This window comes from Flammeovirga sp. OC4, assembly GCF_000812565.1.
In the GTDB taxonomy this organism is placed as follows: domain Bacteria; phylum Bacteroidota; class Bacteroidia; order Cytophagales; family Flammeovirgaceae; genus Flammeovirga.
The window spans coordinates 1-57,671 of sequence record NZ_JTAM01000032.1 but is presented as its reverse complement, the minus strand read 5'-3'; the positions used below and the strand labels follow the sequence as shown (position 1 = coordinate 57,671).

The window sequence follows — 57,671 nt, the reverse complement described above, 5'->3', positions numbered from 1 at the left end:
GATTAAATGTTACTTCTGATGCTGTAAGCAACTTGAGTATTTTCATAAAACAAATTGACCTTCTATTTACACTTGGTCAAGAAGATTCTCTATTGTTACATCAGATGTTTACTGAAATAGGTCATACTGCTTACGACCCTTCAACTGAGTTTAGAACATGGTTACCTGACCGTGTAGTCATTGATAATTACGGTAGAGTAACAGGATTAGATCTTTCAAACTTCAATATCAATGATGATAACACAAATACATTGAGTAGTTTACCTTCACAACTACTTGTATTTGAGCACCTCACCTCTCTTAATATTGAAAACAATTACTTAGACTTTGAAGATTTAGCCTCAATTGATGCGTTATTCGAAATCACAACTTACAATCCTCAATTGACTACCCCATTTATTGAGAGTTATTTCGTAACTCAATACGATAATTTCAATAAAGAGTATACTTCAGATAATACAAAAGAATATGCATGGGTACTAAATGGTGATACACTAAGTAAATCCAATAATGCAATCCTTGAAGTTTTATCATTTGATCCAACGAAAGAAGGAGTCTATCAATTGATTGAAAGTGATCCGAATACAATTTGGGATGAACTGGAATTATTAATCGGAGAAGTTACGCTGAATTATAAGAGTTTGATCTCTGAACAGGATTCTGTTGCACTTCATCAACTTTTCACAAGAATGAATGTTGAATTTGATGATAACACAAGAATTATTGATTGGCCAAGAATGGAATATAACCTCGACGGTGAGATCACTTCTTTATTCTTACATGAGCTAAACGGTGAAGATTCTCTTCCAAGTCTGATCTCTCAATTTGAAGCATTAGAAACGCTTAAATTATACAATAGTAATATCTCACATATCAGTGAAAACTTATGGAATCTCAACTCATTGGAATATCTTGATTTATCGGATAATAACTTAGAGGATAATGATGTAATGGGATTAAGCCAATTAAGTAACCTTACAACTTTATGGCTTAGCTTAAACAACTTAACGGTAATTCCTGACATAAGTGGAAACTTAAATTTAAGATATTTCATTGCCGACGATAACAATATCAGTTCAATTGGAAGTGAATTAGATAATCTATTGAATCTAATTGATCTATCATTAGCTGGAAATAATATTGAAGTGATTTCTACCAACTTTGCTAGTTTAGTTAATCTGAAGAAATTAGATTTCTCAAGAAACAACTTAACAGAATGGACAATGGAGCTTCCTTCAAGTGTTGAAGAATTATTGTTGTACACTAACTCAATTTCTTCATTGGCAAACATTCCAAATGATATCATCGTCAATATTGCAGATAACATATTATTCTATGATGATCTAGAAGGGTATCAGAAAGAGTTTGTGAATTATTCTCCGCAAAGATTTGAAATCCAATATGAGAATGTGGCAATGATCCAAGGTGAAAGCTACAGTTATTCTCATAACTTCGAAAGTGATGATCTTATCTACATCTGGTTTAAAGATGGTGTGATCATTAATTCACTTCAGACAAAAGACATCAATCTTGTGGATATGAAAAATGCTGATGCTGGAGTATATACTTGTTTTGTTTCACACCCTTATTGGACAGAACTTTCGATCCAAACAGTACAAATTAGTATTGGTATTAATTGCGGTGATAATTTAGCCGTAAGTCTACAAACCAACTCTAATGAATGGTTCTGCGAAGGAGATGAAATAGATGTTCAAGTGGAAGCATTGAGCGACACTGGAGACCTTACTTATATCTGGTATAAGGATAACGAACTGCTTCCATTACTCAATACAGCAGTTGTAAGTGTTCATGAAGCCGGTAAGTATTCTGTAAAAGTTCAAAATACGGAAGGATGTACAGCCTTTTCTGATAGTATAGAAGTAAGAATATCGACAGCTTTAACAACTCCATCTATTGTCAATTTAGAGGATTCTCTAATGGTAGATGTTGTGAATACTGACTTACAATACTTCTGGTATGTTGATGGGGAATTAATCGAAGAAAGTGGTACTATTATCCCTAAACTGGTAAGTGGTAATTATACAGTTGAAGTTGTAAATGAAGCTGGATGTACAGCAACTTCTGAAATGGTTACGGTTCTACCGTCTGATATTATCACTAATCTTGATGAATCACTTGAAGATTTGATTAGTTTGTATCCTCAACCTGCAAATCAATTATTAAATATCACATTTGATGCCTTTATACAGGTGGATAAAATCAACTTGATTACTACATCAGGTGTGACAATAAATGTTGATTTCACTCAGAATCAAAATAGCTTTGAAGTACCTACGAAGTCACTACGAAATGGTGTTTACTTACTGGAATTAATCCAAAAAGACGGAGTTACTTCTTATCATAAAGTTTTAATTGCTCACTAAAAAAAGAAGCAGTAGTACCAATCAGAAATGATTATACTACTGCTTCAACATTTAGACAAAAATAAAGTCCTAGCTGCGAGCCATGCATCTAGGACTTCTATTTATTACAGAAAACAGTCTTGAGTTATGATTCTTATATTTGATAATGGATTATTCTACAGAAATTACATCAATTGATGATTTATTTGCTTTGACAGTAATATCTCCTTCCTCTCCACTCTGCATAGCATTTAACATTGAAAATAGACCAATTAAGAAAATCAATGCTAAAATTTTTATTAATGCTTTCATGGGGAATTTAATTTTTTATTTACTATCAACTTTATAACAAATAGGTACGGGGGAAAGACAAAAAAATATGCGCTTTTATATAAAATAACTGAATAATACATGTAATATCTTCGAATAGTACTATTCTATTCATTTTCATTTAAAATTGATTTCATGAATTGAATTTTAATGAGCGTTTTTGTTTTATTTCAAAGCTAGAATTTAACTTTATAAAAAAGTGAATTATATTTATTCTTACATTTTCGATTGAAAAATAAAATCACCAATACCTGTTGTAATATGTTGAGATTTCTCTTTAGTTTTTTCTTATTCATCTATTGCTCTATCTCTGCCTTTTGCCAGTATGATTCAACTTTGACCAAGACTTTCTTTCCTAAGAAAACCAAGGCATTGAATGTTGCAAAACAAAACTTTAAAATTGGAGAAAATTGGCTCAATGAGTACAACAACTTGGATAGTGCAATTTACTATTATGAAAAAGTAAATAATTTTTGTTCCAATATCAGCGATGTGAATTATCAATTAGGTTATTGTTACCTGCAAAAAGGGAGCTTAATAGCCGCTGATTCTTTTGCTACAAAAGCTTATCAACTCAAAATAACATTACCTACTCTTTACCTTAATGCAAGAATAAATCATTATTTAGAAAATGCTGAAAAAGCGTTATTCTTCTACCAAAAATATATTGATGAATATGCCTCTCCTGCATCGCCTGATAAAAAGCATATTGAAAAACTTATGAAACAGGCCAATGCATTGCTTCAATCACAATCCGCAAAATATCAGATTGACAATAGAGAAAGTTTAAATTCTACATATGATGATTTTTCACCTCTATTTATCCCAAATTCAACACAACTTTTCTTTTCTTCAAATAGAAAATCGTTAAGTAGTATTCATGAGGAAAGTACAAATATCTATTATTCTTTCTTCGAAGAAGGTCAGTTTCAAGAAAGCAAAATCTTAAATGATAGGTCAATCAACATTAAAGGAAATAGCGGTATTTCATCGATTTCAAAATCAGGAAAAACGATGGTTGTTTATCATGGCTTTGGTGTTGGACGACTGTATTATGCTAAAATTGATTTAAATGAAGAAGTTAAACTACCTCAAAATAAAAAGAAACTTCCTTCACCTATCAACAATTACTTTTACCAAGTAATCGGCGGCACTTTCACTCCAGATGGAAAAGCTTTTTATTTTTCTTCGAAAAGAAAGGATGGCGTTTTCAATCTATATTACACTAAAAGAAATGGAAAGAAGTGGGTTGAACCTATTTTAGTAGAGAATGTGAATTCAAAAGGAAATGAAATTGATCCTTTCTTCTCTACTAATGGAGACACACTTTTTTTTGCTACAGATGGACCTAATAGTATTGGTGGTTATGATATTTTCCAAGCGACCAAAACAGGTGAACATAGTTGGTCGAAACCTATAGGCCTACCAAGACCTATAAACTCTGCATATAATGAAAAAACTCCAAGTACAAATGATGACGGTAGTCTAATTTTATTTAGCTCCGACCGACCTGGAGGGAAAGGTAGATTTGATATTTACTCTTCTTCATACCAAGTAGAAAAACAGGAAATAGAACAATCTATTGTTGAACAAGTCCCTCAATTTCAAGCATTAGATTCTATTCTCAATGAAAATTTATTAGACACGCATTTGCATGTGCTTAGTAAAAAAGATTCTAGTCAGTTATCGAATGCTAAAATCATAATCTATACTTTCCCCGAAAATATAGTTTTAAGAAAAATAGAAACAGATACTAATGGTATCGCTGATATTAATGCAATTCCTAACGATCATACATTCGGAATCAATATTGTCAAAAAAGGTTTTGACCTCTTCTCTCGAAAAGTGCACATTGATTCGTTAAAGAGCGATTATATTATTTACCTTGACCCAATTGTAATCAATCATAACATCACATTAAACAATATATTTTTCGATACCAATTCCAGTAAAATCAAAAAAGCATCTATTAATGAGCTTGAAAATGTATTATCCTTTTTGAAAGTCAACTCCAATATTGTAGTTCAAATTGAGGGTTATACTGACAATACGGGTGATTATGATATCAATATGATGCTCTCTCAAAAAAGAGCAGACGCGATAGTGAACTACTTAATTGAGGCCGGTATTGCCAAAGAACGCCTTGTAAGTAAAGGATTTGGTGAGGAAAACCCTGTAGCGGATAATAAAACCGATGAAGGGAAGGCACAAAACAGAAGAACGGAATTCAAGGTCATTAAAAACTAATTCTGCCTATTTTGTTGGTCTAAGGAAATGATCCGTTATCTTCGTAAAAAATTAAAAATATAGAACAATGATAGTTGTAACAGGTGCTGCCGGATTTATCGGTAGCTGTATGATTTCTAGATTGAATGAAGATAACTTCAATCATATCGTTGCAGTAGACGATTTTTCATTTCCTGAGAAAAATAAAAACCTTGAAGGGAAAAAAATCTTGGAGAAAGTGGAAAGAGAAGAATTCTTTGAGTGGTTAGATAAAAACCACTTAGAAGTTGAGTTTATTTTTCACTTAGGAGCTAGAACTAGTACAGCCGAATTCAATAGAGATATTCTTGCTCATTTGAATACTGATTACACAAAGAAAATGTGGAATGCTACCATTAAGTATGCTATTCCTTTAGTTTATGCTTCTTCTGCTGCTACTTATGGTTTAGGTGAGTTAGGCTACGAAGATAGCGAAACTATAATCCCTGATTTAAAGCCTTTGAACCCTTATGGCGAGTCAAAAAATGAGTTTGACATTTGGGCTTTAGAACAAGAGAAAAAACCTATGTTTTGGGCAGGATTGAAGTTCTTCAATGTTTACGGTCCAAATGAATTCCATAAAGAAAGAATGGCTTCAGTGGTTTTCCACGCTTTTAATCAGATCAGCAAAACGGATGGAATGAAACTTTTCCAATCGCATAATCCTGATTACAAAGATGGAGAGCAACAAAGGGATTTCGTTTATGTCAAAGATGTAGTTGAAATCATGATGTTCTTGATGTACCACCGTCAAGCTAAAAATTCAGGTATTTATAATGTGGGTACTGGTGAGGCTAGAACCTTCTTGGACCTTACTAAAGCTACTTTTAAAGCAATGGGTAAGGACGAAAATATTTCCTATATCCCTACTCCTGAAGATATCAGAGATAAATACCAATACTTCACTGAAGCGACTATGGAAAAGCTAAGAAAGATTGGTTACGACAAGCCTTTTACTTCTTTGGAAGAAGGTGTAGAAGATTATGTGAAGCATTATTTGATGGGTACTACACGCTACTAGTCATCAATAGCAATAATAAAAAATGCCTCCGTTTTCGATATTGAAAGCGGAGGCATTTTTTTATTTTTATGAAAAGTAATCTAATAACTATGCTCATCCAACTTCACTTTTCCCCAGAATATTTTATACACAATAAATGTATAAGCCAATACCAAAGGTGTACCTATTGCCGCAATCGTCAGCATCAACCCTAATCCTTTTTGAGAAGCTGCTGCATTATAAATTGTGATGGAATTGTTCGGGTCATTAGAAGCAATCAATAAGTTTGGAAATAATTGAACTGCAACTAAAATTAAAAGTAAACTGAAAGTCAAAGAAGAAAATATAAACGCCTGCATATATTTCTTTTTCCTTGCCAAACGTGGAATATTTGCAATGGCTAGAATCGCTGTCAATGGCAAGAAAAATAATGACGGATGGTCTTTAAAACGTTCTGCTAAATGAGGTTGAAATATTAAGGTAAAAACACTCAAAATACCAAACATCACTATAAAACCGATCATACATTTCTCCAACATCTTCACTACTTTATCAAAAAGCCTTCCTTCTGTTTTTAATGTCAAGTAAATAGCTCCATGCATCATCATCAAAGCCAATGTTGTTAATCCAACAAGGATTGAAAATGGGTTTAAGAACATCGTTAAATGAGGATCTATTGCTTCATAGTTTTCATCCAATGGAAAACCTTTCAAAACATTTCCTAAAACAACACCCAATAGAAAGGCAATCATTCCGCTGGAAATACTATAAGAAATATCCCACATTGTTCTCCACCATTTCATTTCTTCCTTACTTCTGAACTCAATAGAAATGGCTCTCAGAATGATAAACATAATAAAGAGCATAAATGGAATATACATCGCTGAAAACAAAGTAGCGTAAAAAACAGGGAAACCTGCAAACAAGGTTCCTCCACCAATTACTAACCATACTTCATTACCATCCCAAACTGGACCAACTGCATTTAAAGCAATACGTCTATTTTTGTCTCCTTTAATAAATAAGTGCATCGCACCTGCTCCTAAATCGAAGCCATCCAAAATCCCATATCCTGAGAATAAAGCACCTACTACCAAAAACCAAAGTGTAGGGTAATCTAATCCTAAAAATGTTTCCATGGTTGTATTTTTTTATTCTGAGAAAAAGTCATTAATACCTTGCTGATGCGGTCTATGGTCAATCAAATGTGTATCCGATGGGCCATGTTTGATCTTCTTATTTAATAGGTAAATAAAGAGGATAAACAACAGTGTATAGATAAAGGTAAACATGATCAATGAGAATAAAACTTGATCTGCTTGCACTGCTTTAGATAAAGCGTCTGAAGTTCTTAATAAACCATATACTACCCAAGGTTGTCTCCCCATTTCTGCTGCAAACCATCCAAATTGATTGGCTAATTGAGGTAAAATTACCGCAAAAACAAAAGTCCATAAAAGCCATTTCTGTTGAAATAAAGTTCCTCTGAACCAATAGAAGGTTCCTAAAACAGACAAACCGATCAGCATCATGCCTATACCCACCATCAAATGATAAAATTGGAATACCGCATTGATTTGTGTAGGGATTTCATCTTCCGGAAAAGCATCCAACCCTTCTACTTTAGCATCAAAATTAAACTGAGTCAAAAATGCGAGTCCTCCTGGTACTTTCACGCCGTATACCTCTTTACTTTCTTGATCTACCCAACCAAAAAGATATAAATCTGCTGAATGATCAGTATAATAATGTCCTTCAAAAGCAGCTAGTTTTGCTGGTTGATTTTCTGCCACCCCATCTGCCGACATATGCCCCAAGAACAATTGAACAAAAGAAAATAGTGTTGCAGCAATTAAACCTAATTTGATTCCTAGTTTTGAAATTTCTTGATGTCTGTCTCTTACGAGATAATAAGCGTGCACACTAATAAATAAAAAGGCTCCTGCTAAAAATGCTCCTACCCAAACGTGTAAAATTCTTTCTACACTTGATGGGTTGAAAACCATCTCCCAGAAATCAGTGATTTCAGCTCTTGCCTCCATCCCTTCTCCTACAATTTTATACCCTGCCGGTGTCTGTTGCCAACTATTGGCTACGACAATCCAAATGGCTGAAAACATAGAACCAAAGAAGACTCCTACTGTTGACATAAAATGGACTTTAGGACTCACCTTATTCCAACCAAAAAGCAGAATTCCTAAGAAACTACTCTCCAATGCAAAGGCAAATATTCCTTCAGCCGCTAGAGCTGAGCCAAAAATATCACCAACATACCTGGAATAAGTGGCCCAATTGGTACCAAACTCAAACTCCATTACAATGCCGGTGGCTACTCCGATACCAAAAGTCAAGGCAAATATTTTTACCCAAAATCGCGTAAGGACTTCGTACCTTTGGTCTTTAGTTTTTAAAAATAATCCTTCTGAAATTACCAACATCAATCCAATACCAATACTTAAAGGTGGATAGATGTAATGAAATGAAACGGTAAACGCAAACTGAATTCGTGATAGTATTTCTACATCCATAGTTAGGCTATATCATAGTGTTTTTACTCTACTAACTTAATCAACTTTTGGTTGATAATCTTTGTTTTTTAAAGTAAAGTTGAAATTTGCCGTTGCACATTTAAAATTGGACAACAGCGTACATGTTTGTGCCGCAAAATTAGTAGATTTTATTCAAAGAGGAAGCGTATTACAAAATGTTTAGTTTTATTGATATTTAAGGGCAAAAGTCGTCTAGTTTTGTTTTATTTTTTGAACATAAAAAATGCGATTCCATGTCCTGAAACCGCATTATAATTACTCATTTTAGATATATGATTTTTACTTACCAAGTTGTAGAGCTTAAATCAACTGCAGCTCTAAGAATATCTCTTCTCGATACTTGACCGATTAATTTTCCATTTTTTGTGATCGGATATCTTCTGAAAGAAGAGTTCTCGAACAACATTGCCACTTCCACTACATCTTTATCTGCGGAAATAGAACTTACAGCTTTAGTCATATAGTCTTTTACTCTACCTTGACTTGCTGGATAATTGAGATATCTGCTTTCAAGAATGACATGCAAACAATCTTTTTCTGATAGCATTCCCACCAAATCACCATCTTCATTGACAACTGGAGCTCCTGAAATTTTCTTTTCAACCAGCACTTCCATTGCTTCTTCGATGTGTTGTTCGGGAGTAAAAACAATCAGTTGTTTAGTCATATACTTCTCTACACTAGGGTAAGGTTTTACGTCATGTGGATTTTCGAGTACTCTTTTGGGTGTAAAATTCATTTTAGTAATTATTTAGTGGTTATAGGATGAGCGATTAATACGATAATAGAAAAAATCTCTACTAATAATCTTATTTAGTCTCATAATATACACATTATCAGCGTTAAAAGCTAATTTACAACCTAAATAATACAGATGTATGGCATTCAAAGTATTGTGTAATAATAATGACCGCTTACTCAAAAATTTTCAACAAGTCAGATCTGTAACTTTGCCCTACTGGCAACTCAACTTCTCCTAAACCTAATACATTTCCTTCCAAGGTTTCTATTTCATCTACGTTGACGATATAAGATTTATGAATTCGAATAAAACCTTTGTCGGCTAAAGAATCCTCCAATTTCTTTAAAGAGGCTAAAGCCAAAATCGTTTTATCTTTGGTATGAAAAGCCACATATTCTTTCTTCCCTTCCATATAAATCAACTTCTCAAACTTCACCTTATAAAGTTTATAATCTGCTTTAATAGTAAGGCTATCCGATTTAGTTTCTATGTAAGAAGTGGCTTGAGATGTAGATTGTTGTTGCTCGTCTTTAGATTGATGGGTGGATTGAATCAATTCAAACTGCTCAATGACTTTGTTGATAGTTTGTAAGAAACGTGGTAAAGTGATGGGTTTGAGAAGATAGTCAAACGCATTTAACTCAAAGCCTTTAATAGCATATTCTGAATAAGCTGTCGTAAAAACAATCATAGGACGTTTCGCTTGCATGGTTTCTACAAACTCAATTCCTGATAAATTAGGCATTTGAATGTCCAAGAAGAGCAAATCTACATCATTACTCTGCATAAATGTCATGGCCTCAATCGCATTTTTAAATGTCCCTAGTACTTCCAGTTGAGGAACTTTTGAAGCATAATCTTTTATCAAGCTTCTCGCTAAATGCTCATCGTCAACAATTATTGTTTTTATCTTCATTTTACTTTTAGCTATTTTTGATTTCCAACATTACCTCAAACTCCTGTTCTCCCTCATTGATATCTAACCGATGTGCATCAGTATAGATAAGGTCCAACCTCTTCTGTACATTTTTTAAACCAATACCCCCTACTGCAATTCTACTTACATTATCAGTAACTGTATTCCTCACTTTCAAAGTAAGTTGTTCCTCTTTCTGTCTTAACTCAATGTTCACAAAACCTTCTGGATTTTCCTCTAACCTGCTATATTTAAAAGCATTTTCAATAAATGGTTCTAACAGCATGGGTGCTATTTTAAATTGAGGATTTTGAATATCAATTACAAAAGAGATGTTTTGGGGTGATTCCGTTTTCAGTTGTTGGAAATCTATATAATTATGTAAATAAGTAATGTCTTTTTCTAGTGCAACCACCTCTTCATTACAATCATACAGCAAATAACGAAGCATCTCTGAGAGCTTTGCTATATTATCAGTAGCTTGTGGCATTTGCATGTAAGACATACTGTAAATATTATTCAAGGCATTGAACAAGAAATGAGGGTTAATCTGAGATCTTAAAAACTTCAACTCTGCTTCAATCTTTCCTTGTACCAATTCTTTTTTCTTCAGGCGTTCTTTTTCATCATGACTACTTAGCTTTAAAACCGTACTTACCAGTATTGAAATCAAAATAAATACACTGCCAAAACCAAAAGGCCATATCCACTCAAAAGTAAGCTGTCCATTTAATTTTTCTTTCAATTCTAAATGTTCAGCAAAAAACAATTCAGGATCTAATAAATGGAATGTTTCCCTGCTAAGAAATAATAATATTTTGATTGCTACGATATATAATACAATAGCCGCTATGACATAGAATAAATTGCGATTTCTCTTAATCAACAATTGAGGAACTAACAACTCTATGTTTGTCACCACTACAAATAAGAATATTCCCGTTGTGATTGTTGCACGTATTAAAGCAAACTGAATACCCAACCAGAAGTCTGTACTCAATAGGAAAATAAATAAAGCGATAGTACATAAGGGCAATACTGCTTTACTTGGTATAGAAAAGTTAAATCGTTCCTTCATTGAAATATATTTTACTTCAAAAGAATAGATATAAAAATTAAAAAAATAGTTCAATCAACAAAACTGCATTTTTTATCCATAAATAGCACTATTCTCTCAACAAACAACATCATTGATTAAATATTACTGTTCGTTGAAAGGTTGTCTTGGTTGGTTGATTTAATTATGCCTATGCATTCTGAATGATTTATTTCGAGCTTGAAAATAAATCAAAACATTATCAAACTATCTAATTTTTATGTCTCGTAAACACCTTATCACTATTGTGGGTATTATCGTTCTAATAGGCGTCGCTAGCTTCAGTTCGTATACAATGCTCAAGAACAAGCCTGTTCCCGCTAAAGGTATTAAGAAAGAGAAAGTTTTATCTATCAAAGCTGAGAAAGCAAATTTCGTAACTGTAGAAAATAACCAAATCTACTATGGCAGAGTAAATGCCGCGAAAACGTATATCCTTTCAACGGAAGTTTCTGGAAGAATTATGAATACCAATGTTGCATTAAAAGAAGGTAATACGTTTAGAAAAGGACAAAAATTAGTACATATTTTCAGCAATGATATTGAAGCTACTTTAAAATCTCAGAAAAGTAGTTTTATGAATACTATTGCTTCTATCCTACCAGATATTAAAATTGATTATAAATCAGAATATGACAAATGGTATGGTTTCTTTAAGCAAGTAAATATTGCAAAACCTCTTCCTGCTCTCCCTAGTATCAACTCTGATCAAGAACGATTATTCTTAGCCTCAAGAAATTTGATTACAGAATATTACTCTATCAAACAATCTGAAATCAATTTATCAAAATATAATATTTACGCCCCTTTTAACGGAACATTCAAGACGGTACGTTTAGAAGCAGGTTCGATTGCTTCTCCAGGTGCTGAAATTGGTGTGATCAGTCAAACTGATGCATTGGAGGTAATTGTAGAGGTTGAACCTAAAAATGCAAAGTGGATCAAATCAGGTGATCATGTCAATGTGGTCACTGAATCTGAAGATCATTCAGCGATTACCGGTAAAGTAATCCGTAAAGCAAAAGTGGTCGATCCTCAATCGCAGACCATTAAAATTTATGTTAGAATTAGTCCTAAAAGCAATGATATGATCTATGAAGGACAGTTCGTTTATGTAGAATTTAAAGGAGGAGAATTAAAAGATGTGGTAGAGCTCCCAAGAGAAGCGATTACGGACTCTAAATTCATTTTTGTGGTGCAAGACCAGCAATTAAAGCAGAAAGAAATTGACATCATCAAAACAAATGGTGACAGCTATTATATCAAAGGGGTTTCTTCTGATGACGTGATCGTAACCGAATCCGTTTTCAATGGAAAGGAAGGAATGAAAGTAAATATCAGAAGCTAATCACTACGCATTATAACTCAATATGAAAAAGCTTATCACAACATTTGTGGAGAAACCTTTCTATGCACATATGTCATTACTTCTTATCATTTTGTTAGGAGGTATTGCCACTTACAGCATGAGAAAGGCATCTTTCCCGCTTATCGAATCACGTATCATTACAGTATCAGTAATGTACCAAGGTGCTTCTCCAAAAGAAATGGATGAAGGGGTAACTACCTTGATTGAAAATGAAATCAGAGGTATTCCTGGCATTAAAGAAACACGTTCGGTTTCTGCAGAAAATATGGCTACAGTTACGGTGACAACTGAAGCGAAAGCAGATATTGATGAGGTACTTACGGATGTGAAAAATGCAGTAGATGGTATTTCTAACTTCCCTGCCGGTGCTGAAAAACCTTCGGTTTCGAAAACAAGAGCCACTACAAGTGCAATGTTTTTGGACCTTAAAGGTGAGAACCTAAGAGATCTGAAAAACTATGCACAACGTATAGAAGATGATTTCCTTGCTTCTGGTAAAATCTCTCAAATTGCTATTTCGGGTTTCCCAAATACGGAAATTTCTGTAGAAGTAGATGAAGATTTATTACGCCGTTATAACATCAGTATTGATGATATCAAAACCGCTATTTCAAATAACAACCTTGATATAACAGGTGGTACCATCAAGAATGAAAGAGAAGAAATTGCTGTTCTGGCAAGATACCGTTCTTCTAATCCTGAAGATATAAAAGATATTGTAGTAAGAGCTACTGCAGATGGACGTGTAATTAAAGTAGGTGATTTAGCCAATGTGCATTACCAATTTGCAGATGTTCCAAATGCGGTTTGGATGAATGGTAAAAATGCTATTTCAATTCAAATCAGCAAACTACATACGGAAGATTTACAAAACATTTCGGAGTACATCAATGAGTACAAAGAAGAGTTCAATGCTTCTCATGATGATGCTGAATTGATTATTGGTTTTGACTTCCTTTCGGTAGTAAATACACGTTTAGATACTTTAGTAGAAAATGGTTTATTGGGTATTATCCTTGTTGTGATCACCCTCTCATTGTTCTTAAGTTTCCGTCTTTCACTATGGGTAGCTTGGGGTATTCCATCTTCATTCCTTGGTATGTTTATCTTTGCCAGTCTGATGGGTGTAACTTTGAATATGATCTCCCTTTTCGGTATGATCTTGATCATTGGTATCCTTGTGGATGATGGTATTGTGATTGGTGAAAATATCTTTACGCATTATGAAATGGGTAAATCTCCAATCAACGCCGCAATTGATGGTACAATGGAGGTAATCCCTGCCGTATTGACTTCTGTTTCTACCACAATTATCGCCTTTTTCCCTTTCCTATTTTTAGAATCTGGGTTAGAAATGATGGCAGAAATGGCACTGGTGGTTATCCTCTGTTTGTTGTTCTCAATATTTGAGGGAATGTTCTTATTGCCGGCTCACGTTAGTTCTCCAAAAGTATTAACACCAAGAAAAGACAATTCAAAATTCAATAAAGTTCGAAGAGCACTAGATAGCGTCATCTTTACTTTCAGAGATAAAATCTATGTTCCAATTCTTCGATTCTTATTAGACCACAAATGGTTTGGAATTTCCATTCCAGTAGCTGCTATTATTATTACTGTTGGATTGATTGGTGGTAGAGTCATTGAATTGACATTCTTTCCATCTCCTCCTGGTGACTTCTTTAATATTGATTTAGCCTTAAAACCTGGTATCCACCAAGACACTACAAAAACGTATTTAATGCGTTATGAAGATGCCGTTTGGGAAGCAAATGAGGAATTGAAGAAAGAATACGATACAGATTTCGAATTCTTTGAACATACTTTTGTGAGTTTAGGGAGTGCGTTTAGTGGTTCCGAAAGCGGTACACATACGGGGTCGGTTTTTGTCATTATGGAAGACCTCACCGACTCTCCTATTGATGCTTCCACGATTAAAGCAAAAGTAAATGAGATTATTGGAGAAGAACCTACAGCTCGTAAACTTTCTGTTGGTGCCAATAACATGTGGGGTGCACCTGTATCCATCAGTTTACTAGGGTATAATTATGAAGAACTGGAAGAAGCATCAGATTACTTAAAGGCTGAATTAAATGAGCACACGTCTCTTTACAACGTAATGGACAATAATCAGATTGGTGGTCAAGAGATTCGCTTACGTTTAAAACCAAAAGCGTATGCACTAGGCTTTACAGAGGCTTCGTTGATGTCTCAAGTAAGAAACGGTTTCTTTGGAGCGGAAGCACAACGTTTGCAGGTCAATAAAGATGAAATTAGAATTTATGTAAGATATAAGAAGGAGAACCGAAACACATTAGGTGATCTTGAAAGAATGCGTATTCGTACTGTAGAAGGGTTGTACCCACTTTCACTCTTGGCTGATTTTGATGTAACTCGTGGTCCCGTTGCTATCAACCATTACAACGGTGAGAAAGAAATCAAAGTTGATGCATATATGCTGAACGCTCAAGATCCTGTTATCCCCATTATTGAAGATTTGGAAAAAACAGTATTGCCTGAGATGGCCGGTTTATTCCCATCTGTTCGATATGAATATCAAGGGCAATTGAAGAGTTCAAAAGAAGACTCTCAAGAGCTCGTCAATACTTATGCCATTGCCTTCTTGTTGATCATTATGATTTTGATGTTACACTTCCGTTCATTCACCCAAGCAGGAATTGTACTAGCCATGATTCCACTAGGTATTATTGGTGCAATGTGGGGACATGGTATTGAAGGACAGACGATTTCAATGTTCAGTATGTTAGGTATGGTAGCACTTTCGGGTACCATTATTAATGACGCTGTAGTTTACCTTTCTAAATTCAATCAGGACTTGTTATCAGGAATGAAATTCGATGATGCACTGATTAATGCAGGTAAATCAAGGTTCAGACCAATCTTATTAACGACTCTAACAACAACAATTGGTCTGTATCCAATGATTTTGGAAACTTCGCCACAATCAAGATTCCTTGTTCCTGTAGCCATCTCATTGGCTTACGGTATCATGATTGGTACGGTCTTCATCTTAACTATTCTTCCGGTATTGGTAAAAGTAATCAATGATGCTAGAAGAGGTAAGAAATGGGTATTGACAGGTAAAAAACCTTCAAGAGAAGAAGTAGAAAATGTCTTCACTGAAATCGAAGCATCAAAGGCAATGAAAGCAAAAGATGCTCAACAAGAAGATATCAAAGTATTAGAAACCTATTAGATCAAAAGATATTTCCTGCTTGGATTTCAAAATTCAAGCAGGAATAAAAGAAGATGATAATGAAAAATATATTTATTTCGGCACTTTTGTTTCTGTTTACTTTTTCTCAGGTAACAGCCCAAGAACAAGAGGAAGTCGTTGCACAAACAATCACATTGAGCTTAGCGGATGCTATTGCTCAAGGTTTGGATAATAATTATTCCATTCGTATTGAAGCACAAAATGTAGAGATTGCCAAAACCAACAATACATTAGAGAACGCTGGTTTATATCCTTCACTAAGTGTCAATGCTGGCTGGAATCATCAATGGTCACAAGCCGTGAACTCAAGTTTAGGAAGTATCACTCCTGATGTAAAAACACAGTTTACAATCTTCAATGGCTTTCAAGTGTGGATCAACAAGGCACAATTAGAGGAGTTACAACACTTTTCTGAAGGCAATGCACAAATCGTAATTGAAAACACGATCAAAGATATTATTGTGGGGTATTATGAAGCATTACTAGAACAAAACAGAATGCAAGTTGCAGAACGTTTAGCACAATTGTCACAAGAACGTTATGATTATACCAATTCTCAAAAGGAGCTTGGACAGAAAGTAACATATGATGTTTTGCAAGCAAAAATAGCTTGGTTTGAGGATAGAAAAACAGCTTTAGAACGTAAAAATACTTTTCAAGTAAAACTACGTGAACTGAATTTTATCATGGGTGTACCTGAAGCTGAACAAGTTGAGTATAACCTTACAGAAGATTTTGAAGCCGTTGAAAAAGATTATATGCTTCAAGACTTAATTGAAAGGTTAAATGCAGACAACTCCACATTAAAGAATCAGTACGTTAATCAAATTATCAAACAAAAAGATATTGAATTAGCCAAAGCTGCTTTTATGCCGCAGGTAACGGGTAATGCAAGCCTTAATTACACAGACCAATATACAGTAGGTGGTAATATTCCAAACTTTATGGTGGATGGAATCAACGGTTCTATTGGAGTAACACTTTCTTTACCTATTTATATGGGAGGCAGTAGAAGAAGAGCCAAGCAGATTGCCACTATCAACAAACAGATTGCAGATATAGAAACTGCTCAAATGTCGCATAGCTTAAATAATCAGATGATGCAGGTCTATGACACGTATGTTCTTCAGAGAGAAATATTAGACCTTGCGGAAGAACAAGTAGCTACCGCTCAATTGAACTTAGATATGTCAACTGAAAGATATAGAAACGGACAAATTAACTCCTTTAACCTTCGTGATGTTCAAATACAATATTTGGATGCACAAAACTCCCGTTTGTCAGCCATCTTTAATTTGATTGCAACAAACACAGAGATCGTAAGATTGACCGGAGGTATCATAGATGCTTACGGAAATTAATAAAAATTAGATTGATTTATTTTAAATCCCAATCAGCTTTGGTTGGGATTTTTTTTATGCACTAGTTATAAATAACCACATAAGCATTGAGAGACGTTGCAATATTAATCCACACAAAATAAGGTACAATAAGTAATGACCACCAACGAAGCGTTTTATAGTAATTCAAGAAATAAGTATAGATTAGTACCGTCAGTGCAGTAATAATGATTAAGCCAAATAAGGTATTTCTATAGTAAAAAAACACAGGGTTCCAACTGATATTTAGAATTACCTGAGCTCCATATAAAACGATAAATACCACTCGATTTTCTTTATTATAAAGTTTGGCTAAAAATATTGAAAATGTAATCATTATTGTAGTCCATGCAACACCGAATACCCACCCTGGAGGAGTCCAAGGAGCTTTATTCATTTGCTGATACCATTCAGACGGTACACCATCACCCGTAAAAAATCCGCCAATCGCTAGGCCTGCAAAATTTATCACTAAAAATATAATGACTCTAATCCACATAAGTATTGATCGTAAAAAAGCTTATCTCAAAAAAATATTTCTATATCACTAATAATCAAAAGACCCACAGAATGTTTTAATTCTATTTGAAAAAACTGCCTTCCAATGGAACTTATTGCATTAAAAGAAGTCTCTTAATAGGGATTTGAAGAACTTTCTACTCTATTGAAACTTGACATCTTACTTTACTGTTAACGAAAGTAAGAAACCTGTTAGACCTAATTTTTTTATGAAAAACCAAAAGCTACTCCTTCTCGTTATTACTCCTTTTATTGTGATGGCTTGCGATTTAATTAACGAAGTAACAGATTGCTCTACTGCACCCGTTTTGAGACAATACAATATCTTAATTAATGACATTGCTCAAGCCGACACATCCGATTGTATCGCTATTGCTGAAGCTCTTGATTCTGCTATTGTTTTTGTAGAAGATAACAAGGCTTGTGTTGTTGCCTCTTTTACGGAAGCAGACAGTACAATCAATGCTCTTGAATTTGTCAATGGAGAATTGGAACAATGGAAAACAGTAAGAACCCAATACGATGAATGTGCTGGTTCTAGTACTGTAAGAGATACAAATCCATGTTCAGAAGATTCTATCGCTGCCACTAAATATGATTATAAAATGGCTTATTATGATGCCTTTGATAGTCGTAATTGTGAAGATATAAAAGCGGCAATCGATTCTTATATCACTTACCTTGAAGAAAATAGAAGTTGTATCGCAGAAAGCTCTTCAGAAGCGAAAGTTGATGCTGAAATTGCAACATTTATTGAAGCTCGAAAAATCATTCTGGAAAGTAATTGTCACCCTGATGTTTTGAAAACCTTCAATCTTTTCAAGACCAAAACAGCAGTAAGTGAAATGAGCTGTACACAAGCCATTTCAGCATTTGTAAAATCAGAAAGGCTTTATGACGATGCACTTATTGAGCAAAACTGTCACTCTCTTGTTTTAAATGCGGAGTATCTCATGGAAATTTATAACAATAAGACAGAATGTTTGGTAGACTTTATTGCTGATAAGTTTGATTATTCTAAAGAGGAAGCAAGAGAAAAGATCACAAAAAAAATAACTGTTATTTCGGAGCATCTAAAAATGACCAAATCAAATTGCAGTGGGTTTGAGGAATGATTTAGACTGAAGTAATTTTCTTTTGAAAGAAATATATAATTAATGTTAGAGGGTTAGCTTTTGGTTATTTTTTTTGGTATATTTAAATAAGAAAAACATTAAAAGCTCAATTGGTATTACAGGTGCATAGTAGACCAATGTGAGTAGCCTTTCAAGCAATTGAAAGGCTTTTTTATTGTGTATTACCTACTAGGTTTTTCGCCCATTTCCCTGAATTTTTCCTCCATAAATAAAGCACTAGCCTCAAGTATTCTTCTAAGGAAACAATGATATAAACCCAAAAGATAGAAAGGTCAAATACAAAGGCTCCCATCACTCCTAATGGAATGGAAAATATCCAAGTACTAAACATACCTAATCCAGTCGTAAATTTCGTATCACCTCCCGATCTCAAGATTCCTGCAGCAACTATAAAGTTGGACATTTTACAAGGAAGTAAAAATGCAAAAATGTAGCATAGCTCAATGGTAATTATCGCAACTTCATCTGTAATCTGATATAATTTGATGTAAAAAGGCGTTACAACTGCAATAAATAACGCGACCAACAGTGAGGATAAAAATGTCAGTTTCAAGAGTTTTGTCGCATACACTTTTGCCTTTAGAATATTACTCTGTCCTAATTCATATCCAATCACAATAGCAGCAGCTGAAGCTAACCCCATAAAGAAACCTACACTCAACATTTGTAACGGTAGTGTCATCGTCATTGCCGCAATGTCCACTGTACCCATTTTACCATAAATCATAGAATAACAGGTCTCTCCAATAGCCCAAGACATATCACCAACAATTAATGGAGCACTTACACTTAGTAGAGGATAGATTGTTGATTTATCAAAATGGAAAAGATGAATTCGTTTTACATTGCCAGGGTATTTTTTCCATTGCATGATTCCCCAAAGTGCTATAGCCTCCACCCACATTGAAATGACTGTAGCCCAAGCAGCACCTTCCATTCCAAGAGCTGGAACACCAAATCCCCCAAAGATCAACCAATAGTTGGCAACAGTATTGACTATTACTTTGATAAAACTCAATTGCATTACCAACTTTGCTTTACCAATACTTCTTAAAGATGAACTGTAGGCTCCACTTAACAATATTGCAGGGAAACCTACCGCTACAATTTGTTGATATAAACCTCCATAATGAATTACTTCAGGGTCATTTGAAAAAAGGGATAAGATTTGTGAAGGGAAAAATACGCTCAATGCAATTCCCAAAAGCATGACTAGAAAACCAATTTTCAATAAATCTCCAACAAGATAACTAATCTTATCTTTTTCCTTTTTACCCCAATATTGAGCAATAAAAACACCCGCACCATTGGCTAGTCCCATTACACCTACGATATAGACAAAAGTAAGCCTTCCGCCTAATCCTACTGATGCTATAATAGTTTCACCTAATTGACCAACCATCACCTGATCTACCATCCCTAATGCATACTGCAAAAGACTTTGCATGGATATTGGCAATGCGACGTCCCAAATTTCTTTATAAAATTTTCTCTGATTGGCTTTTAATGACAACATGTTAGCACAAAATATTGAGTGACCTAAAATTTTTGCAAAACTAATCTCTTACTTGGTAAATCAAATTAGAATTGAGCTTTGTTAAGTACTAATCATTATAGATGTTCGGCTGTCATTTTTGAAAGCATTGCCCATTGGACAGCAATCAAAGTTTTAGCGTCTCTTATTTTGTCAGATTGATATAAATTCACTAATTCCCCATAAGTATACTTCACAATACGAATGTCTTCTCCTTCCGACAAATTACCACCACCTTCAGCAATTTGTTCATCTAATTCAGCAAAAAATAAAGCTACCTTCTCATTACATCCTCCTGGAGTTGAATAAAAAGTAGACAAATACTGAACATTTTTTAATGAATAGCCAATTTCTTCTTTTGCTTCTCTATGTAATGCCTGTTCTGAAGTCTCACCTTTATCTACCATCCCTGCCATACATTCCATCAACAATCCATTGGGATTATCATCCGTCAGTGTCGGTATTCTTATCTGCTCAACAAACCAGTATTTCTCTTCCTCTGTATTATAAAATAAACCTGCAATAGCTTCATTTCTAACTACTACTTCCCTTGAGATTTCATCAGACTTGGATCCATTAAACTTTTGGTGATCAAATTCAACTACATCTATTTTTAGAAACCCATCATAGGCCCTTGTTCGCTTTTTTATATTTATCATTATATTTTTTTTAAATGATTCTTACCGCTAAAATAATCAACTCCTTCCATAAATTTTCAAATCTTTTTGCACCAGGAAGGATTGAGATACTAAGAGTTGACTATGAATTCTTTATATTTTGTCATAGGATGGAAATCAATTGTCATTAAAGGACAAATATTCCAATTATTTCAACAAATATATTTACATTACGTAATTGAAATGGAGTAAATTTAATTTTTCACAAAACTCAAAATTCAATGAAAGTATTAGCACTATTTTCTTTCTTTCTCTTGTTTACAACATCTTTATTTGCTCAAGAAAAACTACTCTTAGATAAAGAGTATACTTATAAAATGGATTATAAAGCATTTAAGAAGCTTTATAAAAAGGAAGATGACAGAGATAAGAAAGAGTTTATTATTTATGATGGATTAAAGGCATACAAGAAAAATATGTCGGGCTATTATGTGGCTTATAAATGTAAATTCAATGCTCAACGAAAATTAATTGGCTTCGATATCCAATTTGTTGCAGACTCAAAAGAAGATGTACGTGATATTTCCGTTTCCTACATGCAAGAATTAGTCAACGAACATGGCTATGTTCAGAAAAAAGTAGGAGGTACCAAAGTAGCTTATGAGAAAGATATTTTTTCTTATAAATTCAAAACTTTAGGATATGACTACATTGATAAAAGAAATAAAAAATGGGTTGCTAAGTACCAAATGAGAGCTTACGACCACAATTAGAAATAATTAATATTAGACGTAAGAAACCGGAATGAAATTCAGTATTCATTCCGGTTTTTTATGTTTAGCCTAATTCTCCTATTTCTTCATTATGATATTCTTTTTGAGATAAAATAAATAACAAGTAGCTCCCTCCTAAAATTGCAATGAATATACCTGCCAATACTAAATTATAATAGGTCATAGCAAGTATTGATACAGTAGCAATTATTAATGCAATTGCAGGTGTGATCGGATACCAAGGCACTTTATAAGACCTCTCTAGCTCCGGTTTATTTTTCCTCAAAGCAAATAAGCTTAACATCGAAATAATATACAATGTTAAAGCACCAAAACAGGCTATAGTGATAATTTCTCCCGTTTTACCCGTAAAAAGAGCTACAATCCCTATACACATATTGACAATTAAAGCATTCATTGGTGTCTTAAATTTCGGATGCACTTTCCCTAATTGCTTTGGAGCATACCCTACTCTTCCAAACTCAAAAGTAGACCTTCCTGCTGCCAGGATAATTCCATGAAAAGATGCAATCAATCCTAATAATCCTATTCCTATTAGCAACTTATAAAGAAAATGTCCTTCACTTACCACTTGCCCTAAAGCCAATGGCAAAGGAGAATCTGAAGCAACTGTTGAACCTGATGGATACACCACTTTTTCCCAACCACCTACTCCTACTGCAGAAAGAAATGTGAGAATACACAAAAAGACTAAAGTGGCAATGGCCGAACCAAAACCTAAATAAATACTCCTTTGTGGATTTTTCGTTTCTTCCGCTACATTCGCTATTCCTTCAATGGCTAAAAAAAACCAGATAGCAAATGGTATAGCCGCAAATATTCCTTCATAACCAAAAGGCAAAGCATTCATTTTTAGATTTTCAACTTCAAAATGAGGCAAAGTGAAGCCAGCGAAAAGTAATAACTCAAATACGGCTAAAACTGTAATGATTAGCTCAAAAGAAGCTGCCAAATGAACTCCAAAAATATTAATGCCTGTAAAAATAAAGTAAGCTCCGATGGAGAAATAAATAACATCAATGTCTGGATATAAAAGGTGAAGGTAAGCGCCTATTGCTGCGGCAATAGCTGGAGGAGCAAAAATAAATTCTATGTTTTGAGCCATCCCACCAATAAATCCAAAGTGTTTTCCTAATCCTTTGTGGGCATACTCAAAAGCTCCACCCGCTTTGGGTATAGCACATGAAAGCTCGGTGTAGGAGAGTGTGAAGGTCACATACATGATAATAACAAAGAATGTGGCAATTGCCAACCCTAATGTACCTCCTTCTGCTAGACCTAGGTTCCAACCGAAGTACATTCCTGATATGACATAACCGACACCTAATCCCCAAAGCATGAGAGGTGTTAAGGTTTTGGATAATTGTGAGTTGCTCATTTGAAATAGTTATTAAATATGATAAAAAATAAAAAAGCCCCATAAAACTATGGGGCGATTCATTAAGTCAAATAAAATATTATTCGAATATTACTGTCTCAGATTTATCAAACCATTGACTGTAATAAGGACTATGTATCTTTTCTAAATGATTTCTTTTCAACTTTAAAGTTGGAGTCAACAAACCATTATCAATCGTCCAATCTTCCTTCATCACAATAGCTTTTGCTACTTTTTCATAATTAGGAAGTGTTCCATTTAAACTCTTTAATGAAGATTGAATGGAAGTTCTTAAAGCATCTTGCGAAAGCTCTTTTCCTATTTCTGAAGGAACAATCAAGGCAATAGGTTGCGGAATTCCAGTACCTACAACACAAACTTGCTCAATGTTGGCATTATCAGAAAGTGGTAATTCAAGGTGATTGGGCGAAATATATTTTCCTTTATCAGTTTTGAATTGATCTTTTACTCTACCTACAATTGATAGGTAACCATCATGATCATATTCACCCAGATCCCCCGTTCTTAAATACCCTTCATCATCAAAAAGCTCTTTCGTTTTCTCCTCATCTTTAAAATATCCTAAGGTCAAGCAATCACTTAGTAGACATACTTCACCTTCCGCTGAAAGTTTCGTTTTAATATGATCGTATTTTTGGCCTACAGTACCAATTCTGTTCATACCGGGGAAATTCATGTGTGACACACAAACATCTTCAGACATACCATAACCTTGATTGACATCGATACCTAATTTCTTAAACCATTCTTGTAAATCTGGAGAGATTGGTGCTGCACCTGATATTACCGAAACTGCCTCCTGAAAACCTAAAGCTGAAGTAATTTTCTTTTTAATTACATTATTAATTATTGGAATTTTCAACAGTAGATCCAATCGGCTTTGAGGCATCTTTTTCAAGATACTTTCCTGGAATTTTTGGAAAATTCTAGGTACGGCAAAGAACATATGAGGTTTTGCTTCTGCTAAATTTGCGGGGAATGACTCTAGCGACTCTGGAAAAGAAATACTTCCTCCTAGATAAACTCCAATAAACTCATAAGCAGCTCTTTCTGCAATATGTGCTAAAGATAAGAATGCAAAAAACCTTGGATGTCTTGGCAAGGTGAAGTGATGTTCAAATTCAGCAACAGCAAATTCAACACTTCCATAACTATGCATTACACCTTTAGGGTTACCCGTTGTACCTGAAGTATACAAAATAGTCATTAAATCGTCTTTTGCTGGCTTGTAAACATCTTGGATTGGAGAAGAACCTTCTACCATTTTATCCCATCCATATTCTTCATTTACACCATGCATCTCAACTCCAATTTTTGGTATACCTTGTATTCCATCTTTTTGAGAAGCATAATCATCCAACTTACCTACAAAAATCGCTTTAGACTCACTATGCTCCAAAATCAATTGAATAGTGGCTTTATCTGTAGTAGGATAAATTGGGATACTGACACCACCTGCCATTAAAATAGCTAGATCGGCCATTATCCAATGAGAACAGTTTTTGGACAAGATCGCTACATGATTTCCTTTTTCAATTCCCATCTCCTGTAATGCAGTGGCCATTCTTCTGATTTGGTCTCCGGCTTCTTGAAAGGACAATGTAATTTTTCTACCATGAATATTTTGATGCAAAAAAGGTTGATTGGGTGTCTCTCTTTCCCATTTCTGAAATGCATCTAATACAGATATAAAACTCATAGTTATGATTTAATTTTACGTAAGTTTGGACGTATTATGAAAAGTAAGTTTTAATTAAAAATGCTAATATTTAATAACATTAACAAATCATTTAAAGGCTTTTTCATAAAAAAAGAGACAAAAGAGTGTTAGAACAATGCAATTAAATTCATACTACCGATGTGTACACTGTTTGAATTTTCTGATTTTCGTCCATCATACTGCACCCTTAATTGCATTCCATTAAACAAACTTTGCGTCCAAGAGATATTCCACTTTAAATTAACACCTTCATTGAGTGCATCTAACATTTCATATCCAATTGCTGAGTTGGGTACCCCATCATAATTTTGAAAAATAGCTGAAAACCTTCCAGTAATTGAAAAAAGCGAAGCCTTATTCCATTTTGCTTCAAATGAGGTTTCTTGAATTTGGGATACCTCCTGTCGCGTCTCTGAATTAAGCTCTCCTAACTTTTTCTTTACGCTATAACCTAAAGAATAACGCATAAAGATAGATGGTTGAAACGAAATAGATGGTGTTACTCCTAGCTCATCAATAGAATAATTCCGATCCTCTAAATAATCTGAACCTGAAGTAATCTTTCTTTGATATCCCTCTAATTTCAATGTCAACATTTTACTTACATTCACCCTACCACCTAGGGTATACCTGATGTCTTGCCTTAATTCTCTGCCTTGTGTGAGTAATTGCGTATTTTCTAATGAGACAACTCTAAAGTCTGCTCCATAAAAAGGGTTATTTCTATTAAAAAATAAGGTATTTCGAAAAGCATAATTATAAGCCAACATTTCTTCTTCATTCACACTTCCAGGAAATGGTGAATACCTACCCCATATATCATCTGATAAACTTTTTTTATCGACAAGTATTGAAGCATTATTAGAGAACTTCGATGCCAATTTCTTTAATGCATCTTTTTTAGTCCATTTTTTAGGAGCTTTCAAATTTAATCTCAAGTTAAGAGTGGATCGATAGGCTGGAATGTAATCATCTGTTGGTGTATAAAACCTAGCAAATTGTCTTTCATCAGGATTCTGAGCTAGAAAGAATTCATTTTGATCCTGAATTCCATCCCCATTTAAATCCCTCCACGTGTGTGTACCCCTTCCGTCTTCCACTCGGACATAAACAAACTCCCTTAACAATTCTCTTGACGAAGAGACGGTGTAAGTGCCATTAAATTTCCCAATACCTTGCCCGAAATTGACACCACCTAACAGCCTCCCTTGTACAGATTCTTCGTTTGACGGAGTGGTAGTAAAATAATCTGACCATTTTCTATAAGTGGCTCCTAACTGTATGTTTCCTCTCTTACCGGATTTGCCAACATTTAACTGATAGGTATTGGAAATAGTTTGTAATTCCATCTTACCATTTCGAGGAGCATTATCTTCCCTGTAAGAATAATTAAAATTAAAATTCCAATCTAAACTATCACCACTTTTTAAGTAAGCTTGATGCTCATGAAAATTCATCCAAGAATAAACGACAGAATCAGACCCTGACTCCTTAGTTGCCTGCTTGTCTGAATTATAATTATAACCAGGGACAATAAAGTCACCTTTATAAAAAACTGCTCCATTCCATCTTATCCAATTAGCATCTTGACCTTCATTTAAAAGTTTAGAATGCATATTGAACACATCACCATTAAAATGTAACTTTCTGATATGATAATTAATATTAGCACCTTGTTGGTAACCATCTATTACATTAGCTCTATCTCTTTTCGAATAATGATACGAGATGCCCCTTTTCTTCAAATCATTCAGCTTCACCCCTCCTTCATAATAAATCTCTTCTTCTTGAGGAAGGTTGTCATAATTTAAAGCCCAACTTCGATCAAACTCAATCGATCTGAACCGGTCTATGCTATTAAAATTTTTGTCAATATGCATGAATGTGGCATGCGATGATATCAGATAGTTCTGGCCAACCGGACGATTTTCGGATTTTAAACTAACATTAATTGCACTTCCATGATTATTTTCATTATCAATTGATGAGAATAAATTAACATCTCGATTTGAAAAAGCTCCTTCAAAAGCAATAGTCTCATGATTTGTTATTTTATAACTTCCTCCACCAGTAATCATTTGTTTACTATTAGCGGCAACCAGCCTTCTGACGGGTAAATAACGGCCTTTACGAATACCATTTTCTGGCGACACCCATTTATAATATCGACCAAAAGATGTTACTTGATCTAAAATGTAATCACCATTCCCTTGACCTACATCTGAAAAACCTGCACTATACAAAGGAAAGTCTCCTTCATTTGCTCTTCTTAAACATTGTATATTTTGTCCATCAATTGTTAAAGTATCCACTATTGTGTACAATATTCTATTGGGATCAAACTCCAAAACGGTATCAATAGCAGGAACCACCGCATTTTGTAAACTATCACCAATCCCGGCAAGTACTCTTTTCTCATCATCTGACAATGTGTAAAATAAACTACTATTTCTATCATCTTTCTCTTGATAGAAATTAAAATAGGCATCCCACTTTTTACTCGTCATATGATGATTAGCTTCCGTAATGGTTCTACTATAAAACTGGGTAGCATATTCATAATCGACTCTGATACGAGTATATTGTGTTATCAGTATTTTCTCAGTAAAAGTGACTTCAGCTAAATTATAGTCAATAACATAATCGGCATCAAATCCTCTTTCCAATAACTCCCCATCAATATATACTTTTTCTGAATTGGCTATGACAACAATATTGGTTTCTCCATTAGGTCCTCTTAACCTGTAAGGGCCTAATACACCATCTAATGCTGTTACTTGTGCAGAATAAAACTGTCCTTTTGCTATTGAAATCCCCCCTTTCGTCACTGTTTTAACTTTAGAAGAATCGTTTCCCAACATCAACTTTGCTTGTCCCCCTTGGACATTTTTGTTGTAACGAAGGAAGACTCCAGGACTATTTTTCATCACGATGTCACCTGCAGTTAATTCTGCATTTTTATGTTCCAACTCGATAAATACTTTATCAAAATCTTGAATTTGTTGTGTATTTCCTTCTGGTTGAAAAGGTAAATCTTGATCCGTTAAAATTGCAGTGAGTTTTACATCATCAGTAATATTACCTTGTAATTGAAGATTCATTGCTGAATTCACAAAAACATCCTGAGAATTACCCATAGAAATCCCTCTAGAAATACTACCTGTTTTCTCAATGTTTGGAGCACTAAATAATTCTTCTTTTTTTTGTTTTTCCTCTATCTCTAAAATATATCTTTCATTAGAGTGATCAACACCATACCCACCCGATTCATAAACCTCTTGAGATCGATGATGAAAAATATTAGATAAACGCTCTGGATAAGTTCTATATTCAATTAAGGCTCTAATTGATTTATCTGAGATAGGATCTCCATTTTTATCCAATATTATAAGAAAGTTATTACCCTCTAATTTAAAATTTAATTTTAAGTCATCTGGAGATGTCTTTTTGATTTTAATAGAAGATAAATAGATGGCATTCGAATCAAGGTACACTCCTTCAACTCCCACCCATTTTTCTTTTAATAGTGATGTTTGTGCGATTATGGTATTTGAAATGAAAAAAAAGAAAAGGAGTATTAGAAATTTAGACAAGTTTCCTTATTGATTTTTGATGAATTTTAGAGATGAAGTTTAATAACTTAACTCATCCAGAGGAATTAAAACACAAGCCATGAGTATCAACTTTATGTAACACAATCTTAAAAAAGTAAAAACTAATATCAAAACATATCCTCAATATGACCTCAAAAGCCTTATTCAAATGACTTAAAAAAACATTATTTATTACATACTACAAGATGTTAGTGCTAATTTTTTTTAAACGAGTAGTATTTAAACTAAAATGGACTCTAATTTGATTTATACTAGATTTTGAATAATCACGTTATTTAATCAGCAATTTAATGTAAAACTTAAATGAACATTATTTCGAAGTATTTAACAAAATTAATTTTTTTGAATATATTGCAACTTTAAATATTACAGATGATTGAAAATTCTTACTAAAGAGACTGATAACGAGCTTAATATTTCATTTCAATTAATTGAATTGTTCTACTATTACTTTAAATGTAATCTGTTATAAGATAAAATATATGATTTTTATATCCGATTATTGTAACTTTGAATAGTTCTTGAAAAGCTCTCAGTTATCAATATTGTTTTTCACTTTTCAGAAACAAAAACTTTTTTGGATAAACTTTTTAAATTAATAAACACTTGAATTCCAAGAACCTTTTATACTTTTTGATAGGACTTACCCTGTGTGTAAGCAGCTGTGTTTCAAACAAGAAATTAACTTACTTAAAACACGAAGGAGAACTCAAGGACGAGGTAGTATACGATTCTGTTTACAGAACTACCCCTTCAGTACCTTTAGCATTAAATACTATCCGACCTTTTGATCAGATTTTAGTTGAAGTAAAGACTGTTACTCCTCCTGAATATAACCCTTTTGCTTATGTTGAAAATGTTGCAGGAAATAATGTTGCAAATATACAGCATCCCGAACAAGGTAGCTTATTAGGTTACACAGTAAACGAGAATGGTTATGTTGATCTACCCCTGATAGGTAAAATTCAATTGGAAGGTTTGACATTTTCCCAAGCTGAATTTAAAATTAAAGAGATTCTTAACGATATGATGGATGAACCAGCCGTAAGAATCAAATTATTAAATTTTAGGTATTCTATTCTTGGAGAAGTTTCGAAGCCAGGAATATATGGAACTTTTAGTAGAGAAATGTCTATTTTAGAAGCAGTAGCAAAAGCCGGTGGTGTAAAAGAATTCGGAGATAGAGCCAAAATAAAATTACTTCGAAAGAATGGTCAATTCGTAGAAACTATTTATCTTAATTTAAATGAAGAGTCCTTTATTAACAGTCCTTACTATTATCTTCAACAAGAAGATGTTTTAGTCGTTCTTCCTATAAAAAGAAGACCAACACTTGAATATGTTCAAAAGAATGTATCTATCGTAGCTTCTGTCACAGCTATGCTTGTTTCTATCGTTACCCTAATTACTGTTAATCGCTAAAATTATGTTAAAGGACAAAGATAATTATTTTTCTAAAATACAATCAGATCCCGAAGATAAGGCTATACAAGATTTTAAAAAATGGTTTTACCTCTGTTTAGAACAGTGGAAATGGATTGTTCTATCTGTTTCAGCAGGTTTAACGTTTTCTATATTAATCAGCCTATATCAGACGAACCGCTGGTCAGTAACAACTGAATTAGTTAAAAAAAGTACTGAATCTAAAAATAGCTCATCTGATTTCATTTCGATGTTGCCAATTGATGCTATGGGAGCAGAATTTAGTAAGATTAACCTTGAATATGAAAAAAGGTATTTTACATCAAATGAGGTTTTATATAATTTGATTGATAAACTAAATTTAAATATTCACTACTATCACAAAAATGTTATAAAAGTTATTGAACTTTATAATGATAGACCTTATACTTTAAAATATAATATAAATTCATCTTGGAAACCTTCCAATGAAAGAATTGATATCATATTACTTGAAGATAACAATAATTACAAACTTGCTGTAAACAGTGACACCTCAGCCATTTTTTTTGAAGGAAAAACATTTAGATTCTCAGAGAACTACAACGTTAATGGCTTTAATTTTAAAATAATAAAAGAAAATATACCTTTTGATACAAAAGATGAAACTTTTTTTATCATCAATTCGCATGATGTAGAAATAAGAAACTTGAGAAAAAAGATTGCTTTCAATATTCTTGGTGAAAAAAATACTGATTTACCACTCATACAATTAAAAACAGAAGGTAGTATTCCTAGCAAAGAAAAGGACATCCTCAATCAATTGGTAACAACAGTACAACAAAAAGACATAAGAGATAAAAACTTCGCTACTAAACAATCAGCAAAATTCATTCAAGATCAGCTTCAAATCATCTCCGACTCCATGCAATTAATTGCTAATCAGGTTTACAAGTTAAAAACTGAAAATACGGAATTAGCTGGAGGTGCAGAGTTAGTTTTTGAGAAAATTTACAAATTAGACGATAAACGTAATGAATTACAGTTAAGTATTCGTTATTGTGATTACTTACTAACAAATATGAACTCTGGTGGGCAGGAAGAAATTTTAATGCCCGAAGCTTATGGAATAACGGGATCTCAATTAACTGAGATGCTGAGTATCTATTCAGAAATGAAGTTAGAAGATGCTCTATCAAATCAAAGGCTTAAGAAGTCGATCCTGTATCAAGAAGAAGCCATAGAAAGAGAAAAAGCATTGAAGTCCTTACGCTTAAAAATTACGGATGCTATCAGAAGTACTAAGAAAGCTTTAAATATTCAATTAGAGGAATTAAATTCTGAGTTAAGAAAATCGATCCAATCTACAAATACTCTCCTATCAGAAGAAAAGACTTTACAAGATTACCAACGCCTTTTTGAAACACATGAGCAATTATATAAGTTATTATTAGAAAAACAAGCTGAGTACAGTATTAGAGCTGCTAGTACAATTAGTGATTATACAATGCTTTCCATTCCAGAAAGTAGTGAATTCCCAGTATTCCCTAAGCGCAAACTTAACGTTTTAATTGGGCTAATATTAGGATTGGCATTACCTATAGGCATTCTATATATTATTGTGTTATTTGACACAAAAGTAAGAGACGAGGTCGATGTTAAAGAAATTTGTGATAAGCCTTATATTGGAAATATTATCACACAAGATACTACTTATCTATTGGACCCACTTACACGTTCTTTGGCAGCTGAAAGCTATAGAAATTTTAGAACAAACCTACAGTTTATGCTCGGTGATAAAGAAAAATTCACAATACTTATTACTTCTTCTATAAGCGGTGAAGGAAAAAGTGTAACTTCAGCTAATCTTGCAAATTTTTATACAATTTTAAATAAAAAAGTACTATTAGTGGGTGCAGACTTGAGAAAACCTGTATTTAAAAAGTTATTCCCAAAAAACAATGAAAACATAGGCCTTTCAAATTATCTAAGTTCAGGTAAAGTAATTGAAGATTACATTCAAAAAACAAATAATGAAAATCTTGACCTGATACTATCAGGAACTATTCCACCCAACCCAACAGAATTATTACAAGGAAAAAAAATGAATGATTTAATGAAGGAATTAAATGAAAAATATGACATTGTAATTTATGATACTGCTCCAATTGGTATTGTTTCTGACGCAAGAAAAATGATGGAAAAGGCAGACCTTGTTTGTTATGCAATGCGTCAAGGAAGAACACCTAAATCTCAATTAGAAAGAGCATTACAAAACTTTTTACCATCAAAAGATATCAAAATGGCACTATTTATGACGGATGTAAATATGAGTAGAAAAGGAGGATATCAATACTCTTACTACGGAAAAGACTATATTTCTTACTTGGAAAAGTAATTTTAATACATTTTAGAACAAAAAATATTTAATTGATATATACAATGAAATCCTTACTACTAGTTCCAATACTACTTTGCTTAAATATAGGTGCTTTTGCACAATCTCATCGTTCGCTAAACTTAATTGAGAAAACAAATTACTTCTTAATTGGGGGAAATCTAGGACTTGCCTATCACTCTGGAGGTTATGCAAATCAAAGTTTAAGTAAAATTGATATAACTGCAGCTCGCCCTGCTTTAACCGGTTATCTTCAAACTAAAATATCCAAAAGATGGCATATAAGAGCTCAAGGTTCCTTAATGATGTTAACTGCTAAAGATAAACGTTCTGACTCTGAAACAACAGGACAAAAGGCTTTCAGAACTTATTTATTCGATGTTGCTCCTCTTTTTATTTATGATCTCGGTGTAAATAAAAGAAACAGAAAAAGATCACCGTATAGTAAAAGAAAAGGCTCATTATTCACTTGGTATCTTATGGGCGGCACAGGATTATTTGTAGCAAATGTTCAAAACTATGTAGGTGGAATTTCAGCTAATAAGGTTGGAGGTACACTAAATGGAGGTATAGGTTTTAGATATACACTTTCCGAAAATTGGATACTTAACGCTGAGACTTTAGGTAGAATGAGTACAAGTAATGATTTAGATGGTTACAGATCTCAAGCATTGCCTGTTGATTTATATTTAACTGGGCAAATTGGTGTTGCCTATAGAATACCAGGCATGCGTATTTTGCGTTAATTTAATCACACCTCAATCCTCATATGATAAACATCATTGTTTTTAGATTAAAATATAAAAACAATGATGTTTAATTAATTATAAATACTAAATAAAACAACTTCTAAATGACCATCAAAGAAACAAGGCTATGGATGGTAATTTACACCAAACCAAAGTCAGAAAAAAAAGTTGCTGATCGTTTAAATAGAAAAGGATTCTCTACTTACTGCCCTACTTTTACTACATTAAGACAATGGAGTGACCGAAAGAAAAAAGTCACTTTACCTATCATACCTTCCTATGTGTTTATTCAATTGAATGAATTAGAACGATGGGAAGTAATTAAAGATCCTGGAGTTATTAACTTTATATTTTGGGAAGGAAGACCTGCCACAATTAATGAAGAGCAATTGAATGATTTTAAAAAATTTATCAATAACACTTCAGATACTTCACAAATAAAGTTAGAAAGTTTAAATAAAGGGGATAGAGTATTATTACAAAGTAACACTTTAAAAAATCAATCTGGATTAATCCAATCAATCAAAAAAAATAAACTAGAGGTTATTTTACCTGAATTAAATATTAAGGTGACTTGTTCACCAAATGACGTTTCAACACTGTAAAAATAATTCCTATATAAAACCTTTAGATTAGAGTCCAATACTAGACTTGCAACTCAAAGATAATTAGGAAGACCTGATAGATAGTCAACTAACTGAAAACCTAAATTTCACACAAGAGAAAACATATGATAAAGCCCTAAAAATGTCTAAATTAGCTTTTTCAGGGTTTTAGCTTACCAAAATTTAAGTTACAACATAAAAACTAGGTACAAATCAAGCTCGATTTCTTAAATATTATTAATTCAAAAGTTCTGAGTTGAGAAAAATACATTCTTCTATTCTTTGAGAAGAATTGAAGCAACTATAGTCCTCTATTTTTTAAAAAAGCAGGAATGATATCATGGTTTATTAACAGGTTAAGTTAGTGAATTCACATTATTTTTTCGGTTAAAAACTTAATCTACCTTTTGATTATATAATTCCATAAATTGTTCTGGAGATTTATAACCCAAAACAGAGTGAATTCTCTTTCTGTTGTACCAAGCTTCAATAAATTCAAAAATGTCATTTCTAGCCTGTTTGAAAGAGTAATAATACTTATGGTAAACCATTTCTGATTTTAGAATTTTAAAAAGATGTTTTCAGCTACTGCGTTATCCTAGCAATTGCCTTTACGACTCATTCTTTGGTAGCACACTAGTTAAGTGTTGTTAGTCATCAAAAAATAAAATCCTGAGTAATTAGTTTGTATTACAATGCAAATAAGCGTAAGTAGTCGGTTAAACCGCATCCTGTACTTTTACAGGCAATAAATCCTCAATTTTATTGATAGGGTTATCGTCTATTCTTTCAAGAGTAGATTTCAGCCATTCAAAAGGTTCAATATCATTCATTTTAGCCGTAGCAAAAAAGGCATAGAACTTTGCGGCTTGTTTTGCTCCTTCTTCATTGCCAGCAAACATGTAATTTTTTCGTCCGATAGTTAGGGGGCGAATTTTGTTTTCAATAGGATTGTTATCGATCAACAGCTGTCCTTTTTCAAGATAAACACAGAGTCCTTTTTCTCTATTCAGAAGGTAATGTATAGCTTTGCCTAGTTGACTTTTAGGTAAGACATGTTGTTGCTTGGCCCATTTAAAAAGCTCATCAACAACTTCTAGAGCATATTTTTGTCGCTGCTGATAAATTACTTCTGGGTTTAATTCATCCTTGAGAGATTTCTCTAATTCATAGAGTTTACCAATATAGTTCACAGCCTCTAAGGCCCTTTTATCACCTCCTTTATGGGCTTCAAAAAAGTATCAACGTGCGTGGGCCCAACAATTAAGCTGTGTAATTGTTGTTGTTTGATCAAAATAATCGTAGGCCTTGTAGCCATCGGTTTGGGCGTATCCTGCAAAATTCTGAAGATGTTCTTTCAGGTATTTCCAGTCTCGGCCGCTTGCATAATGAATCGAGAGCAGTTTTTCTTTAGGATCAAGATAATACCACATATATCCTTGATGTGGCTTTCCTTTTTTACCTGTTCCCATCACTTTTATGGTCGATTCATCAATTTGAAGGCAGCTGCTTTGCTGTATTTTTTGGGTCAGCACTTCATAAAGAGGACTTAACGTAGCTTATCTGCTACTTTTTTCTGTAAATCGATCAGCGTGGTGTTTTTAAGGTAAACATTCTGCCTTTCAAACTGCTTAATGAAACGATGAATAGGAATATGATCTACAAATTTACTGATGATCATTTGGGCGGCTAAACTTGCAGATGTACTTGATTTGGGGAACGGTAAATCAGAAGGCAGCACCGCCTGACTAAATTCACTGTCTCCATCTTCCAGATCACGAACATAGCGGGGACGGATAATTCTGCGAACATACAAACGGGCAGGTTCACATTCTAGCACTTCTGTAATATCTTCGCCTACTTTATGCCACCCGTTCAATTCATGATTAAGTAATGCAGTTCGTACAGGTTTACTTTTCTTTTTCCATTTGTGAGCAGGAACAGTTACATGTTCTGTAGTTACAGGTGTTTACCCTTTCTTCTCTACAAAAATAGACAGCTGATTTTCGGGTATATCGGTTTGCTTACGCTTCTCTGATTTTGAACCATAAAGTAAACTCTGAAGCTTATTTAACCGTTCTTTCAGCTCTACATTCTCCTCACTTAATGATGTGTTTTCCTCTTCTAAACTCGCTATTTTATCATCTTTACTCACACTACAAAAATAGTGATTTTGATACTAAAAACGCACTTTTTTGACTCTTTTATCTAAAGAAACACCTTCTATTATCATCATTATTTCAGTGGAAGTTAAAGTGATATTTTTTTACTGGCCAAAGCCTTTTGGCAACTCAAATCTACCTTTCTCCGGCCGCTTATAGTATAAGCAAAAACCTCCCTTTTCAAACCGGAGAAGTTTTAACTTATCCTTACTCCGGTTGATAAATACAAAAATACCACCTTCAGTTACATCTATACCCATGATAGAAATGACAATATTACTTAACCCATTAAACCCTTTTCGCATATCTGTAAACTGACTGTACAGATAGATGCAGTCTGAATTGCGGAGTGATAACATTAGTACATGTGGATTGCTTCCTGTAATAAATCACGGTCTGACAAATGTACTTTTACACCGTTGGGGTATTCGATGGTGATTTTCTGTGCTACTGTTTTTGAGAATCTGACCGGAATAAAATGAGCTTGATCATCCTCATTTTCCTCTTGACGTTTCTTGGTGATCCAATAACTGAAAGTAGTAACTTTAATAGAATGAAGCTCGCAATAAGCTTTTTGAGTTAAACCACTGTTTTGAAATGCTTCTAAGTGAGTGTACATTTCTTCCTTTCGCTTTGACATAATTCTTTACGTTTAATGATGACGTAAAATTAGGTCAGGATTTTGAAGGAGAATAGATGGGGATGGCCGACTGCTTACAAATAAACACTCAGGATTTTTGTTGTGTAAACGAACACTGCTATGCTTGAGGACACTACAATAAAGGTAATATAATTGGTCATAATTTTAAACAAGGCCGATTAAAATGTAAGGAATGTGGTAAAACTTTTTCGATAAGAGCACTGACTCCCATGTTTCGCAAGCGTCATTCCATGGATCACATAAAAATGATTTTAATATTGATACTTTATGAATGCCCATTACATGCCATTGAAAAAGTATTCTCACATAGGCGAGAAACTATCAATAATTGGATTATTGATTTTGGGTCGCATTTTGAAAATATTCATCATCAGCTGGTCGTACGACCAATTGATCACAAAAAAGTGGAATTAGATGAATTATATACCACTGCTCCTGGAGGAAAACATTGGGTAACAAGTGCATTATCATCAACTTATAAGTTATGGCTAGGAGGTCATGTCAGTACAAGTAGGAATGCCTCTTTAATTGATAACTTATGCAGTTTAGTATCAAAATGTTGTGATCATAAGAAGTTTTTACTTATTACGACAGATGGATTAAGTAGTTACAAAACAGGTATAAGAAAACATTTTTATAAGAAAATTCCCCGAAATGGTAAAACAGGAAGGTCTTCCTATTTCTTTCCTAAAAATATAGTCTTAGTACAATGTGTCAAAAACTATGTTCGAAAAGGAAAGCGTTATTTATGCTATGGTATTAATCATTGTAACATTGCTTTGGGTACACCCAAAGCAATCCCCTTTCTCATGAAGAAATTAAATTATAAGGGGGTGATTCATACTGCTTTTATTAAAAGATTTAATGCGACAATGAGAAGTAGTATACATACTTTCACACGCAGAAGTAGATCAGCGGTCAAAAATACGAGCTTATCAGAAAAGTGGTTATATCTTTTTGGTGGTTTTTACAACTTTTGCAGAGTGCATCAATCATTGAAGAAAACACCTGCACAAGCATACGGTATTGTAAGTCAGAAACTTACCTTTGAAGAACTAACTTCAATACATAGATCAATGAAAAAATGGACGCCCCTAAAAAGAAAGGACGTCCATCTAAAAAAGAACAAATATTAATAGATAAGTGGTATAACAACACTTAAATAGTTACCTACCCCTTGAGCTAACTTATTATAATTTACAGTTTGATTCTTGAGCATTGAAATAATTAGACATGTCAAACAATCTAATCTAGCCTTGTTGATTTTGATATGTGAATTTATTTTTTCAAACAATTTCGTATATTCGTGTTGACTTTCCATAATTGATAAATTTTGTATGTCGAAATTCAAATTTAATCAATTTCATGGAGAGTCATTTTTTTTGTCATATACTTAGGAAATTAATAAAAAACTATATCTCCTTATTTCCAACACACTCTAATAAATACTACAAGTCCAAAATATCACAACGATACTTAGTTGAAAAGTTAATATGAATTATCAATCGAGTAATCTACACTTCTCTTATCAAAACTATTATTTCATAACCTAGAATATCATAGTAGGTTTTCTAAAATACAACACTGAAAGGAAAAGTTCTAAACTCATTTCATAAACCAAAAAGCATTAACACAACTACAATCATTTAATAGGGTACTTAAAACGTTTATTATTTTAATACTGATATTCAACATCTTAACGGTAATTCTTCAAAATAACTTCAAAATGATTTGTATAAAAATTTTACTCATATTTAATTTACATTCATTAAATCGATAAAGAAGTCACGGCATTCTGAATGTGACTGACGTGGCGAAGCCGTATTGAATTCAAATTACATTTATTTTCCAATTAAATGCTAGAAGCATTAATAACTTCAAAAACCCGATTAAAACTACTTCTGAAATTTTTCCTTAATCCCAATAATACAGCTTATTTAAGAGGGTTAGCCATAGAACTTTCAGAATCAACAAACTCCATTAGAGTAGAGTTAAATCGTTTGGAAAAAGCAAACATGTTAGATTCCACATTTAGAGGAAATAAAAAATTTTTCAAGGTTAATACTGCTCATCCATTATTCAATGATTTACATTCTTTAGTTCAAAAGTATGTTGGATTGGACATAATTATTGAAAATGTACTAAAAAAACTAGGAAGCATCGAAGAAGTTTATCTTATAGGTGAGATAGCAAAAGGCACCAACAGTAGCACAATTGAGTTACTAATAAAAGGAAATTTTGACCATATCTACTTAAATAAACTTATTGATAAAGTAGAAAATACTTTAGTCCGCAAGGTAAAATACTCTGAATTAACGGAAACAAGTACTAATATAATCCCACCAAATGCTCTTAAAATTTTTGAGCATAAGTGTAAATAAAATGAAAGAAATTAAAAATATTTGTTGCATTGGTGCTGGCTACGTAGGGGGGCCTACGATGGCTGTAATTGCTCTAAAAAACCCATATATTAAAGTTAATATTGTTGATATTAATAAAGAACGAATAGATGACTGGAATAATAAAGATCTAGATCTATTGCCAATTTACGAGCCTGGATTAGCTGAAGTAGTTGCCCAAACTAGAAATAAAAACTTATTCTTCTCCACTAATGTCGCAAAAGGTATTCAGGAGGCTGATATGATTTTTATATCCGTCAATACACCTACAAAAACGTACGGAAAGGGTAAAGGACAAGCCGCTGATTTAAAATACATTGAACTATGTGCACGTCAAATTGCTGAGGTTGCTACTGATGATAAAATTGTAGTTGAAAAATCTACTCTTCCTGTTAGAACAGCAGAAGCCTTAAAGAGTATTTTATCAAGTACAGGAAATGGGGTTCACTTTGAAATCCTTTCAAATCCTGAATTTCTCGCAGAAGGCACTGCAATTGATGACTTAATGAACCCTGACCGTGTATTAATTGGTGGTGATGACACACCTACAGGACAAGAAGCGAAAGATTTATTATCCGGAATTTATGAAGCATGGGTTCCTAAAGATCAAGTATTACAAACTAATGTTTGGTCTTCCGAGTTATCAAAATTGACCGCAAATGCATTCTTAGCACAACGTATCTCATCTATCAACGCAATGTCCGCTTTATGCGAGGAAACAGAAGCTGATGTGGATGAAATTGCACGAGCTATCGGTATGGATTCTCGTATAGGATCAAAATTCTTAAAATCATCTGTAGGTTTTGGTGGTTCTTGTTTTCAAAAAGATGTATTAAACTTAGTATATATCGCTAAATCCTATGGTCTAGATGAAGTAGCAGAATACTGGGATCAAGTAATTAAACTTAATGATTATCAAAAACGTCGTTTTGCTGATAACATTATCAAGAACTCCTATAATACTGTATCTGGTAAGAATATTGCGTTTTATGGTTGGGCTTTTAAGAAAGATACGAATGATACTCGTGAATCTGCTGCCATTTATGTTTCTGATCATTTACTAGATGAACAGGCCAATATTGTGGTTTATGACCCAAAAGTAACAGCTGAAAGAATTTATGCTGATTTAGAATATTTAAATACACATTCACCAGAAGAAATTAAAGAAAGAGTGAAAGTGGTAAATGATCCATATGAAGCTGCAAAAGGATCTCATGCGATAGCTGTACTCACGGAATGGGATGAGTTTATTAATTATGATTGGGAACATATATATAAGTTAGTTTTAAAACCTGCTAGTATCTTTGATGGAAGAAATATCCTTAATAAAAAGGAACTAAATGAGATAGGATTTACAGTTAGCTGTATTGGAAAATAAAATGTATCAAATAACATTAAAAAATAATAAGTCATTTTCTTGTGAGGAAAATGAAAGCATCTTTGATGCAGCAAGAAAGAAAAACATACACTTAGAACATAGCTGTTTAAAAGCTAGATGTAGTGCATGTAAGGTAAGAGTACTAGAAGGGGAAACAGAAAGAATAGAAGAAGACCTTATTCTAACAGACGAAGAAAAAGATAATAATTATATACTTTCCTGTAATACTATACCGAAATCTGATCTAAAATTAGACATAGAAGATTTAGGATATATTACGATATATGAGTCTAAAATTTATCCTTCTAAGATCAATAAAATTGAAAAACTAACATCCGATGTAGTTGCTTTAGAATTACGTTTGCCTCCAACAGCTAATTTTCAGTTTAATGCTGGACAATATGTGAATTTAATAAAAGGAACTACGAAAAGGAGTTACTCTATCGCAAAAGTAAACGCTGATAAAACCCTAGTTTTTTATATTAAAAATTATGAAGGTGGCTTAATGAGTCAATATTGGTTCAATGAAGCTAAGCTAAATGATTTAATCAGATTAGAAGGTCCCTTAGGCACTTTCTTTTACAGACCTAAAGAAGAAATTCAGAACATTATACTTTTAGCTACAGGTACTGGTATTGCTCCTATTAATGCTATACTAAACTATTTTGACGAAAGTCCTGATGTTGTTGAAAATAAAAGTATTCACGTCTATTTCGGAGCTAGGTACAATGAGGATCTATTTTGGTCTTCTAACTTCAAAAATATCAGTTTAACGTTTACACCTGTTTTATCAAGACCAAATAACACTTGGAAAGGTAAAAAAGGGTATATACAACGTATCTTATTAGAAGATCAAATTGACTTACAATCTTCTCAAGTTTTTGCTTGTGGATCAAATCAAATGATTAATGACGCTAAGCGTTTATTAATTGAAAATAAACTAAAAGAGGAAAACTTTTATGCAGATGCATTTATCTGCACTAACTAATAATCATAAATAAAACATGAAAGCTGTTATTCTTGCAGGTGGTCTTGGTACTCGCTTAAGTGAAGAGACTGTAACAAAGCCTAAACCTATGGTCGAAGTTGGTGGTAAACCCATTCTATGGCATATTATGAAAATATATTCTCATTATGGCATTAATGACTTTATCATCTGCTGTGGTTACAAAGGTTATGTAATTAAGGAATACTTTGCCAACTACTTCAATCATATGTCTGATATTACATTTAATATGATTGACAATAAAATTGAAGTACATGAAAAACGTGCTGAACCATGGACAGTGACTCTTGTGGATACAGGTGAAACATCTATGACTGGAGGAAGATTAGGACGTGTTGGGAAATATTTAAAAGATGAAGAGGCTTTCTGTTTTACGTATGGTGATGGTGTTGGAGATGTCAATATCAAGGAATTAATAGACTTTCATAAAGCACACGGAAAACAAGCAACGCTTACTGCTACTTTCCCTCCTGGCCGTTTTGGTGCATTGGATATTCAACACAACGAAGTGAAACAATTTCAGGAGAAACCAAGAGGTGATGGAGCCTTAATTAATGGTGGCTTCTTTGTTTTATCTCCAAAAGTGTTAGAAAGAATTGAAGGAGACAATACTATTTGGGAGCAAGAGCCTTTAAAAGGATTAGCTGCTGATGGTGAATTGATGTCATTCAAACATGAAGGCTTTTGGCAACCAATGGATACATTAAGAGATAAAATGCATTTAGAAGAATTGTGGAAAACTAAAAAAGCACCTTGGAAATTATGGGTATAATTAAAGGAAAAGTGAACTCAACCTTTTGGAAGGGGAAAAAAGTTTTTTTAACTGGACATACAGGTTTTAAAGGCGGATGGCTTTCTCTATGGCTTCAATCCTTAGGTGCAATAGTCAAGGGATATGCATTAGAAGAGAATACCTCCCCTGCTCTATTTTCTATAGCAAATATAGCAGATAATATGGATTCAGAAATCGGTGATATTCGAAATCTATCTCAATTAAAACAGAGTATGATTGGATTTAACCCTGATGTATTGATTCATATGGCAGCGCAACCATTAGTAAGATTATCCTATAAAGATCCTGTGGATACTTATTCATCGAATGTGATGGGTACTGTAAATGTGTTAGAGTCTGCTAGATACTGCTCAAATTTAAAATCAATAGTATCTGTCACTACAGATAAATGCTATGAAAACAAAGAATGGGCTTGGGGTTATAGAGAAAATGAACCTATGGGAGGACACGACCCTTATAGTAGTAGTAAAGGTTGTGCTGAATTAGTTACTTCATCATTTAGAAGATCTTTCTACGCAACTAATGATACAGCTAATTTAGCTTCAGCAAGAGCAGGAAATGTCATTGGTGGCGGTGATTGGGCTGAAGACCGATTAATCCCAGATATTCTTAATGCTTTTGAAAACAAAAAGCCTGTAATAGTCAGAAACCCATTATCTACAAGACCTTGGCAACATGTCTTAGAGCCTCTTTCAGGTTATCTTGTGCTTGCAGAACAACTTTTTGAAGATGATTCTCTTGCAGAAGGTTGGAATTTCGGTCCTCTCGACGAAGACTGCAAATCTGTAGAATGGATTCTCAACAAAATGGTAAAACTTTGGGGGAATGATGCTTCTTGGGAATTAGATAAAAACAGTAATCCACATGAAGCAGGTTTCTTAAAATTAGATTGCTCAAAAGCGAAGAATATTTTAAAGTGGGAACCTCAGTGGAGATTAGAAAATACATTATCATTGATCATTAATTGGCAACAAGCCTATAGAAGTGGTGCTAATTTGCAAGATCAATGTATTCAGGAAATAGATAAATATCAGAAAGGAATATAATGGAATCAAATAAAGCAAAAGAATTACGTCAACAAATCAGTGAACTTGTTGAACAGTATGCTAATGAAAAATATGCTCCTGTAGCTTTTGAAGGAGGAAGTACTCCTATCCCACCTGCAGGTAAAGTAATCGGGAAAGAAGAGCTTCAAAATATGGTTGATGCATCTTTAGATGGGTGGTTGACGACAGGTCGTTTTAATCAACTTTTTGAGAAAAAGCTAGCAGATTTTTTAGGTGTTAAATATTGCTTATCTGTCAATTCTGGTTCATCAGCTAACTTAGTTGCATTTAGTGCTTTAACTTCTCCAAAATTAGGAGATAGAGCAATTAAAAAAGGAGATGAAGTAATTGGTGTTGCTGCAGGTTTTCCAACAACAGTAAACCCAATTGTACAATTTGGAGCCATACCCGTTTTTGTTGATGTGGATATTAAAACACATAATATTGATGCAGATTTGATTGAAGCTGCTATTACACCAAAGACAAAAGCGATTATGCTAGCACACACTTTAGGAAATCCTTTTAATTTGGGTAAAATCCGTGAGTTGTGCGATAAATATAACCTTTGGTTAGTAGAGGATTGCTGTGATGCATTAGGGGCTACATATAACGATCAGCTTGTAGGTACTTTTGGTGATATTGCAACATTAAGCTTCTACCCTGCTCATCACATTACAATGGGTGAAGGTGGTGCTGTATTTACAAATAATCCTGAGCTCAAGCTAATAGCTGAATCTTTTAGAGATTGGGGCAGAGATTGTTATTGTGCACCAGGTTGTGACAACACATGTGGTTGTCGATTTGAGCAACAACACGGCGACTTACCTTTTGGTTATGATCATAAGTATGTATACTCTCATACAGGTTATAACTTGAAAATTACTGATATGCAAGCTGCATGTGGTTTAGCTCAATTAGATCGAGTTGAAGAATTTATTCAGAAAAGAAGAGATAATTTTGACTATTTAAAAAATAGATTATCCTCATTAGAAGAATTTATTCAATTAACGGAACCAACAGAAAACAGTAATCCATCTTGGTTTGGCTTTGCTATTACATTAAAGGAAAATGCTGGTGTTAATAGAGTTGACTTATTAAAATTCTTAGACAGTCATAAAATTGGTTCTCGTCTTTTATTTGCAGGTAACCTAATTAAACAGCCTTATTTTAAAGATTTGGAATATAGAGTTGTTGGTGAATTAAAGCACACTGATATTACTATGATGAATACTTTCTGGATAGGTTTGTTCCCTGCATTAGGAGAAGAACATTTTGAGTTTGTAGCTGAAAAGCTAGAAGAGTTTTTTGGATTAAATTTCTAAGCATGTCAAATACAGCGATAATAACTGGAGGTTCAGGTTTTGTTGGTTCAAACTTGGCTAGATTCCTTGTTCAGAAAGGTTGGAATATACATTTAATTTTAAGAAAATCTTCGAACACAAGTAATATTGAAGATATCATAGATAAGGTATCTATATTCTATCATGATAATAATATTTCAGCATTAATTGAATATTTTCAAACTACTGATGCTGATATTGTATATCATCTAGCCTCTTATGTTAAGACAGAACATGAACCTTCAGATATTATCAAGCTTATTAATAGTAATGTACTATTTTCTACTGAAATTATAGAAGCGTGTTCTAAAGCTTCTATAAAGTACTTCATTAACACTGGTACTTATTGGCAATACTATGAAAGTGAAGAATATAATCCAGTTGATCTATACGCCGCTACTAAGGAAGCTTTTGAAAAAATTATTCAGTTCTATACTGAAAACGGAAATTTAAAAGCAATGACTCTACAATTATATGATACTTATGGAGAGAATGACACCCGTCCTAAATTAATTAACTTACTACATCAGTTTGCTGATGAAAAAAAAATCTTAGAAATGTCTCTTGGTGAACAAAGATTATTTTTAACTCACATATCAGATATATGCCAAGCTTACTATCAAGCCTTTTTCAATATTATAGAAGAATTCGAAAGTTTTTCCTCATATGCAATCAGGCCAAACAAATCTCATAGTTTGAAAGAACTCATTATGCTTTTTAACTCAATAAATGAAAAGTCTATTACTATAAATTGGGGAAAAAGAGCTTACAGAAATAGAGAAGTTATGATTCCTAATACAAAAATTGAAATTTTAAAAAAGTGGAATTGTAAAATCAGTTTAAAAGAGGGTTTAGAAAGGTTAAAAGATGATTAATATATACTCAGGCATTGAGCCCAATAAAAAAGGAGCTGGTGATTTGGTAGGCTTTTTTCTTAGTCGATTAGATGCTCTAAATATTCAATACAATTTATTTTATATTTCAACTCCTGATAATTTTTTAGTGAAATTAATGGCCAAATCTGGTTTAAAACCACTACTTAAGAAAACATATTATATCTTTCAACATTTTTTTTCTAGCAATAAGATTCAAAAAGATAGTACTAGTATCTTATTTCATCCACAATCGTTAGGCTTAACGAAAACAGTAAATATTATAAACAGTAGTTCTAAGGTATATATCTACGTTTTAGATAATTTTTTCTTTTGTATTAAATCATATAACTCATTATACGGTAAAGAATGTCTCAAATGCATAGAAAACAAAAATTCCCATTTTGAAAACAAGTGTAATTTTTTTCCTGTCAAATACAGATATGATGAACATGCATTAATGATAAAAACAATCAAAGAAAAAATTAATTCTATTACATTTTTGTGTCAAAATATTAACCAAGAAACTTTACTCAAAAAGCAATTTGGGGAACAAATATCTACCGATGTAATTGGAATGAATAATAATATTATCATCCGAGAAAAGGATAATAATTCACTACCAAAAAGATATGATTTTTGTTATCATAATACTTTAGCAGTTGATAAGGGAATTCTATTTTTTATTGAATTAGCTGAACGATATCAAGAGTATAGCTTTTTTATACCTTATTCACGAAAAGAAGTAGAATCTATAACTACTCACACTTGCCCCTCAAATATTGAGTTTAAAGCTTGTAATTGGAATAATGGCTTAAAAGATGCTGTAATCCATTCAAAAATTATTGTCTGCCCATCATTATGGTCGGCTCCAGTAGAAGGTGCATTACTTAAGTCAATCAACTATAATGGTTGTGTTGCTGTAAAAAAAAATATGTATTCATTTAGTCAAGAACTCTCAAGTATATTAATTGAACTTAATGACAAGTTATCTGACAATGATAAACCCCTGAGTAACATCATTAACAATAAGGAGTCTCGAAAAAAGTTAGTATTAAAATCTAAAGATTGGCTTAAAAACTATGAGAAGATGACTTATGAAAAATTTGATGAAATTTTACTAAACTTATAAAACAAGTAATTTAAAACGTGTTAAATTTCACATTCCTCAAAAAGTTTTCTATAAACATGATCCTCAAAATCATTACAATAATTTTGGGAGTCATTATAAGCTTATTAATTTCAAGAAAGTTAGGTGTAAATCAATTAGGGTTTTATAATCTTGCTACTCAATCTTTAAATATTTTTGTGTTATTTTCTCTATTAGGGTTACCACAAATATTAACCAAAGAGATCTCACTGGATAATAGTAAATCATTTTTTCAGAATGTAAAATCAAAAGGTTTAAGTGGTGTAATAATCAGCTTAATATCTTCAATTTTCATAGTACTCATATTAATAGTTTCAGAAGTCCAATTCTCAGTTATAAAAATATTTAATATTGAGAATATTTTATATTTCAGTTTGATTCTTACTTGTGTTATTCCAACTTCAATAACTAATATCTTTGCAAGTATTTTAAATGGAAGTAATAAGATTTGGCAAAGTAACTTACTAAGAGAAAGCCTTACTATTATTCTTTTAATTGTTTCATTAACTATAATCTACTTATTCGGTACTTTCAATATTAAGACACTAACCTATTCAATATTGATTAGTAGGTGGGGAACACTATTTATCGGACTATTATTCATACATAAAGAAACTGTTTTATTCAAAGATTACAATTTTCAATTTATTGGAAAAAAATTATTAAAAAGTTCATACCCTTTATTACTCGCAGGATTAGTTTCTACTATATCTACAAATATTGATACACTCATGCTTGGTTCAATGTTATCAACTAAAGAAGTTGGACTATATGGTGTAGCTTCTAGAATCGCTTTATCTACAAGTTTTCTTTTACAAGTAACTAATTCTATTATTGCTCCTCAAATTAGCCCATTATATTTTAATGATAGAAAAAAAGAATTGGTTGATTTAATAAAAAAAATAACAACTTATCTAACCCTTCTATGTATAATAATATTTTGTGTATTATTCATTTTTGGCGAAAATATTTTATCTATCTGGGGAGAAAATTTCATTGAAGCTTATCAGACTTTAATTATATTAGCCTTTGGACAAACAATAAACATAGGAACAGGAGCAGTAGGGTTATTATTAGTAAGTTGTAACCAACAAAAGGTTTTTGGCAAAATAACATTTTCTGTTTCACTATTAAACATTCTTTTAAATTACATTTTCATCAGTTTTTATGGTTTAAACGGAGCTGCACTTAGCACTTCAATATCAGTAATATTACAAAATATAACTTGTCTATACTTCGTTAAGAGTAGGTTGAATATAAAAATTATTTTATGAAAAAATTAATCGTACATATAGGTTATCCTAAAACTGCAACAACATCTTTACAACTAAACTTATTTACAAAATTATATAAGGACAATGAAATCGAATACCTAAATCACCTGAATAAAAAAAGTGAATTATTTGGCAACCTATATTGTGGTAATATTATAAAATACATTACTGGTATAGATAACGACATTAAATACTCAAAAGAACTTATTGCTATCAAAGAAAGTAACAAAAAATGCTTTGTGATTTCTAACGAAAATATTTCCTTCTTCTGTGAGAATTTTTCGTGGGCATATTATAATAATAATGCAAGGTTTAATGCAGCAAAGATAAAAGAAGTATTTGAGGGTATATTTGAAGAAATCAAGATTATAATTACTTTAAGATCACAAATAACTTTAATTCCTTCTTTTTATATTCAACAATATCATCACATTACTCAAATTAATAATAGTTTCAGTAATCCTAAGTTATGGTTCGAAGAAAACTTTATAAATAATGATAATCTTATTTTCAACTACTCTCAACTATTAAATTCTTATTTAGAACATTTTGACGAATCTGATTTGATTATATTATTATATGAAGATTTCAAACATGATATTGCCTCAATAATCAAACCTCTTTCTGAAATACTAAATATAGATCAGAGTATAGTTAGAAAGAACTTATCAAATAAAAACTACAATGTAACTATATCTACGAAAGATGGTAAAAAGATGACTGACAACATTACAATTAGTTATAAAATAAGACATCTTTTACGAAAAAATATTTATTTGTTTCTACCAGTAAGAGTAAAGAAAGTACTAAAGTCATTTTATGATGCAATGATAGAACCTATTCTTCCTAAAAAAAATATCAAGTTTACTTCTATTGAAATTAATAGTAATATTATAAGTGAAAATGACATAGTTTGTATTTTCAATAAAAAAAACACTCCCTTACATGATAAATTCAAGTTAGATGTGACAAAACTAATAAAATATAAATATTTAAAAATCGATTAGATTCTTCAAAAGAAATGAATAAAAGTATATTAAAGATTTTCAGAAAAATATATTCGAAATATAACCCTTCAAATTTTGAATTAAGAAATTGGAAAATATTTTCCAACAAAGAATATTCAAATGAACTAATTTATAATTTGTTAATGGATAACGAACCAAGAATGATTGCCCGTTTTGGTTCAACTGAAATGCTTAATCTTGTCAATTACTATGGTATTAAAAACCCAGCAAGATCTTCAATTAAATACATTAAAGGTGAAACTCCTGAGTGGTGGTGGGTTAATAGTTATATACATCAACTCAAGAATTGGTCAGGATTTTTCCCCACTGATTATAAATCAGTTGAACAATTCTGTGAAATAATGCTATCTGATATAAAAGAAATTGATTTACTCGGATCTTGGTTGAATAATGAGAAATACTTTAAAAACAGTTTAAAAAATTGTAAAAGAGTCGTTCTAGAAGATCTTGAGCCTTTCTTTTGTACAAATCCATGGACTAAAGCACTTGAAGGAAAAAATGTATTAGTTGTACATCCATTTTCGGAAACTATAGTTGAGCAATACAAAAGAAGAAATCTTATTTTTGAAAATAACTTTTTACCAAAGTTTAATTTAATAACAGTAAAAGCTGTTCAAAGTTTAGGTGGTATTTGTGAATATGAAAGTTGGTTTGATGCTTTAGAACACATGAAAAATGAGATTGATTCTATTGAGTACGATATATGTATCATAGGAGCAGGTTCATATGGTTTGCCTCTTGCTGCTCATGTAAAAAGACAAGGAAAAAAATCAATTCACCTAGCGGGAGTAACTCAATTACTTTTTGGGATTATTGGTTCTAGATGGGAAGAATATATTGTGTGGCCGTACATGAATTTATTTAATGAATATTGGGTAAGACCAGATGATAAAGATAAACCACAAAATCACAATACTATTGAAGGTAGTTGTTATTGGTAACTTTTACTTGATATGGCAAAAATCGTTATTGGTGTAAATATAAATTTGTAGTAAAATTATATTTTTTTCGTTATGAAAATAATACTACTAAAGTTAGTCAGTATATTATATGTCCTGTATAACAAGAATAAAAATATCATTCTTGAAAGAAATCATCTTTTTTTAAAAGCTAATATCAAAATCGATAAAAAAAATCATCTTAAATTAACAGAATGTCATGTTAACAACTTTAGACTAAACATTTCTGGTAATTTTAATGAAATATTAGCTAATAATTCAACTATTTTGAATACTAATATTACAATTGACGGCAATAATAATTCTATAATATTAAAAAATAACTCAAGATTTATTGGAAATATTATTGTTAGAGGGCAAGGGTGTAAAATTGAAATAGGAAACAATACCACTTTTGGAGGGGTAAGAATCGTTAATGTTGGCGTTAATAATGATATAATTATTGGAAATGATTGTATGTTTTCAGATATGATCGAAATATGGGCAAGCGATACACATACAATATTTGATAAAAATAATGATCAGATTAACCCTGAAAAACCAATTATCATTGGAAATCACGTATGGGTTGGTTCTAAAACAAATATTTTAAAAGGTGTTACAATTGGTAGTAATTCTATAATTGGTATGGGAAGTTTAGTTACTAAATCTGTTAGTAATAATACATTATCTGCGGGTGTACCAAATAAAACTTTAAAAAATGATGTGAATTGGTCAATAAATTATAAAATAAAAAAATGAATATTTTACATATTTTTAATGAAATTAATGTTTCTGGTGCTGAATTAATGTATTTAGATGCTGCTGAAGAGTTAAAAAAAAGCAATAAACTTTTTGCATTAAGCTCTGGGAAATATGAAGGTGAACTTTATAGAAAGTACCAAGAAAAAGGTTATAAAACTTATCATCTACACTACAAAAATCCCAATATTGTATTCTCTTTATCAGGTTTAGCTTTTTACATACAATTATTTAGAATTTTAAAAGAACAACAAATTAATGTTGTACATATTCATAAATCTACTATTTATTTCCCTGCTGTTATTTGTTTTTTCTTAAATATTAAATGTATCAAAAGTCAACACAATGTATTCAACAACAGACCTTTAACTAAAATTTTAGCTATAATACGGAGATTTATCATTCGATTCTTTTTTAATGCAAAATTTCACAGCATTAGTAAAAGTGTTTATGAAAATGAAAAAAATAACTATCATAACCGTACATACTATATACCCAATTGGGTAAATAAAAATAACTTTAAACCAGCTAATGATAAAAAAGAAGTTATTAATTTAAGGAATCAACTAGGAATTAATTACGATGATTTTGTTTTAATAACCATAGGTAGGTGTGTACCTGAAAAACAACACGATCACATTATACATGCAGTACATGAATTAAAAAGTAAAATACCAAATATAAAACTACTTCATTTAGGGAGTGGTATATGTGAAAAAGATGAGATAGAATTATCTAAGCAACTTAATGTTCACAATGAGATATTATTCTTAGGAAATAAAAATAATGTTAGAGATTATTTAATTGCCTCAGATGCATTAATAATGCCTTCTAAATTTGAAGGGTTAGGAAATGTAGTTATAGAGTCTATGTACTGTAAAATTCCAACAATTTTATACAACTCTCATGGGTTAAGAGATTTTATTCAAAAAAATGATAATGGTTTATTGATTAATCCTGATATTGAATCTTTAAAGAATGCAATTTTCCAATTATTTAGTAATGAGAAGCTAAGGGTACAATTATCTAATAATGCTTATCATTTTGTCCAAAGTGAATTTAATATGGAAAAAAGTTTAATTAATCTATTAAAATTGTATAGACAAAAATAATTAATGGTCAAAAATATAAAGTCAAATATTTTTTTGCTATCTATCGGGATATTAGATTTAATTAGAATATCTGCCAATATGGGTAATACGTCTAGTTTTTTTTCAGTTTTATTCTTTATTGTGGTATATGCTTGCATTATTTTTCTAATACATTCTTTTTTCCATTCAAATAAAGAAGATTTAAAATATTCAACCAAATTATATTATAATGCATTTGTTATATGGTTAACTTTTCAATTATTTAGGTCCTTATTTAATATTAATGATTACTATGATTGGAAATTTTTATTTGGAACCTCGATACCATTTACCTTTATTTGTTTAGCATTTTATTTGGGTTTCAATTTAAAATCAAGTCAGCTAATCTTAAATAAAAATATTAATATTATTTACCCATTTGCTTTATTGACATACTTTTTGTTAAACCAAATAAATTCTGAAACATATCATAGAATCGTTATATCAATTAGTTTTTTTTTTCCATTAACACTTTTATGGCCAAAAAAAAGAATAATATTAGTAATAACAATGTTAGTCGCTGTATTATCAGATATTACTTTTAGAACTGGTGTATTAAAAGCATTATTGACAATATCAATAATGATACCTTTCATAGTTTTCAATAAAATTCCTAAACGACTAATTTTAATTTGCCATAAAATACTTTTTTTGATTCCTTTCGTTTTCTTATACTTGGGATATACAAGCACTTTTAATATTTTCAAAGACTTTAATAGCTCAGGAGAAAAAATTGAAATAGGTAATACCGATAGTGCTGTTTCAGATTTAGCAGCTGATACAAGAACCTTTATATATCAAGAAACTTTAAGCTCATTAAATTCTTTAGATGATTTACTATTTGGTAAAGGTGCCGTTGGAAAATATAAAAGTTTTCACTTTTATAATACAGGAGGTGCTATCAAAGGTATGCGATATGGATCAGAGGTAGGCATATTAAACTCATTATTGAGATATGGTGTCATTGGGGTACTTTTATATTTCCTTTTACTTTATAACATTACCAAAAGTGCAATAACGAACTCAAATAATAAATTTATTATAATTTTGTCACTCATCATTAGTTCTCGTTGGCCTTTGTCTTTTATTGAAGAGTTCACTCAATTTGATACAAACTTCTTTTTCTTTTGGTTTTTCCTTGGTCTTATTTCAAATGAATTATTAATTAATTCAAGCGATAAAAAGATTTCACATATACTAAAAATATGAAAACAAATTTAAAAATTGCAATTCTCCTAACTTGTCATAACCGAGTAAAAAACACTATTCAATGCTTAAAAAAAATTAGTAATTATACATTATATGATATTTATTTAGTGGATGATGGATCTACAGATAACACCTCTTTTTTAGTAAAAAAACAACTACCTTTTGTCAATATTATTCAAGGAAGTGGCAACCTCTTTTGGAATGGTGGTATGAGAAAAGCATGGGATACTGCCTTAAAAGAAAAGGAGTATAATTTTTATATCTGGCTAAATGATGACACATATTTATATGAAAATGCAATTGACAATATTATTAATGATTATAATTCGATCGAAAAAAATACAATAATAATTTCTGGATTGTGTGAAGATCATATGAATTCAAATAAATTTTCATATGGTTTGAGAGACCACACTTATAAACCCATTTTACCATCAGGAAAGCCTCAGAAAGGAAAATACTTAAATGGTAACTTTGTTTTAGTCCCATCAATAGTGGTAAAAAAAATTGGCATATTATCACAGGATTATACACATGGTATGGGAGATTATGATTATGGTTTAAGATTAATTGAACAAGGAGGAGCTATATACTCTTCTTCAAATTATTTAGCTTCATGTGAGCCTAATGGTTTACCAAGATGGTGTAACCCTAATTACTCTATATCCCAGAGGTGGGAACATTTTAAATCACCTAATGGACTCAATATCAAAGAATATACTTTATTCAGAAAAAGACACTGGAAAAAGTCTTGGCGTTTTGATATAATTAAAGCTTATTTAAAACTTATTTTTCCTTCAATATACCCAAAAAAATAAATATATGAGTATTGCTCCCATTTGTATATTCACATATAACAGGCTTGAAGAAACAAGGAAGACAATTAGTTCTTTAAAAAAGAACTATCTAGCAAGTGAAAGCCATGTTTATATCTTTAGTGACGGTCCCAAAAATAAAAACGCTTCTAAAGAAGTTGATGAAGTAAGAAATTATCTACATTCAATAACTGGATTCAAAAAAATAAAAATTTTTGAAGCTAATATTAATAAAGGTCTTGCAAAATCAATTATTTATGGTGTTTCAAAAGTATTTGAAGACTATGATAAAGTAATAGTTGTTGAAGATGATTTAATCACAAGTCAGAATTTTTTAGATTTTATGAATCAAGGATTAGAATATTACAAAGACAGTGAAAATATTTTTTCTATATCTGGATATTCTTTTGACCTTAAAACATTAAATAATCTTAAAGAAGACTACTATTTTGGAGTAAGGAGTTCTTCCTGGGGTTGGGGAACATGGAAGTATAATTGGGAAACTATTGACTGGGAGGTAAAGAGTTATAGTAATTTTAAAAAAGATAAATTAAAAAGAAAGGAATTTAATAAAGGAGGAAGTGACTTATCAAACATGCTAGATAATCAGATGAATGGCAAGATTGATTCATGGGCTATTAGATTTTGTTATCAACAGTTTTTATGTAATAAAGCTACCGTTTTCCCAAAAAAATCTAAAGTTCAAAGTATAGGATTCTCGGAAAAAGCTACCCACACCCATAAAACGAAAAGGTTTAACACAACTTTAGATGTTTCAAATAAGAGGTCATTTACCTTTGAAAAGTTCCAAACTTATAATGATTCTTTGATAAAAGAGTTTTACTCAAAATTTTCTTTATATAGTCGTCTTAAAGATAAGTTTTTACAAATCATAAATTAATTTTTATATGTTTAAGGAATTTAATATTTATAATGATAAATTATCTAATTTAAACATTGTAGACAAAAAAAAGTATATAATCAATACAATTAATCCTCATTCTTATATAACTAGTAAGTCTGATGATGATTTTTATTCTGCTCTTAGTAATTCTAACTACTTATTACCAGATGGAATTGGAATTGTTTATGCATTTAAAATATTATTTAATAAAACTATCAAGAAAATTGCAGGTGCTGACATCCATGAATATTTACTCAATTATGCAAACTCTAATAAACTTTCCATATTTTATTTGGGGGCTTCTGAGCAGACGCTTGAAAAAATAAGACAAAAAATTGAAATAGAATATCCAAATATTACTTTTGGATGTTATTCTCCTCCATTTAAACCAGATTTTAATTTTGAGGACAATAGAGTTATGTGCAATAAAATTAATGATTTTATGCCAGATATACTCTTCATAGGAATGACTGCTCCTAAACAAGAAAAATGGCTTAATAAAAATAAAAACAATATTAATTTTAACATAGCTACTTGTATAGGTGCGGTTTTTGATTTCTATGCTGGCACCGTAGAAAGACCTAGTAAATTCTGGATAAATATGGGATTAGAATGGTTTCCTAGGTTTCTAAAAGAACCAAAAAGACTTTGGAGAAGAAATATCATTTCTACTCCATTATTTATTATAGATATTTTTAAAAAAAAATTAACACTTAAATGAAAAAAGCTTTAATAACAGGCATTACAGGTCAAGATGGTGCTTACCTAACTGAACTATTATTGGAAAAAGGTTATGAAGTACACGGTATAAAACGCCGTTCTTCCTTATTTAATACAGACAGAATTGATCATTTATATCAAGATCCTCACGAGACTGATGTAAAGCTTAAACTACACTATGGAGACCTTACAGACTCTATGAACCTTACTAGAATTATACAAGAGGTTCAACCAGATGAAATTTACAATCTTGGTGCAATGTCTCATGTAAGAGTAAGTTTTGACACTCCTGAATATGTAGGTAATGTAGATGCTTTGGGTACGCTAAGAATTCTTGAAGCTGTTAGATTGTTAGGTTTAACCGAAAAAACAAGAATCTATCAAGCATCAACTTCAGAGTTATATGGCTTAGTACAAGAGGTACCTCAAAAAGAAACTACTCCTTTCTACCCACGTTCTCCATATGCAGTTGCTAAACTTTATGGTTACTGGATTACTGTAAACTACCGTGAAGCTTACAATATGTACGCTTGTAATGGTATTTTATTCAACCATGAATCTCCTATTCGTGGTGAAACATTTGTTACTCGTAAAATCACAAGAGCTGTATCAAAGATTGCATTAGGATTACAAGATACATTATATCTTGGTAACCTCAATTCTAAGCGTGACTGGGGACATGCAAAAGATTATGTTAAAGCAATGTGGTTAATCCTTCAACAAGATACTGCTGAAGACTTTGTAATTGCTACTGGTGTTACTACAACCATACGTGATTTTGTGAAGATGTCTTTTGCTGAAGTAGGGATTGAACTAGATTTCGAGGGAGAAGGTGTTGATGAAATTGCAAAAATCAAATCTTGTAGCAACCCTGAATATCAAGTAGAAGTTGGGCAAGTTGTACTAAAGGTTGACCCTCAATACTTCCGTCCTACTGAAGTAGATCTATTAATTGGAGATCCTACTAAATCTAAGGAAAAATTAGGTTGGGAATTAGAATATGATTTAGATGGTTTGGTGAAAGATATGATGCAATCTGACTTAAAACTATTTAAGAAAGAGAAATACCTTTTAGAAGGTGGTCATGATATTTTAAATCAATACGAATAAAACTTTATACTTGACAAATCATCAAAAGCCCATGAATTAATTCATGGGCTTTTGATGATTTAGCACGTTTAAAAACGTAAATATAATGGAAAAAACATCAAAAATATATGTAGCTGGCCATAGAGGTATGGTAGGTTCTGCGATAGTTAGAAAACTACAAGAAGAGGGTTTTTCAAATATTATTACTAGGACATCTTCTGAATTAAACTTAACCGATCAATTAGCTGTCAAAACGTTTTTCGAAGAAGAAAAACCTGAATATGTTTTTTTAGCGGCCGCAAAAGTTGGGGGTATCCTTGCTAATAATATATACAGAGGTCAATTCTTATATGAGAATTTGATGATTCAAAATAATGTAATTCATCAAAGTTATGCTCAAGGAGTTAAGAAGTTAATGTTCTTAGGTTCATCTTGTATTTATCCAAAATTAGCTCCTCAACCATTAAAGGAAGAATATCTTTTGACAGATACCTTAGAGCAAACTAACGAACCATATGCAATAGCAAAGATATCAGGTATTAAAATGTGTGAGGCATATAGAGATCAATATGGTTGTAATTTCATTTCTGCAATGCCTACAAATTTATATGGCTACAATGATAATTACCACCCTAAGAACTCACACGTACTTCCTGCTTTGTTAAGAAAATTCCATGAAGCAAAAGTTAATAATGATCCTACTGTAGAAGTATGGGGTACTGGTTCTCCTCTTAGAGAATTCATGTTTGTAGATGATTTAGCAGAGGCTTGTTTCTATTTAATGCAAAACTATGATGAGAAACAATTTGTAAATGTAGGAACAGGTGTTGACTTGAGTATAAAAGAATTAGCAGAAACTATTAAAGAAGTCGTTGGTTTTGAAGGTGAGTTAGTATGGGACAGTTCAAAACCAGATGGTACTCCAAGAAAATTAATGGATGTTTCTCTTCTAAACAACTCAGGTTGGAAGCATAAAATTGATTTAAAACAAGGAATTGAATTAACTTATGAAGATTTCTTAAAAAATTACTCTGTTCTAGCAGAACGTTAGATTTAATTTAATTACTTTTGTGTAAGGATTAAATACAATCACATCAGCCTATTTTACAAAAAATAAACAGGTAGATGTGATTGTATTATTTCTAGTATAATGTGAACTATAAGACTAATAATTTAAGTTTAAGTTATATTTTCATGAATTAGTACTTTCAAATTCTTCTAATCACTCTTTTGGCTTAATATAGTTACCCCATCAAAACGGACTG

50 protein-coding genes and 1 pseudogene (1 of these 51 running past the window's edge) are annotated in these 57,671 nt (G+C 32.2%); 32 read left to right on the top strand and 19 right to left on the bottom strand.

All coding sequences use genetic code 11. From position 1 onward, the window contains the following. Nucleotides 1-2,384 carry part of the coding region annotated (locus PL77_RS17890; RefSeq protein WP_216595919.1) for a T9SS type A sorting domain-containing protein on the top strand (this coding region is incomplete at its 5' end). The annotated region extends 1,133 nt beyond the left edge of the window, so 2,384 of the 3,517 annotated nt are shown. A 150-nt stretch (nucleotides 2,385-2,534) separates the two neighbouring features. On the opposite strand, the gene PL77_RS31805 is transcribed toward PL77_RS17890, so the two are convergent. Continuing rightward, a complete protein-coding gene (locus PL77_RS31805) occupies nucleotides 2,535-2,675 on the bottom strand; it encodes a hypothetical protein (RefSeq protein ID WP_156152415.1) in 141 nt (46 codons plus the stop codon). 354 nt (nucleotides 2,676-3,029) lie between these two features. Here PL77_RS31805 and PL77_RS17885 point away from each other — a divergent pair, with 354 nt between their 5' ends. Both PL77_RS17885 and rfaD read left to right on the top strand, forming a co-directional pair. After that, nucleotides 3,030-4,940 carry an OmpA family protein gene (locus PL77_RS17885; protein WP_044208318.1) on the top strand — a complete coding sequence of 637 codons (1,911 nt, stop codon included), beginning with the start codon at nucleotides 3,030-3,032 and terminating at the stop codon, nucleotides 4,938-4,940. A gap of 67 nt (nucleotides 4,941-5,007) precedes the next feature. After that, nucleotides 5,008-5,979: an ADP-glyceromanno-heptose 6-epimerase gene (gene rfaD, locus PL77_RS17880; protein ID WP_044208316.1), complete on the top strand. Its 972-nt coding sequence runs from the start codon at nucleotides 5,008-5,010 to the stop codon at nucleotides 5,977-5,979. Between the two features lie 80 nt (nucleotides 5,980-6,059). On the opposite strand, the gene cydB is transcribed toward rfaD, so the two are convergent. The 5 genes from cydB to PL77_RS30760 form a co-directional block, all read right to left on the bottom strand. Further along, entirely contained in the window at nucleotides 6,060-7,097 is a 1,038-nt protein-coding gene (gene cydB, locus PL77_RS17875) for a cytochrome d ubiquinol oxidase subunit II (protein WP_044208314.1), read from the bottom strand. Between the two features lie 12 nt (nucleotides 7,098-7,109). Then, a complete protein-coding gene (locus PL77_RS17870) occupies nucleotides 7,110-8,486 on the bottom strand; it encodes a cytochrome ubiquinol oxidase subunit I (RefSeq protein ID WP_044208312.1) in 1,377 nt (458 codons plus the stop codon). 304 nt (nucleotides 8,487-8,790) lie between these two features. Next, nucleotides 8,791-9,246, bottom strand: a complete 456-nt coding sequence (locus tag PL77_RS17865; RefSeq protein WP_044208309.1) for a CBS domain-containing protein — start codon at nucleotides 9,244-9,246, stop codon at nucleotides 8,791-8,793. A 175-nt stretch (nucleotides 9,247-9,421) separates the two neighbouring features. Next, entirely contained in the window at nucleotides 9,422-10,165 is a 744-nt protein-coding gene (locus tag PL77_RS17860; RefSeq protein WP_044208307.1) for a LytTR family DNA-binding domain-containing protein, read from the bottom strand. A gap of 7 nt (nucleotides 10,166-10,172) precedes the next feature. After that, on the bottom strand, nucleotides 10,173-11,243 hold the full coding sequence (locus PL77_RS30760; RefSeq protein ID WP_156152414.1) for a sensor histidine kinase: 1,071 nt from the start codon (nucleotides 11,241-11,243) through the stop codon (nucleotides 10,173-10,175). Nucleotides 11,244-11,481: 238 nt separating this feature from the next. Between PL77_RS30760 and PL77_RS17850 the strand changes: the two genes are divergently transcribed. From PL77_RS17850 to PL77_RS17840, 3 genes are read left to right on the top strand one after another with little or no spacing between them, the layout of a single operon-like run. Beyond that, a complete protein-coding gene (locus PL77_RS17850) occupies nucleotides 11,482-12,609 on the top strand; it encodes an efflux RND transporter periplasmic adaptor subunit (protein ID WP_082026614.1) in 1,128 nt (375 codons plus the stop codon). Between the two features lie 22 nt (nucleotides 12,610-12,631). Further along, nucleotides 12,632-15,844 carry an efflux RND transporter permease subunit gene (locus PL77_RS17845; protein ID WP_044208303.1) on the top strand — a complete coding sequence of 1,071 codons (3,213 nt, stop codon included), beginning with the start codon at nucleotides 12,632-12,634 and terminating at the stop codon, nucleotides 15,842-15,844. A gap of 59 nt (nucleotides 15,845-15,903) precedes the next feature. Then, nucleotides 15,904-17,226 carry a TolC family protein gene (locus PL77_RS17840; protein ID WP_172665893.1) on the top strand — a complete coding sequence of 441 codons (1,323 nt, stop codon included), beginning with the start codon at nucleotides 15,904-15,906 and terminating at the stop codon, nucleotides 17,224-17,226. Between the two features lie 61 nt (nucleotides 17,227-17,287). On the opposite strand, the gene PL77_RS17835 is transcribed toward PL77_RS17840, so the two are convergent. Further along, nucleotides 17,288-17,743, bottom strand: a complete 456-nt coding sequence (locus PL77_RS17835; protein WP_044208297.1) for a TspO/MBR family protein — start codon at nucleotides 17,741-17,743, stop codon at nucleotides 17,288-17,290. Nucleotides 17,744-17,972: 229 nt separating this feature from the next. On the opposite strand from PL77_RS17835, the gene PL77_RS17830 reads away from it, so the two are divergent. Continuing rightward, nucleotides 17,973-18,878 carry a hypothetical protein gene (locus PL77_RS17830; protein WP_156152413.1) on the top strand — a complete coding sequence of 302 codons (906 nt, stop codon included), beginning with the start codon at nucleotides 17,973-17,975 and terminating at the stop codon, nucleotides 18,876-18,878. A gap of 172 nt (nucleotides 18,879-19,050) precedes the next feature. On the opposite strand, the gene PL77_RS17825 is transcribed toward PL77_RS17830, so the two are convergent. Beyond that, nucleotides 19,051-20,415: an MATE family efflux transporter gene (locus PL77_RS17825; protein WP_044208291.1), complete on the bottom strand. Its 1,365-nt coding sequence runs from the start codon at nucleotides 20,413-20,415 to the stop codon at nucleotides 19,051-19,053. Nucleotides 20,416-20,510: 95 nt separating this feature from the next. Then, a complete protein-coding gene (locus PL77_RS17820; RefSeq protein WP_052444528.1) occupies nucleotides 20,511-21,092 on the bottom strand; it encodes an NUDIX domain-containing protein in 582 nt (193 codons plus the stop codon). 239 nt (nucleotides 21,093-21,331) lie between these two features. Here PL77_RS17820 and PL77_RS17815 point away from each other — a divergent pair, with 239 nt between their 5' ends. Further along, nucleotides 21,332-21,823 (top strand): hypothetical protein, encoded by a 492-nt coding sequence (locus tag PL77_RS17815; RefSeq protein ID WP_044208288.1) that lies wholly within the window; start codon nucleotides 21,332-21,334, stop codon nucleotides 21,821-21,823. A gap of 64 nt (nucleotides 21,824-21,887) precedes the next feature. Here PL77_RS17815 and eat read toward each other — a convergent pair whose 3' ends face one another. The 3 genes from eat to PL77_RS17800 all read right to left on the bottom strand — a co-directional run bounded on the left by eat (nucleotide 21,888) and on the right by PL77_RS17800 (nucleotide 28,472). Continuing rightward, on the bottom strand, nucleotides 21,888-23,222 hold the full coding sequence (eat, locus tag PL77_RS17810) for an ethanolamine permease (protein WP_044208285.1): 1,335 nt from the start codon (nucleotides 23,220-23,222) through the stop codon (nucleotides 21,888-21,890). Nucleotides 23,223-23,301: 79 nt separating this feature from the next. Then, the gene (locus PL77_RS17805) at nucleotides 23,302-24,942 is read right to left on the bottom strand and encodes an AMP-binding protein (protein WP_044208282.1); all 1,641 of its coding nucleotides are present in this window, start codon (nucleotides 24,940-24,942) and stop codon (nucleotides 23,302-23,304) included. A 128-nt stretch (nucleotides 24,943-25,070) separates the two neighbouring features. After that, nucleotides 25,071-28,472 carry a hypothetical protein gene (locus PL77_RS17800; protein ID WP_044208281.1) on the bottom strand — a complete coding sequence of 1,134 codons (3,402 nt, stop codon included), beginning with the start codon at nucleotides 28,470-28,472 and terminating at the stop codon, nucleotides 25,071-25,073. 711 nt (nucleotides 28,473-29,183) lie between these two features. On the opposite strand from PL77_RS17800, the gene PL77_RS17795 reads away from it, so the two are divergent. The 4 genes from PL77_RS17795 to PL77_RS17780 all read left to right on the top strand — a co-directional run bounded on the left by PL77_RS17795 (nucleotide 29,184) and on the right by PL77_RS17780 (nucleotide 33,730). Then, nucleotides 29,184-29,999 carry a polysaccharide biosynthesis/export family protein gene (locus PL77_RS17795; protein ID WP_044208279.1) on the top strand — a complete coding sequence of 272 codons (816 nt, stop codon included), beginning with the start codon at nucleotides 29,184-29,186 and terminating at the stop codon, nucleotides 29,997-29,999. Nucleotides 30,000-30,003: 4 nt separating this feature from the next. Next, nucleotides 30,004-32,376 carry a polysaccharide biosynthesis tyrosine autokinase gene (locus PL77_RS17790; protein WP_044208276.1) on the top strand — a complete coding sequence of 791 codons (2,373 nt, stop codon included), beginning with the start codon at nucleotides 30,004-30,006 and terminating at the stop codon, nucleotides 32,374-32,376. A 44-nt stretch (nucleotides 32,377-32,420) separates the two neighbouring features. Then, complete coding sequence (locus tag PL77_RS17785) at nucleotides 32,421-33,122, top strand: hypothetical protein (RefSeq protein ID WP_044208273.1); 702 nt, start codon at nucleotides 32,421-32,423, stop codon at nucleotides 33,120-33,122. A gap of 107 nt (nucleotides 33,123-33,229) precedes the next feature. Further along, the gene (locus tag PL77_RS17780; protein WP_044208271.1) at nucleotides 33,230-33,730 is read left to right on the top strand and encodes a UpxY family transcription antiterminator; all 501 of its coding nucleotides are present in this window, start codon (nucleotides 33,230-33,232) and stop codon (nucleotides 33,728-33,730) included. A 395-nt stretch (nucleotides 33,731-34,125) separates the two neighbouring features. Here PL77_RS17780 and PL77_RS31535 read toward each other — a convergent pair whose 3' ends face one another. The 7 genes and pseudogenes from PL77_RS31535 to PL77_RS17755 all read right to left on the bottom strand — a co-directional run bounded on the left by PL77_RS31535 (nucleotide 34,126) and on the right by PL77_RS17755 (nucleotide 36,532). Beyond that, nucleotides 34,126-34,296, bottom strand: coding sequence for an IS3 family transposase (locus PL77_RS31535; protein WP_256380346.1), 171 nt, complete (start codon nucleotides 34,294-34,296; stop codon nucleotides 34,126-34,128). Between the two features lie 153 nt (nucleotides 34,297-34,449). Then, nucleotides 34,450-34,632 (bottom strand): transposase domain-containing protein, encoded by a 183-nt coding sequence (locus PL77_RS32560; RefSeq protein ID WP_371199243.1) that lies wholly within the window; start codon nucleotides 34,630-34,632, stop codon nucleotides 34,450-34,452. Between the two features lie 30 nt (nucleotides 34,633-34,662). Continuing rightward, a pseudogene (locus PL77_RS32400) lies at nucleotides 34,663-35,265 on the bottom strand (IS66 family transposase); the annotation flags it as partial. A 14-nt stretch (nucleotides 35,266-35,279) separates the two neighbouring features. Further along, nucleotides 35,280-35,609: a transposase gene (locus PL77_RS17770; protein WP_044208268.1), complete on the bottom strand. Its 330-nt coding sequence runs from the start codon at nucleotides 35,607-35,609 to the stop codon at nucleotides 35,280-35,282. Nucleotides 35,610-35,699: 90 nt separating this feature from the next. Beyond that, entirely contained in the window at nucleotides 35,700-35,885 is a 186-nt protein-coding gene (locus PL77_RS17765) for a hypothetical protein (RefSeq protein ID WP_044208265.1), read from the bottom strand. 111 nt (nucleotides 35,886-35,996) lie between these two features. Further along, on the bottom strand, nucleotides 35,997-36,251 hold the full coding sequence (tnpB, locus tag PL77_RS17760) for an IS66 family insertion sequence element accessory protein TnpB (RefSeq protein ID WP_044208263.1): 255 nt from the start codon (nucleotides 36,249-36,251) through the stop codon (nucleotides 35,997-35,999). Further along, entirely contained in the window at nucleotides 36,251-36,532 is a 282-nt protein-coding gene (locus PL77_RS17755) for a hypothetical protein (RefSeq protein WP_044208259.1), read from the bottom strand. The genes tnpB and PL77_RS17755 overlap by 1 nt, the downstream gene beginning before the upstream one ends. A 266-nt stretch (nucleotides 36,533-36,798) precedes the next feature. On the opposite strand from PL77_RS17755, the gene PL77_RS17750 reads away from it, so the two are divergent. From PL77_RS17750 to PL77_RS17645, 20 genes are all read left to right on the top strand, one after another. Next, nucleotides 36,799-37,689 carry a hypothetical protein gene (locus tag PL77_RS17750; protein ID WP_156152412.1) on the top strand — a complete coding sequence of 297 codons (891 nt, stop codon included), beginning with the start codon at nucleotides 36,799-36,801 and terminating at the stop codon, nucleotides 37,687-37,689. Nucleotides 37,690-38,409: 720 nt separating this feature from the next. Further along, nucleotides 38,410-38,934 (top strand): hypothetical protein, encoded by a 525-nt coding sequence (locus tag PL77_RS17740; RefSeq protein WP_044208250.1) that lies wholly within the window; start codon nucleotides 38,410-38,412, stop codon nucleotides 38,932-38,934. A 1-nt stretch (nucleotide 38,935) separates the two neighbouring features. Then, the gene (locus PL77_RS17735) at nucleotides 38,936-40,330 is read left to right on the top strand and encodes a nucleotide sugar dehydrogenase (protein WP_044208248.1); all 1,395 of its coding nucleotides are present in this window, start codon (nucleotides 38,936-38,938) and stop codon (nucleotides 40,328-40,330) included. A gap of 1 nt (nucleotide 40,331) precedes the next feature. Beyond that, on the top strand, nucleotides 40,332-41,318 hold the full coding sequence (locus PL77_RS17730; RefSeq protein ID WP_044208245.1) for an FAD-binding oxidoreductase: 987 nt from the start codon (nucleotides 40,332-40,334) through the stop codon (nucleotides 41,316-41,318). A gap of 16 nt (nucleotides 41,319-41,334) precedes the next feature. Then, the gene (gene rfbF / locus PL77_RS17725; RefSeq protein ID WP_044208242.1) at nucleotides 41,335-42,108 is read left to right on the top strand and encodes a glucose-1-phosphate cytidylyltransferase; all 774 of its coding nucleotides are present in this window, start codon (nucleotides 41,335-41,337) and stop codon (nucleotides 42,106-42,108) included. Next, complete coding sequence (gene rfbG, locus PL77_RS17720; RefSeq protein WP_216595918.1) at nucleotides 42,099-43,175, top strand: CDP-glucose 4,6-dehydratase; 1,077 nt, start codon at nucleotides 42,099-42,101, stop codon at nucleotides 43,173-43,175. The genes rfbF and rfbG overlap by 10 nt, the downstream gene beginning before the upstream one ends. Continuing rightward, a complete protein-coding gene (gene rfbH, locus PL77_RS17715; RefSeq protein WP_044208239.1) occupies nucleotides 43,175-44,497 on the top strand; it encodes a lipopolysaccharide biosynthesis protein RfbH in 1,323 nt (440 codons plus the stop codon). The genes rfbG and rfbH overlap by 1 nt, the downstream gene beginning before the upstream one ends. 2 nt (nucleotides 44,498-44,499) lie before the next feature. Further along, nucleotides 44,500-45,390, top strand: coding sequence for an NAD(P)-dependent oxidoreductase (locus PL77_RS17710; RefSeq protein WP_044208236.1), 891 nt, complete (start codon nucleotides 44,500-44,502; stop codon nucleotides 45,388-45,390). Beyond that, on the top strand, nucleotides 45,383-46,519 hold the full coding sequence (locus tag PL77_RS17705; protein WP_044208233.1) for a hypothetical protein: 1,137 nt from the start codon (nucleotides 45,383-45,385) through the stop codon (nucleotides 46,517-46,519). Before PL77_RS17710 ends, PL77_RS17705 begins: the two co-directional genes overlap by 8 nt. Nucleotides 46,520-46,536: 17 nt before the next feature. After that, the gene (locus tag PL77_RS17700; protein ID WP_256380345.1) at nucleotides 46,537-47,811 is read left to right on the top strand and encodes a flippase; all 1,275 of its coding nucleotides are present in this window, start codon (nucleotides 46,537-46,539) and stop codon (nucleotides 47,809-47,811) included. Then, nucleotides 47,808-48,818 (top strand): sulfotransferase domain-containing protein, encoded by a 1,011-nt coding sequence (locus tag PL77_RS17695; protein ID WP_044208227.1) that lies wholly within the window; start codon nucleotides 47,808-47,810, stop codon nucleotides 48,816-48,818. Before PL77_RS17700 ends, PL77_RS17695 begins: the two co-directional genes overlap by 4 nt. 14 nt (nucleotides 48,819-48,832) lie before the next feature. Then, nucleotides 48,833-49,780, top strand: coding sequence for a hypothetical protein (locus PL77_RS17690; protein WP_044208221.1), 948 nt, complete (start codon nucleotides 48,833-48,835; stop codon nucleotides 49,778-49,780). Nucleotides 49,781-49,852: 72 nt separating this feature from the next. After that, nucleotides 49,853-50,539, top strand: coding sequence for a DapH/DapD/GlmU-related protein (locus tag PL77_RS17685; protein WP_044208218.1), 687 nt, complete (start codon nucleotides 49,853-49,855; stop codon nucleotides 50,537-50,539). Continuing rightward, the gene (locus PL77_RS17680; protein ID WP_044208216.1) at nucleotides 50,536-51,651 is read left to right on the top strand and encodes a glycosyltransferase; all 1,116 of its coding nucleotides are present in this window, start codon (nucleotides 50,536-50,538) and stop codon (nucleotides 51,649-51,651) included. The genes PL77_RS17685 and PL77_RS17680 overlap by 4 nt, the downstream gene beginning before the upstream one ends. A 3-nt stretch (nucleotides 51,652-51,654) precedes the next feature. Continuing rightward, nucleotides 51,655-52,878 (top strand): hypothetical protein, encoded by a 1,224-nt coding sequence (locus PL77_RS31800; protein ID WP_156152411.1) that lies wholly within the window; start codon nucleotides 51,655-51,657, stop codon nucleotides 52,876-52,878. After that, on the top strand, nucleotides 52,875-53,696 hold the full coding sequence (locus PL77_RS17665) for a glycosyltransferase family 2 protein (protein WP_044208209.1): 822 nt from the start codon (nucleotides 52,875-52,877) through the stop codon (nucleotides 53,694-53,696). The genes PL77_RS31800 and PL77_RS17665 overlap by 4 nt, the downstream gene beginning before the upstream one ends. Before the next feature lie 4 nt (nucleotides 53,697-53,700). Further along, nucleotides 53,701-54,594, top strand: a complete 894-nt coding sequence (locus tag PL77_RS17660; protein ID WP_044208206.1) for a glycosyltransferase — start codon at nucleotides 53,701-53,703, stop codon at nucleotides 54,592-54,594. Between the two features lie 7 nt (nucleotides 54,595-54,601). Continuing rightward, nucleotides 54,602-55,318 carry a WecB/TagA/CpsF family glycosyltransferase gene (locus tag PL77_RS17655; RefSeq protein WP_044208203.1) on the top strand — a complete coding sequence of 239 codons (717 nt, stop codon included), beginning with the start codon at nucleotides 54,602-54,604 and terminating at the stop codon, nucleotides 55,316-55,318. Continuing rightward, nucleotides 55,315-56,427, top strand: a complete 1,113-nt coding sequence (gene gmd, locus PL77_RS17650) for a GDP-mannose 4,6-dehydratase (protein WP_044208200.1) — start codon at nucleotides 55,315-55,317, stop codon at nucleotides 56,425-56,427. Before PL77_RS17655 ends, gmd begins: the two co-directional genes overlap by 4 nt. A gap of 85 nt (nucleotides 56,428-56,512) precedes the next feature. Continuing rightward, on the top strand, nucleotides 56,513-57,457 hold the full coding sequence (locus tag PL77_RS17645; RefSeq protein ID WP_044208197.1) for a GDP-L-fucose synthase: 945 nt from the start codon (nucleotides 56,513-56,515) through the stop codon (nucleotides 57,455-57,457). Nucleotides 57,458-57,671 lie beyond the last annotated feature (214 nt).

What these genes read in the sequence shown, in the direction of transcription:
- PL77_RS31805 (WP_156152415.1), bottom strand. Translation starts at nt 2,675, where the DNA reads ATGAAAGCATTAATAAAAATTTTAGCATTGATTTTCTTAATTGGTCTA.
- rfaD (WP_044208316.1), top strand. Translation starts at nt 5,008, where the DNA reads ATGATAGTTGTAACAGGTGCTGCCGGATTTATCGGTAGCTGTATGATT.
- cydB (WP_044208314.1), bottom strand. Translation starts at nt 7,097, where the DNA reads ATGGAAACATTTTTAGGATTAGATTACCCTACACTTTGGTTTTTGGTA.
- PL77_RS17870 (WP_044208312.1), bottom strand. Translation starts at nt 8,486, where the DNA reads ATGGATGTAGAAATACTATCACGAATTCAGTTTGCGTTTACCGTTTCA.
- PL77_RS17865 (WP_044208309.1), bottom strand. Translation starts at nt 9,246, where the DNA reads ATGAATTTTACACCCAAAAGAGTACTCGAAAATCCACATGACGTAAAA.
- PL77_RS17860 (WP_044208307.1), bottom strand. Translation starts at nt 10,165, where the DNA reads ATGAAGATAAAAACAATAATTGTTGACGATGAGCATTTAGCGAGAAGC.
- PL77_RS30760 (WP_156152414.1), bottom strand. Translation starts at nt 11,243, where the DNA reads ATGAAGGAACGATTTAACTTTTCTATACCAAGTAAAGCAGTATTGCCC.
- PL77_RS17850 (WP_082026614.1), top strand. Translation starts at nt 11,482, where the DNA reads ATGTCTCGTAAACACCTTATCACTATTGTGGGTATTATCGTTCTAATA.
- PL77_RS17845 (WP_044208303.1), top strand. Translation starts at nt 12,632, where the DNA reads ATGAAAAAGCTTATCACAACATTTGTGGAGAAACCTTTCTATGCACAT.
- PL77_RS17840 (WP_172665893.1), top strand. Translation starts at nt 15,904, where the DNA reads ATGAAAAATATATTTATTTCGGCACTTTTGTTTCTGTTTACTTTTTCT.
- PL77_RS17835 (WP_044208297.1), bottom strand. Translation starts at nt 17,743, where the DNA reads ATGTGGATTAGAGTCATTATATTTTTAGTGATAAATTTTGCAGGCCTA.
- PL77_RS17830 (WP_156152413.1), top strand. Translation starts at nt 17,973, where the DNA reads ATGAAAAACCAAAAGCTACTCCTTCTCGTTATTACTCCTTTTATTGTG.
- PL77_RS17825 (WP_044208291.1), bottom strand. Translation starts at nt 20,415, where the DNA reads ATGTTGTCATTAAAAGCCAATCAGAGAAAATTTTATAAAGAAATTTGG.
- PL77_RS17820 (WP_052444528.1), bottom strand. Translation starts at nt 21,092, where the DNA reads ATGATAAATATAAAAAAGCGAACAAGGGCCTATGATGGGTTTCTAAAA.
- PL77_RS17815 (WP_044208288.1), top strand. Translation starts at nt 21,332, where the DNA reads ATGAAAGTATTAGCACTATTTTCTTTCTTTCTCTTGTTTACAACATCT.
- eat (WP_044208285.1), bottom strand. Translation starts at nt 23,222, where the DNA reads ATGAGCAACTCACAATTATCCAAAACCTTAACACCTCTCATGCTTTGG.
- PL77_RS17805 (WP_044208282.1), bottom strand. Translation starts at nt 24,942, where the DNA reads ATGAGTTTTATATCTGTATTAGATGCATTTCAGAAATGGGAAAGAGAG.
- PL77_RS17790 (WP_044208276.1), top strand. Translation starts at nt 30,004, where the DNA reads ATGTTAAAGGACAAAGATAATTATTTTTCTAAAATACAATCAGATCCC.
- PL77_RS17785 (WP_044208273.1), top strand. Translation starts at nt 32,421, where the DNA reads ATGAAATCCTTACTACTAGTTCCAATACTACTTTGCTTAAATATAGGT.
- PL77_RS17780 (WP_044208271.1), top strand. Translation starts at nt 33,230, where the DNA reads ATGACCATCAAAGAAACAAGGCTATGGATGGTAATTTACACCAAACCA.
- PL77_RS32560 (WP_371199243.1), bottom strand. Translation starts at nt 34,632, where the DNA reads ATGTTTGCTGGCAATGAAGAAGGAGCAAAACAAGCCGCAAAGTTCTAT.
- tnpB (WP_044208263.1), bottom strand. Translation starts at nt 36,251, where the DNA reads ATGTTATCACTCCGCAATTCAGACTGCATCTATCTGTACAGTCAGTTT.
- PL77_RS17755 (WP_044208259.1), bottom strand. Translation starts at nt 36,532, where the DNA reads ATGTCAAAGCGAAAGGAAGAAATGTACACTCACTTAGAAGCATTTCAA.
- PL77_RS17750 (WP_156152412.1), top strand. Translation starts at nt 36,799, where the DNA reads ATGATTTTAATATTGATACTTTATGAATGCCCATTACATGCCATTGAA.
- PL77_RS17740 (WP_044208250.1), top strand. Translation starts at nt 38,410, where the DNA reads ATGCTAGAAGCATTAATAACTTCAAAAACCCGATTAAAACTACTTCTG.
- PL77_RS17735 (WP_044208248.1), top strand. Translation starts at nt 38,936, where the DNA reads ATGAAAGAAATTAAAAATATTTGTTGCATTGGTGCTGGCTACGTAGGG.
- PL77_RS17730 (WP_044208245.1), top strand. Translation starts at nt 40,332, where the DNA reads ATGTATCAAATAACATTAAAAAATAATAAGTCATTTTCTTGTGAGGAA.
- rfbF (WP_044208242.1), top strand. Translation starts at nt 41,335, where the DNA reads ATGAAAGCTGTTATTCTTGCAGGTGGTCTTGGTACTCGCTTAAGTGAA.
- rfbG (WP_216595918.1), top strand. Translation starts at nt 42,099, where the DNA reads ATGGGTATAATTAAAGGAAAAGTGAACTCAACCTTTTGGAAGGGGAAA.
- rfbH (WP_044208239.1), top strand. Translation starts at nt 43,175, where the DNA reads ATGGAATCAAATAAAGCAAAAGAATTACGTCAACAAATCAGTGAACTT.
- PL77_RS17710 (WP_044208236.1), top strand. Translation starts at nt 44,500, where the DNA reads ATGTCAAATACAGCGATAATAACTGGAGGTTCAGGTTTTGTTGGTTCA.
- PL77_RS17705 (WP_044208233.1), top strand. Translation starts at nt 45,383, where the DNA reads ATGATTAATATATACTCAGGCATTGAGCCCAATAAAAAAGGAGCTGGT.
- PL77_RS17695 (WP_044208227.1), top strand. Translation starts at nt 47,808, where the DNA reads ATGAAAAAATTAATCGTACATATAGGTTATCCTAAAACTGCAACAACA.
- PL77_RS17690 (WP_044208221.1), top strand. Translation starts at nt 48,833, where the DNA reads ATGAATAAAAGTATATTAAAGATTTTCAGAAAAATATATTCGAAATAT.
- PL77_RS17685 (WP_044208218.1), top strand. Translation starts at nt 49,853, where the DNA reads ATGAAAATAATACTACTAAAGTTAGTCAGTATATTATATGTCCTGTAT.
- PL77_RS17680 (WP_044208216.1), top strand. Translation starts at nt 50,536, where the DNA reads ATGAATATTTTACATATTTTTAATGAAATTAATGTTTCTGGTGCTGAA.
- PL77_RS31800 (WP_156152411.1), top strand. Translation starts at nt 51,655, where the DNA reads ATGGTCAAAAATATAAAGTCAAATATTTTTTTGCTATCTATCGGGATA.
- PL77_RS17665 (WP_044208209.1), top strand. Translation starts at nt 52,875, where the DNA reads ATGAAAACAAATTTAAAAATTGCAATTCTCCTAACTTGTCATAACCGA.
- PL77_RS17660 (WP_044208206.1), top strand. Translation starts at nt 53,701, where the DNA reads ATGAGTATTGCTCCCATTTGTATATTCACATATAACAGGCTTGAAGAA.
- PL77_RS17655 (WP_044208203.1), top strand. Translation starts at nt 54,602, where the DNA reads ATGTTTAAGGAATTTAATATTTATAATGATAAATTATCTAATTTAAAC.
- gmd (WP_044208200.1), top strand. Translation starts at nt 55,315, where the DNA reads ATGAAAAAAGCTTTAATAACAGGCATTACAGGTCAAGATGGTGCTTAC.
- PL77_RS17645 (WP_044208197.1), top strand. Translation starts at nt 56,513, where the DNA reads ATGGAAAAAACATCAAAAATATATGTAGCTGGCCATAGAGGTATGGTA.